Consider the following 56,580-nt stretch of genomic DNA (forward strand, 5'->3'; position numbering starts at 1 on the left):
CCCGTTCCCTTCAGTATGTGAGTCAATATTTCCACGACCCGGACGTGATCGCCTTGGGCGGCACGGTGAAGATCGTACAAGGCGCGGAGAAAAAGAACGGCGTCATCGTTGAGAAATTTACTGGAAAAGGCATCATCAAGAGCCAAACCATCAACTATATCCATGGCTTCTACGTTCGGAAGCTGACACAATCCGTCTTTAATTCCATCGTCGTCATCTCCGGCGCGTTCGGCGCGTTTTACAAGGATATTCTAGTCAAGGTGAACGGCTTTCGCAGCACGGTCGGCGAAGATATCGATATTACATTGAAAATTCACGAATATATGAAAGCGAATCGGTTGGCCAAAAAGCTCGTCTACGCGCCGGAAGCGGTCTGCTATACCGAATGTCCGGAAAATATGGTCAATTTCTACAAGCAGCGGATTCGTTGGCAAAAGGCATTCATCGACTGCATCCTCCTTTATTGGTCCAAGCTCTCGCATCGCTTCAGCAGAGGTGTCAGCCTGTTTTTTGCCATCGACGGATTTGTTCTCGGTACGATTGCCGCCTTCACCAGTTTGATTTATATCGTTCAATTGCTGATAACCCAGCAAAGCTTGGGGCATGCGCTAATCCTTTTCGCCATTACGGTCGCAGTCAATGCGGTGCAGATGATCATCGCCTTTTACCTATGCAAAAAATTCGGAAGCACCTACACGATGAAAGATTACATCCGCATGTTCCTGTTCAGCCAGGCGGAGCTGCTCACGTACCGGAACGTCGTACTGTATATCAATATTGTCGGAACGCTCAAATATTTCGACAACGACGAAGGCTGGGGATACGTGGAGCGGAAAGGCGTCGCTTCCATTAGCTGAACCCCTGCAATTCATTGACGATAGACTCGGTAGGAGGATGTTATGGACAACCTAATGAAAAATAACCGCATCATCTACATCGACATGCTGCGGATCATCTCCATTCTCGCCGTAATCATCCTTCATATTACTGCGGATTTGCTGACCCGGACGAATGATTTCAATACGATAGCCTGGTGGATCAGCAATGTGCTGAATTCGATCGCCCGATTCGCGGTTCCCGTCTTTTTCATGATTAGCGGAGCCATGATTTTGCGGACCGAGGTCACCTCGTACAGGGAATTTTATAAGAAACGCATTCTGCCGTTAGCCATCCCGCTCGTAAGCTGGTCACTCATCTACGATGCCTACAACCAATATTTTATTCTCAAAAGCAACCTGACGATCCTTCAGTTTTTTACCGATTTCGTCTATCGGCTCATCATCGACCGTAATTACATACACCTGTGGTTCCTGTATGCGATCATCGCCATCTATGTCACGGTGCCCTTGGTCAGCCGGCTCGTTAAAGCTTGCTCGGAAAAGGAGCTACGGTATTATTTAATCCTCTGGTTCGCGATAAGCATCGTCTACCGTTTCATATCGGATATGGTATTTCGGGTCGCCTCCGAAAGCATCTATGTCCCGATCCTGAATATTCCTTTGTTTATGGGATATCTCGGTTATTTCATTCTCGGCTACTATCTCTTCCATTACGAGCTGCCTGCGAAGGTGAAGTCGCTGCTGTTTAACATCGGAGTCGTCTCTTTTTTCGTGACGCCGATTGCGACTTATTTTGCCTCCTTTTATAGCGGGGTCCTGGACGAAATGTTCTACGGGAATTATTCGATTACGACCTTTTTCATGGCGGTCGGGCTGTTTCTGTACTTTCAAGAGAAAAATTGTATTTTGGGCGAAAAGCTCAATTACAAAATCCAGAGGCTGATCGGCTCCATGGCGAAGGCGAGCTTCAGCATTTATTTGATCCATCTTTTGGTTGAGCTGACGATTTCGCGCAGGGTGGAAAGCGAAGGGTCCGCTCCGGAAACCGTCTTCACGCTGCTGCTCAATCTGGGCATGGTGTTCGTCATCAGCTACATCGTCGTAAAAATACTGAATCTCAATAAATTCGTGACTCGCGTACTATTCGGCGGAAGAGGCTAATGCACATGAAAATCAGCATCTACACCAAGCTCATTATCGTCCTGCTGCTCGCAGGAATGGGGATATACTTTTACGTCCAGCAGCAAACAAGCGATCGTAAAATCACTTCCGTTTATATTGTTCCGAGCGGCGCCGACATCGATCGGATCAACCTATCGAATCCGCGTGTCGATATCGGCTTTATCGCTTTTGCGAAGATCGATAAAAACCGGCTTTATTTCCACACGAACTCTGACGCCGATGCCGAAATCAGAGAGAACATCAAGACGCTCCGAGCGAATAACCGCCAAACGAATCTTGTGCTGGGCGTAGGAGGCTATGGGGCCGACGGCTTCTCGGACGCGAGTCTGGCGGAGAACCGGGGACAATTTACGGACAATATCGTGGCTATGGTGAAAGAACTGGACTTGGACGGCATCGACATCGACTGGGAGTATCCGGCTTCGGATGCATGGAACACACAGAAATCCCGACCCGAGGATACGCAAAACTTCACTTATCTCATGAAGGAGCTCCGGGAGAAGCTGAACCGGCTTCCGCATAAGAAACAAAAAAAATATTTGCTGACCTTCGCTTCGGGGACTCAGGATTGGTATTTCCGGAATGTTGAAGTCAAGAAGGTCGAGAAATATGTCGATTTCATCAATGTGATGAGCTACGATTTGACCGGACGCTGGTCGCAAACGACAGGCTATAACTCTAATCTGTACGCCGATGCGGGCAGCAAAACGGCGCATAGCGTAGACGCCGTGATCACGATGTACCTGGAGCACGGGATCGATCCACAGAAGCTCCTGATGGGCATTCCGGCTTATTCTTACGGCTGGGAAGAGGTCAAGAGCGACGGCGACGGATTATATGCGGAGGGCAAGCCGATCGACATCGACAAGGTGGACTTGAGCTATAAAACGATTGAAGCGAAGTATATCGGCAAGAACGGCTTCAAGCGTTACTACGACGATCACGCCAAGGCAGCTTACCTGTACGACGGCAAGACGTTCGTTTCGTATGAGGACAAGGAAGCTTTGAAGGCCAAAATTGCTTACATTCAACAAAAGGATTTGGCCGGAGCGATGGTATGGGAATATTCCCAGGATGCGGAGCACGGATTGGTCAAGTTTCTTTCGGAGCAGCTGCAAATGTAGAGGAGATCGGCAAGCGCACCTTACCGCAAATACGATAAGGTGCGCATCCATAAAACCGATTTATTCGGAGTAATCTTTTTGAAAAAAAAGCAAAAGCAAATAAACCCAGAAAAAGAAAATAAAAAACATGATCATGGAGTATATGTTACTGTACCCATACACTACGGCGAACACCCCGACCGGAATAAGCATGCCGATAACGATCAGACTTCCGAGAATGCATCGATTAAGCCCGGTCCAGCTTTCCTTCCTCAGCCGGTGATAGGAGATGAAGGTGAAGCCCCAGTTTTTCTTTTTCACCAGCCATGCTACGCCGAGCCCGAGCAGAAACGATACCAGTTGCAGCATAAATATTGGGTTCGCCGTGATATCGTTGTAATCGTGTATCCCATCATCGGTACCATAGATGATTAGCAGCAAAATCAAGCCTTGAAGCAGCAGATAAAGCCCGTAAGCAAAAAATAACATGATCATTGCGTAAAACCAGCGAATGCGGTAAACGAATTTTAAAAATATGTACATGGCAATCAATTGACCTATCAAATCCAGCGTCGGCAGGAACAAAACCATCCGTATAAATAAAGACCATGCGGCAAGAGCAATACCAAGACCGGCAACGGCCCAAAGACGATAGAATTTCCTATATCGGAACAGCACGAATATCAATACAAATATGGTAACCGTTTCTAATGTGGAAAGCGCTATGGAAATGGCAAATTCCATGTACTCTCCTCCCCGCTATCCTTTATGTCTTTGATCTTCGTGTGCAAAATAGCTGCAAATCACTCCTTTCCTTCCGACGGCGGTCGGGATTTCAGAGGGCCCGCTGGCAACATCCAACCTCCCTCCAATCTTTAAGACGGATTTTCGCTCCAAATGTTACGCAAAATTTGCAAATCTTCAAGCGCCGATTCGTACAATGTTTCCCGGTCTTCATTCACGCGGACCCCCTCGGTAAATTCCAGCGTAAACGAGCCGCGAAAGCCCATGCGTCTCATCCATGCCAGCCGGTCTTTAACGAGCTCCAGCCGGTGACTTAACCGGATGAAACGATTGTCCTCGTCACGAAGCTGCACGTGTGCATGAGTAATCGCGGACCCCAGCTTTTTGAACCAATCTTCGAGCTCTCCCATGCAGTAGAACGGATGCACGATCGCTTGGAACGGCCCGTCCCCTAACCGGCGCAGCATTTCCGCGGCGGCATCGGGATGCTCCGCGGCCGTTCCCGGGTGACACTCGCACAATATCCGGCAATCCGCGGGCAGCAGCTCCGCCCAGCGCTTGACGTTGGCGATGTAAACCGGAAGCTGGGCGAGATCGGCACCAAGATTGAATTTCACCGCCGACGCACGCAGCCGTTTCACTAGAGCCGCAATCGCCTCACGTTTCCTCTCCGCCTCATCGCCATCCTCGAATCCGGTATACGAGTTGACAATCGCTACGCGACCCGAAGCCTCCAGCGCCGACAGCTCACGTTCGTCCGCAAGAAGCGCATGATTTTCCCACAGCTCCATTCCGTCGAAGCCGTCTTCGCGAAACCGTTCCTGCCAATCGCTGACCGCATAAGACGGCTTGCGCTCCGCCGCCCATCGGTTCCGTTCCAGCAAAATCGTACCGATATACAGCTTGTTCTCGTAAGACTGTGCCATCCGGGCAGCCCCTCCCGCATCAAAATATCTTCAAGGAAGCATAGCCTACACCGATGCTTTCGTCAAGAACGCAATCCCCCGTCCCCGCTGACGGCTGTTTGTAAGAAAAAAGAGACCGCGCCATATATATAACGCGTGTCTCTTCTATGCTATAACTGCGTTTTTACGATCCGCTTAGTAACAGATGCTCCAGCTTGTAGAATCGAAGGGCGTTGCCGCCAAAGACGGCTTCCCGCTCCGATTCCCCGAGTCCGCCGGGAAGCGCGCTGTCCAGCAGCTCCACGACCTGATCGTAGCTTGCCGCCAGCAGGCAAACGGGCCAATCGCTGCCGAACATGACCCGGTCCGTGCCAAAAACGGACACCACATGCCGCACATACCGGACGATCTGCTCCGGCTTCCAATTCCGATGGTCGGCTTCCGTGACCATTCCCGACAGTTTGCAGTACAGCCGCGGGTTGGACGCTGCGGCCTCCGCCAATTGTCCGCTCCAGGGCCCCCATTCGCCTGCGGCGATTTGCGGCTTCGCGATATGGTCGATCACCGCCCGCAGGTTCGGTGTCTGTTCCAGCAGCTTGAGCACCGCCGGCAGCTGATGCGACTTCAGCAGCAGATCCACCGGAAAGTCTTCCTCGGCAAAAAATCGCATCGCCTCAACGATGTGCGGCCGGAGCATGTCTTCCGCCCGCTCCATCTCTTGAATCATGGTCCGAAAGCCGACAAACGCCGGATGCCGCTTCAAATTCCGGTACTGCTCCCGGTAATCCGGACGCTCAAGGTCGATCCAGCCGACGACCCCAGCAATGCGTTCGGATCGCCCGGCCAGTTCCAGCATATAGTCCGTGTCCGACAGCGTAGGCGCCGCTTGAACGACAATCGTTCGGTCGATCCGGTTCGCCGCCAGATGAGCCTCCAAATCGCGCGGCTCGTAATCTCGATATAATACGCTCATCTCCGGCGTAATCCAGCCATAATCTCCTCGTTCTAGCTTCCAGTAATGCTGGTGCGCATCGATTCTCACCTTAGTTCCCCCTTAATGATGCCGCCATTTGTCCGCAGCGCAGTGCATCGCGCTTATTCTCGTCTTCATTTTATATTCGGTGCTGCTGAATATCCAGAGCCCGGCCTTCGCGGCTCGATTCGGTCGCAGAATACACCAGCCCTTGCGTCCGAAGATAATCGCGTCCGCTTGACTCGCTTTCCCGGCCTTCGCGCAGCGAATCGAGGAACTCGGTGAGCGTATCCGTTGCCACAACGTCGCTATAATCTTCGAAGCGGGTGACGGCGCCGTCCTTGAACAGAAGCAGCAACTTATTTTTCACCTCGATGACGCCTGTCGTCCCTTCGATTCGCCAATTCCCGCCCCATTCGGTCTGTTCGCCTCGGGACGTAATCGAGCCGGTATAGCTTACCGCGATCCCGTCCTCCATCTCCAGTAACGCGTACAGGTTTATGTTCGCCGGCTCCGCGCTCCAACTGCCGACCGGATTGAAGTTCCGGGCAAAAATCCGGACACCCTCCTTCCCGGTCAAATAGCGCATCAGATCGAAATGGTGCACCGCGATATCGTCCAGCAAGCTGACGGTATAGTTGCGCTGCGTGTGATGGTAGCGGTAAAACTGAACGTCGATGGTCGACACCATGCCGATCGTTCCGGCGTCGAGCAGCGATTTCAGCTTCCGCATGTACGGGAAGCGGCGGTAGTTTTCCGCGATCATGAACGGAATCCGCTCCTTCACGGACCGCTCCACGATCTGAATCGATTCGTTGTAATCAAAAGCGATAGGCTTCTCGCACAGCACCGGCAGCCCAAGATCGAACACCCGGTTGTTGATGGCGGTATGCACATGAGGCGGTGTCACATTGACGAAAATATCCGGCTTTTCCGCCGAAAGCGCTTCCTCCAGCGAAGTATAAAAAGGCGTATCGTCCGCGCCGAGCTTCTCTTTCATCGCCGGATTGGGCTCGACGACCGCAACGTCCATCCCCTCATGCTGCCTCAGCTTCTTGTACATGCCGAACCCGGCGACTCCCAACCCCGCCAACAGCGCTTTCATAGACTGACAACCTCCGCTTCTATTCTTAGTCGTGAAATATCCGCTAAATTGATTCCCATTCTAACGCAACGTTTTTGAAATGTATAGATCAAGATCCGACAAAGCCGCGCAATAATGTGCAGGGTGTTGACCAGCTCCACTGAAAAACAAGCAGCTTAGGCATACATTTATATTCCCTTGCAGATGCTGTATACTTTAGTTGAAACGACAAACGCGGCAGTATAAACGAAATGGAGAGAAGATCAGGTGCAACCATTCCTTATCGAGCCTGCGGCTTATACCGCTTTTAGCGACGAGGCGGCACTCATTGAGCAATGCAAAGAATGGAATTTGCTTTCGGAGAAAGCGACCAAAGCCAAAACCTTTTTCTACAAGAGAAACGGGCTAATACTGGCCTGCCGGTTGATCGGCTATGTCGATAAAATGACGGCAGTCATCGAATTGGAAGATAAGCGGCTGCACTGCATCCACCCGTCCTACCTGAAGGAGATGCAGGCTTCAACTTACGGGCAGAAATCTGCCGTCGGTGCAGAGGATGCGGCGGAACCGGAGAACGCCGTTCCAGCGGTTACGGCAGCCGAAACATCATCAGCGTCTCCTGCGAAGGAAACCCCGGAGCTTGAAGCCCCCGAGGCTAAGAAGCCTCAGGCCGAAGAGCCAGAGGCCACAGAACAGCCGACAAAAGGGAAGGCCAAGAAAGAAAAAGCGCCGAAGCTGCAGCTTCCGGAAGAAAAAGTTAAAATGACCGCCACGGTAAAACAATTTACAACCGTACCCAACAATTTCTCCGACAATGACGATGAAGTGATTATTTACGAGGCGGTTTCCATCGCCGATCCGGCGACCGAAATCGGCGAAGCCTGGTCCAGCAACAGCGCCACGATGAAGAAGCTGGAACTTGATATCGGCGACACGATTACCTTTGAGGCAAAGATCATTGCCAAGAAGCTTACGCGGCATCCCGTGCCGTATAAAATCAACAACCCGTCCAAAATTCAAAAACAAGAATCGTGACAAATCCAAAATACCCTTCATCTCCGCTTTACAGGCGGATTTGAAGGGTATTTTGGCGCATCTATCCGCCCGGCCGCAAACGGCCGTCACGGGTAAACCACAGCTTGTAGCTGATCAGCCCAAGCAGCATTCCCGTAATCGCCGCCGAGGAAGAAAGCACAAACATGATCAAAATCTGGTACCGTACCGCTTCGACCGGATTCGCTCCCGCCACGATCATCCCGGTCATCATGCCCGGAAGCTGAACGAGACCGACCGTTTTCATCCCGTCGATCGTCGGAATCATGCTGGACTTGATCGAGCGCTTGAGCGACTGCTGAATCGCCTGCCGCAGCGCCGCGCCGAGCGCCAGCAAGGCTTCGATCTCGCCTCGGGAGGATTCCAGCTCCCGCTTCATCTCGTTCAGCAGCAAGCCTGAGACGATCATCGCGCTGCCGATCGTAATGCCGCTGATCGGGATGATGTACTGCGGCGTCGGCTGAATAATGCCGAAGCCAAGAAGCAGCGTCATCGTGATCGCTTCCGTGGCCGTAATCGCGACGGCAATGCGCAGCCGGATGCCGGCGATGCCTTTGGCACGCTGCCCGGCGTTCCACGAAGCGACCGCAATCATCACGCCGACGATCAGCACTACAAATAAGGGATTGTCCGTATGGAAGATGAACTGGAGCACATACCCGACAAGCAGCAGCTGTACTGCAGATCGAATGGTGCCGATCGCTATGTCTTTCTCCAGGCCGAGCTTCTGCCAGACGGAGACAAGCATGGTCACGACGACGAACACCAGCGTGCTGATTAACGCCAGGTTGGACATTCCGCCTCCTCCTTCCCGGAGGGAGGTGCAACGGATACCGCTGCCACGAATCGGCGCCCGGGCTCCGTATCCGGGGCATGAAAGAAGTCCTGCGTCTCCCGGTTCTCCAGCAGCGTTCCCTCCGCCATAAACCATACGCGCCGGCTGACGCTGCGCGCCTGCTCCAGATCGTGCGTGACCCACAGCTGCGCGGTCCCTTCCCGCTCGTTCCATTCCCGCAGCAGCCGCTCGGCCGCCGTCCGGCTGTGCGGGTCCAAGGATGCGGTAACTTCGTCGAGCAGCAGAACGTCCGGCCGAAGCAGCAGCGAGCGGACCAAGGCGAGCCGCTGCTTTTCGCCGCCGGACAGCTCGCCCGCAGGCTTGCTCCAAGCCATCCCGCCGAGGCCGAGCTCTTCCATGCAGCGGGCGGCGAGCGGACGGTCGAACGGGCGGCGGTGCAGGCGGCTAACGGTGCTCAGATTGTCCTCGACGGTTCCCGGCAGCATGACGGCCTGCTGTGCGACGTAAGCCACCTTCGTCCGCCACTCCTGCGGCTTCCATTCGGAAGCCGGCTTGCCGCCCAGCCGCAGCTCTCCCTCGTCTGCGGCGTCCAGCCACGCGAGGATGCGCAGCAGCGTGCTTTTACCCTGACCGGAAGCGCCGAGCAGCGCGACCCTACCGCCTTCCTCCAGCTCGGCCGTTATGCCGCTGAATAGCGCAGCGCTTCCTTCACCGCCCCGCTGCCGGTATTTCGCAAGCTTTTCCATCGATAATACCGATGCCAATCGCAAGCGCCCCCTTTTGCAAAAAGCTTATTCGTACCATGGATTCAAATGGATGAGCACCTCATCGACATCGGCATGCCGTTCCATAATCGCCCGCTTGATCTGCCGGGAAATATCGTGTCCTTCCTGAACCGTAAGCTCGCCCGGAATGCTGACCCGCAGATCGACCAAAATATAATGCCCATGCTCTCTCGCCCGAAGCCGGTCGATCCGCTTCACCTGCGGAATCGTTACGATAAGAGCCGCGTATTCGCCCAGCTTCTCGGGCTTCACCGCCTTTTCCATCAGCACATCGAACGCTTCCTGCCCCATCGAGTATGCCAGCTTCAGCACGAGAATCGAAACGATAATCCCCGCGAGCGGGTCGCCGTAGGCCAAGTACGGAATGCTCCAAGCCTCGCCGAGCATCGCAAGCGCGATGCCTACGACAGCGGCAAGCGATGCGTACACGTCGGCCAGATGGTCGTAAGCCGTAGCGATCAGCCCTTTGCTGTTCGTCTGTCTGCCGATGCGGATCGTGTACATATACAAGGCCTGCTTCCAGGCCAACGAAACCAAGGCCGCGGCCAGCGCCAGTACGCTGGCTTCCACCGGTTCCTCGAACAGCGCGGTAGCGGCGTGATAGCCGATGAACAAGGCGGCGAGCGCCAGTACAATAGCCACGAAAGCGGAGCCGAGCACCTCGGCTTTGCCGTGTCCGTACGGGTGGTCGTCGTCCGCCGGACGCTTACTAATGCGCATCGAACTTAATGCCGCAGCCGTCGCAATGACGTCGCCGGCATTGTGCACGCCGTCCGCAAGCAGCACTTGGCTGCCGGATAGAAAGCCGACGGTCAGCTTGAGCAGCGTCAGCACGATATTGCTGACAAGGCTGATCCACACCGCCACAATGGAAGCATTGTTCCCTTTACCCATCATTTATGACCCCCGCCAGAACTTTTTCCCATAGGAAACAAAAAACCCTCAGCCGTCCGGCCAAGGGTTGGAAAAGCTTTTTTATGACGAAAATCAGTCCTACGCAAACTCATAACCATCACCACGCTCAAAAAAATAACATTCAAATATTATAGCACAGAATGCGAGAGGCTGCAAAGCCGATGCTCAACGGTCGCCCGAAGGCTGCGGTTTCGGCGTTCCTTCAGACCCGCGGGTCGTCCCGACGAAACCTTCCTGATACGTATAGAGGACCTGCTCCCGCATCGGACGTCCGCCGAGCAAATGCTCCTTCACCAACTCCCGACCCAGCTCGGGGGTCATTTCTTTGTACCAGACGCCCTCCGGATAGACGATCACGATACAAGCATCTTCGCACCGTCCGTTGCACCGCGTTCTTGTCGTGTGGACGACCGCATCCGCCTGCTGCAGGGCAATCTCCTCCCGGATCGCCTTGGTTACCTCCTCGCCTTGCTGCCTCATACAGCTCCCGCCGTTGCAGATCAGCACATGGTGACGCGTACCGGACAAATTCCATGTTGTCATTATTCCCGCCTCCTTCTTTTCGAAAAAAAGAAAAGGAGCATTCCAACCCTATCGGTTAGAAATACTCCCTTCAGACCCGTATCTGCATGCCCGAATGCTCTGTCCGTTAGACAGCAGCTCCGCGCATCGGCATATCCGTTCTTCGTATCCTAACACCCCCTATGCTCCGTAGGGGCCAGCCGTGTTATCGGATCAGGCAGGTATCCTGGCTTAGGGCATCCCGCTCGGCGCCTTCCCGAAGACGTGTCTTCAGTGGCGTGCTGCCGAGCGGTAGCTTGAATCAAGCACCCTTTACAGTGGCGGGACCGCGACGGATTTGCACCGTCTTCCCTTTTAAGCTTCGGACGAGGTCCGAAGCACCTAATTCCCGGTATTCGGTTGTTATGAACCTAACGATACCCGAGGGGAGGAGGCATTGTCAATATGTTCCTGCCGCGCAATTGCTGCGTCCTACCGCGTTTCCCGGTGCAGAGTAACCTTCTTGAGCCGGGGGCAATATTTGCGAAGCTCGAGCCGTCCCGGGTGAGTTTTCTTGTTCTTGGTTGTCGTATAATTCCGGTCGCCGCATTCCGTGCAGGCTAAAGTAACGATGACGCGCATAAGGGACACCTCCTTTCCAGCCTAATCGCCATTTAGTGCAGCAATGACGCTTCCAGCTGCTCTGTCGACACGTTCGGAAGCCTGTCGGACAGCAGGCTCCAGTCCCCGGCCATTTCCTCATCCGTGAGCAGGCATGCGTCCAGCTCGGCCGTGATCTGCCGCCTATCCGGCGCGATCCCGATCAGGACCAGCTTCGTCGTCCGGTCCCCGAAGACGGGGTCCCAATGCTGCGCCAGCTCCGGCTCCTCGGCCAGTATGGCCTGACGCTCCGCTTCCGGGAGCGCGGCCACCCAGTAGCCGGCCGGGCCGAATTGAATCGAAGGTCCGGCCTGGCTCAAGCTTTGCGCAAGCGCGTTGCGGCTCGCCAGCCATACCGTCCCTTTCGCGCGGACGATATTCTCCGGCCAGTCCGACATCCATGCCGTAAGCCGTTCGGGATGGAACGGACGGCGGCGCTCATAGACGAACGAGGAAATGCCATACTCTTCTGTCTCCGGCGTATCGTGGTCGTTCATCAGCTCCTGCATCCAGCCCGCCGAGGTGCTTGCAGCATCGAAATCGAACAAGCCGGTGTTCAAAATCTCCTCCGGGTTCACCTCGCCCCGCTCGGTACGCAGCAGCTTGGCCCGCGGCTGAAGCTTTCTCAGTACACCCTCCAGCTCGTTCAGCTCCTCCTCTTCAACCAGATCGCATTTGTTCAAAATAAGCACGTCGCAGAACTCGATCTGGCTGATCAGCAGGTCGACCACATCACGCGTATCATCCACGCCTACGGCCTGCTGCCTCTCCAGCAGCGATTCGCCGGAGGAATAGTCGTGCCAGAACCGGTAGGCGTCCACCACCGTCACCATACAGTCCAATCGGCACCAGCGGGACAGATCGATGCCATGCTCTTCGTCGATGTACGTGAACGTCTGCGCCACCGGCACCGGCTCGCCCACCCCGGTCGATTCGATCAGGATGTAATCGAACCGGCCTTCGAGCGCCAGCCGCTCCACCTCGCGCAGCAGGTCTTCCCGCAGCGTGCAGCAGATGCAGCCGTTCGACATTTCCACAAGCTTTTCCTCCGTGCGGGACAGTCCGCCTCCGTTTTGAACCAGCGCCGCATCGACGTTCACTTCGCTGAGATCGTTGACGATGACCGCCACCTTCAAGCCATGTCGATGATTCAGTACATAATTTAAAATAGTCGTCTTCCCTGCGCCCAAATAACCGCTCAGCACCGTTACCGGTATTTTCGTCGTATTGTGTTCCATTGTCAGCAAACCTTTCTTAAACGTAATTATTACTAATAAAGTTCATTGTACTGAGGCGCCCATTGTTTGTCAACGAACAAATTTTCAGTCCGCAGGCATGTACCCCGCTTGTTTGGAGGGACAGGCACCCATTTTTTTATACAAAAAAAGACCCGCCGCCCGGCATCAACGATAGCCGGAAGCAGGTCCTCACTTATTCATCTCAAGTTCCAAGCACGCTCGCCGTACCGGAAGCATCGTCCTTGCACCTGATGCGGCGGGCCGCGTAACGGCTCAGCATATCCATAAACTCGTACGCATCGTTTAGAAACTCCGTGCGCGCAAACTCCATCCCATGCCTCGTGGCCGTCTCCCAGCAGTCAATGCCTGCGTCGTACAGCACCTCCACATTCTCGGTCATCGACATCAGCTCGCATACGACGACGGCTTTGCGTCCGGCCGCGGCCTCCGCCTCGATGACCTCCCGTACATCCGGGCCCAGCCAAACTTGCGGCGCCGGTCCCCCGCTGCGGTACGCCAGCCTCCACGGACAGCCGCCCGCCGCCCTGGCGACGCTTGCCGCCAAAGCTTCAAACTCCGTACAGAACCGCTCGTTCGCTTGCGGCAGTCCCGGCTGGCTGTGCGCGGTGAAGAGCACGACGTAATCGCTCCGCCCATCTTCAGACAACCAGTTCACTGCCGAGCGAAGTCGCCGCCCCAACAGGTCGACGAACCGCGGCTCGGCCCACCAGCCCTCGATATCGACAACCGGGAGGTCCACGCCGATTCGCTGAAGCGCGTCCCGAACCTGCTTGCGGTACGCACCCGTGCCGGACCGCGTATACAATGGCGTTACCGGAAGCGTCGCCACGCGGCGCACGCCGTCGCGGATCATTTGCTCCACCGCATCGGGGACGAAAGGCGGCGTATGCTTGCAGCCGACGTAGACTCTAACTTCGTCCAAAAGCAGCGCTCCGATCCTTCGCTCCAGCGCTTCCGCCTGTCTTAGCGTAACGGAGGCCAGCGGATCGCAGGTGCCAAGCTGCCGGTAGCGCCAGATTGCATCCTTCAACCGCTCTTCACCCGGAGGTTGCCCGTGAAAGATATGCGTATAGAACGGCTCAATCTCGTCGACGGACCGGACCAGCCCGTACACCGGCAGCAGTATCCCGATCATGCTCCGGCCTCCTTTTTCACACCGGATGCCGGCTCCAGTACATCTGCAATCTCTGCGATCGAATCAACGACGGCCGGATTGGCGTTCACAAGCTGCTTGGCCGCCATGACCCGGACCCGACCTTCTTTCACCGCCTTCAGAGTACTCCAGCCCGGATTCCCGGTCAGCTCCCGGAACGCCTGCTCCTTCTTCCCTTCCCAGTCGGAAAGCAGGATGCAATCCGGGTCCGCCTGAATAATTTGCTCGATCGTCGCTTTCGTCGTGCGAGGCAGCCCCATCGCTTCGGCAGCAGGCGTGCCGCCTGCCAGCCGCACCAGATCGCTGGATATGTTGTCCGGTCCCATCATATACGGTCCTGTATTCGGGCCTACCGAGGAAAGGACGAGCACCGTCGGTTTGGAGGCCGCTTTACGTTCCTCGACTTTGTTTCGGACAGCCTCCAGCTTGCTCTTCATCCGGTCCGTCACCGCCTTGGCCTTCTCCTCTTCGCCGAGCGCCTGCCCGATCAGGTCCAGTTGGTCCATGATTTGCCGAACACTGCCCCATTCCTTAAAGGTCAGTACAGGAATGCCCGCCTGCTTCAAAATCGGATCGGCGTCCTTCTCCCCGTCATGAATCGTCGTCATCAGCACCAGATCGGGCTTATAGGACAGCACCTGCTCCGGATCGAGCTTCGTCGCTCCCGTTATTTTGATGCCGATCAGCTTGCCTTGTTCGGCATGAACGGACAACTGCTCGTTGTCCAAGCTACGGGGCGCAACGACGAAGCGGGAAGGATCGGCCAGCTCCAGCGCCATCTCGGCCGTATCCAGCGACAGCGCGGCGATGCGCTCGGGCTTGCCTGGAACGACCACTTCGTGCTTGCCGCCTGCCACAATCGTTCGCGGATAGGCTCCGGCCGGAGCCTTCCCGTCGACAGGTCCGGTGACCGGCGCCACTTGGGAACCGCACGCCGTCGCGAACAGTAGAAGTGCGATCGTTCCTCCGAGCCGCCAAGGCTTGAAGCCCGATCTTTTATTTTTCATTTGATCCTGATGCAGCATGACTCTCACCTTTTCCGTTTTTTCTATATCGTTAATAAGCCGCCTGCATCCGGACTTCGTCCAAGGCGGTCACTGCAGTCTTGCCGGTACGTTCGTCGCGGCGGATTGAGGCTTCCACCCCGTAAGCCTGCCGGAGCCGCTCGGAAGTCACGACGCACTCCGGCGCCCCGGAAGCCAGCACATGTCCGTGCCGAAGCAGGATCAGCTCGTCACAAAACCGCGCCGCCAAATTCAAATCGTGCAAAGCGGCAACGACGAGCAGCCCGGCATTCGTTCTTTCCCGCAGCAGCTTCATAACGCGCAGCTGATGCCGGATATCCAGCGCCGAAATCGGCTCGTCGAGCAGCAAAATCCGCGGCTGCTGGGCAAGCGCCTTGGCGATGAACACCATCTGCCGCTGTCCGCCGGACAGTTCCGTCACCCTCCGGTCCGCCAACGCGTCAATCCCGGTTGTGAGCATCGCCTCCCGTACCGCTTCGCGGTCTGCCACAGAGGCGGAAGCAAACCGCCCCCGATGGGCATAACGCCCCAGCATCACGATCTCTTCTACCGTAAAATCAAGCTCCGTGCTCAAATCCTGCGGCACATACGCGATATGGCGGGCGACCGCTTTGGGCTTCATCCGGTGCAAGCAGGCCCCGTCCAACAGCACTTCTCCGGCAGAGGGTCGACGCAAGCCGCCCATGGCGCGAAGCAGCGTCGATTTGCCGCTGCCGTTCGGTCCGATCAAGCCGATGAAACGTCCGGGCCTCATCAGCAAATTGACGTCATGCAGGATCGTCTTCGATTCGGCTCGCTGCCATAGCTGCCGTACCGCAATCATCGTACTCATGCCACCGCCCCTTTTCCGGATCTCAATACCATGCCCAAGAACAACGGCGCCCCGATCAACGCGCAGACGACGCCGACCTGCAGCGTCACCGGCTGGAGAACCATCCGGGATATCAGATCTGCAACAACTAAAAATATAGCTCCTCCAAGCGCGCTGGCCGGCAGCAGCACCCGGTGATCCGGTCCGGTCCATAAACGGATCATATGCGGAACAACCAAGCCAACGAACCCGATGATCCCGCTTACCGCAACGGCCGAGCCGGTCATGAGCGAAGCGAGTCCCAGAATCAGATAGCGCACCGTGCGAACCTTCATACCGCTGCTTTGGGCATGCTCGTCGCCAAGCAGCAGCAAGTTCAAATCCCGGGCGAAGGTGCAAAGCAGTACGCAAGAGATAAGAATCGGCAAAGCAATCAGCTGCACGTGTCCCCAAGTCCGGGCTTCCAGTCCGCCTTGAAGCCAGAAAATAATACTCCGCAGCTCCTGCTCGTTCCGCGAGCTGGCGACCAGAATATTGATCACGGCGGACAGCAAAGCGTTCAGACCGATCCCAAGCAGCAGAAGCGTCGTCACCGTAGAACGGCTGCTCCACCGCCAAACCGCAAGAATGACGCAGACGGCAAACAGCGCTCCGGTAAAAGCGGCAGCCGGCAGCAGCCATACCCCCAGATGCGTCAAGCCGAAATACAAAGCGCACACGGCACCGGCAGCAGCTCCGCTGGATACGCCGACATAGCCCGGCTCAACGAGCGGATTGCGAAACAATCCTTGCATTGAAGCGCCCGAGATGCCGAGCGCCGCGCCCACAAGCGCGCCGACCAGCACGCGCGGCAAACGCACCTGCTCTATTACGAGCCGCTCCCGTTCCCCTGCTGTGCTGTCCACCGGGAAGGCCAATTTTTCCAGCAACAGGGCAAACGTTTGTTTAAACGGAACGGACACGGGTCCGAAACCGGCGGCCATTACGATACTGGCTAGGAGAAGCACGAAAAGCAGTCCAAAAACAAAGAACGGGGAGGAAAACAAAAGATGCCGACGCTTGAACAACAGGAATCCTCCTTATGATTTCGAGATACGCCCGCTTAACGAACTGTTCGGCTGCGGGCGGTAAAATAAAACATTTGTCTATGTGCAAATATTTTTACCTAATGCAAAATTTATTCTATAAGGAAATTTTCTTATAGTCAATAAAATTTGTTATTTCAGGGAAACATTCAAGAGAGCCCGCTGGCTCTTCACTTGTTTTCGACTATGGAGGAGGTCCTTCGATATATGTCCGCTGTTCTCGGCTTTGCGTGTCTTTTCGTCGGTCTGATTATCGTCAATGCCGTCTACTCTTATCAAAGCAAGCACATCGATCCCGCCTTCGGATCGACGTTTCTTTTTCAATTGAAGATGCTTCCATTGTTTCTTCCGGCGAATTTGTTGATCGGGTACGGTGTCCGCTGGGTACAGCAAAGCTTCGGTCAACTGACAACAGCTCTCGTATCGGCCAAAATTGTCGAGCTTCTGGTATGTCTGCTTATGGGATATATGTTCATGCAGGAGATGCCAACGTGGAAAACTTGGGTCGGGCTTCTCATTATCATCGGCGGGTTTATACTGATGAAGTGGAAGTAGCATTGCGGCGGTTGGAAGACTTTGTGGGGTGAAAACTAGCGATCCTCGTGATAGACTGTAAGGGCCCTTGAGAGACCGGGTGGGACGATACGTCGGCTTCACCGGTTCTGTCGAGAGGACAACTACATTCAAGGCCGAAGCTTCTTTGGAAGCGCGGGGGAACCCATTTTTTTGGGGTGAAGCCATTACGCTATGGCCGGGTGCTTGCTCTTTGACCCGAACCCGTCAGCTAACCTCGCAGGCCGAAAAAAGGAGAGGATCTTTTTTGAATCGCATGAAAAAAACTGCTTTGGTGAGTGTTTTGGCCCTTACTTCGGTGTTCGGAGCCGGTATGGCATCTGCTTCCGCTGCACCATGCCCCGTTACCGATAACAATACGTTGTCGACGATTTCTCAAAAATACGGCATTGATCTTTCCTCGCTGCTTAAGTCGAACCCGCAGCTTTCCAATCCGAATGTGATTTGGAAAGGAATGATCATCAACCTTCCGGGATGCGATAACGGATGGCAGCCAACGACTCCGGTGAAACCGCAGCCGGTTCCTGCTAAGCCGCAACCGACCACTCCGGTGAACACTCAGCCGACAACGCCAGCCAAGCCGCAGCCGACCACTCCGGCGCAACAACCGGATACCGGCTCCCAGCAAGGGACGGATCAATCCGCTTTTGCCAGCCAAGTGGTGAATCTCGTGAACCAAGAACGCGCGAAAGCCGGCCTGAAGCCGCTTGCTTCGGACAGCGCCTTGACCTCTATGGCATTGGCTAAAGCAAAAGACATGTATACTAACAATTACTTCGATCACACGTCTCCGACGTACGGGTCTCCGTTTGATATGATGAAATCTTTCGGCATTACTTTTTCGTATGCCGGTGAAAATATCGCAAAAGGCCAGCGTTCTCCGCAAGAGGTTATGAATGCATGGATGAATAGCGAAGGTCACCGCCAAAATATTTTGAGCCCGAACTTTACGAAAATCGGCGTTGCTTACTACAACGGCGAATGGGTTCAAGAGTTTATCGCGAACTAATCGCCTATTCTCATACAGATATCGGATATCGGTCCCCCTGCTGGGGATCGATTTTGTTTTTTTTTCGAGAAATGGGCATTTCTAAAATTTTTTTTAGAAAATTCCGTATGAAACGATACAGACATATTCAATTGTTTACTGGTATCATGAGAACTAGGTAGGCAATGAGTTCGAATCTGTATATGGGCACTTGGATTCGAAGGAGCTAGTAGTGCAACCGGACCATCTTTCTTAGCCGTCGCTAGGAAAGGTGGTTTTTGTTTTTCAATCATTTTTTCTAAACTAGGGGGTATCCTAAATGAAACAACCGATAGATTGTCAACTTCTCATCGAACAATTAGAGATCCCGCTGGAAAAATTCGAAGCGTGGAAAAAAGAGCAGCTTAAACATATGAACACAGAAACCCATGAAATAGCCATGAGCGGAAACGGGACGGCCGATTATTTTGAAGATTCTCTGCGTCCATCTTCCGAAATTTGATCGAGGTCGCTCACCCCCCAGCACTTCCCCCCACTAACCAGGATCGCCGTTTCCCAAGGACGGGGGCATCCCGGTTCTCCATATCCCCGCATTCGTCGCTCCGGGAGATCTGTCCCATCTTGAGGCGTCTCCCGGCGAATCAGACTGGCAGCCAGAAAATATGACGATATCACTTTCGCTTCGCGCATCCAATCGGGACCGTTTAAATAATTACCCAAGACCTTGTACATATTAAAAACAGACAGGGGCAAGATGAACGCGACCACATTACTAAACGATTTGGGCAAAATATAGCCGTTCGTCATCACCCGTTTTACCGTAGCTTTTTAATGAATTTAAAGCTATGGCAGCGTGCCTGAATCCGTTACTTACTCCTATAGCATACATTTTTCCAGATTCATCTTTTGGATTTTTCGCTTCGTCGCTCCAACTATGTTCGAGCTTCCGAAGGTATGCCTTTTTCCTATAAACCATTATGGAAATTGCTTGTCGATCAAGAATTGACGAAAACCGAATTTCGGGAAAGCTTGGGCTTGTCCACCGCAACTCTGGCCAAATTAGGGAAGGACGAATACGTCTCGCTGGAAATCATCGATAAGATTTGTACGCATTTCGGCGTCCAGCCGAACGATATCATGGAGCATAAGAAGGATCGATAATGCTTTCCGTGTCACAAAATTGCGCCCGTCGCTGTCTTGTATAATGAATCAAAATACAAGGCGTATTTGAATTTGCCGTTCAACGGGAGGCAAGGTGTATGAAAATTTTAGTTGCCGGAGCAACCGGCGTCATCGGGCGTTTACTGCTGCCTATTCTTGTACGGGAAGGCCATGAAGTCGTTGGCATGACGCGGAATGAATCCGCGAAAAGCATCATTATGGAAATGGGGGCATCCCCCTTGGTTGCAGATGCTTTAGACCGGGAGTCCGTGATCGCCGCACTTCGGGAGGCGCGTCCGGAAGTCGTCATCCATCAGCTCACCTCTTTAAGCAGCTACAACTTGGAAGACAATGCCCGAATTCGAACGATCGGAACCCGAAATCTGGTCGACGCCTCGCAAGCGGTCGGGGTGAAACGCATGATCGCACAAAGCATATCGTGGACCTACGAACCGGGAAATCACCCTGCCACGGAAGAGGTTCCTTTGGATGTGGAAGCGCCACAGCCGCGAAAAAGGACCGTTGACAGCGTGCTGGCTCTGGAGCAGGCGGTCGCCGAAATGCCGGAATACGTTATTCTTCGATACGGTCTATTCTACGGTCCCGGAACTTGGTACGACCGTAATGGGCTAATGGCCGAGAAGGTGCGGCGCAAGGAGCTGCAGGCGACGGAAGGAGTAACTTCCTTTCTGCATGTTGAAGATGCGGCGCGGGCAGCGGCTGCTGCACTGGAATGGCCCAACGGGCCGGTGAACGTCGTGGACGACGAACCAGCTCCGGGAACCGAGTGGCTGCCCTTCTATGCCGCGTCAATCGGCGCACCCGAGCCGGATATCCAGGAAGGCAGCAGCCGCGGCGAGCGCGGGGCAGCCAATGCCAAGGCGCGAAAAGACTATGGCTGGAAGCCGCTTTATCCGACTTGGCGCGAAGGCTTCCCGGCAAGCTTACAATCTTGAAACGAAAAAGGGCCGTCAGGATCATTTCCCGACAGCCCTTTACTCCGTTTTTATGACAACAATTGCGCTTGCTGATTTTTCAATACTTTCCCTTGCAGCTTGCGGTGATGAAAAATATACGAACCGGCAATGAGTCCGAAGCCGATCAAGAAAACAAGCCAGCCGCTGGCCGGGTCGCCTACGGCAATGCTCGAATACATCGCCCCTGCCAGATCAATCGTAAAACCCGCATAAGCCCACTCCTTAATTCTGGGAAATCCCGGAACGAGGAGCGCGATAACCCCTAATAATTTCGCCGTGCCAATAAACGGAAGAAGATAAGCGGGATACCCCAGATGATCGAATAAAGCCACGGCCTCGGGAACAGACAGGATATCAGGAATCGAACCGAAAGCCATCAATGCCGCCAGCAGCCCTGTAAAAATCCAATAAACAGTTACGATCTTCTTCATACTCATCCCTCTTCCTTCATTAAGAGTCGTGTTAATTCTCATCCCCATTTACGTAAGCTTCGCCAACTGCTCTTCGAGACGCTCACTCCCTTCCCTTCCTTTACAGCTCCTGCATGTAATTACCCAAGCGGTCGAGCTTCTCATCCCAGCTGTGGCGGAAAGATTCCAACCATACCTCCAGCTCCAGCAGCGGCAGGGGCCTAAGCTTGCAGATCCGCCGGTTAGCGATCGCTTGCACCTCGACAAGCCCTGCGGCGCTTAGCGCGCGAAGATGCTTGGAAGCTTGCGGCTGGCTGAGCCCAAGCCGATTGGCAATTTCTCCTACGGTTAAAGGGCCTTCCCGCAAGAGCTCAACCATGTGCAGCCGATTCGGCTCGGCAAGAGTTCGAAAGGTCGAATTCATAATCACAATATACCCTATAAGGAATATTCCTGTCAAGGAATATTTAAGATGTTTTTTAGCTACTCCCCCTACCCTGCGGGACGAACAACATAAAAACCGACCCCTTCCAGGGTCGGTTTTTATGTGCGTGAGCCTAAATTAGACCATAATTTTACAAATATCGTTCGTAAACTCAACCGGATCTTCAATCGGCAGCCCTTCGATCAACAGCGCTTGGTTGTACAAGAGTGCCGTATACAGGTTCAGCTTCTCTTTATCCTGCTCGTACGAAGTCTGCAGCGATTGGAACACCTCATGATGGATGTTAATTTCCAGCACCTTTTCCGCCTTGACACTCGGATTATTCGGCATGGCGTTCAATATTTTCTCCATCTCGATACTGACATCACCCTCCGTAGACAGACATACGGGGTGCGACTTCAACCGCTTCGAGGCTCTGACGCTGGTTACTTTGCCTTCCAGCAGACCCTTCATGTAGTCGAACAGCTCTTTGTGATCGTTTTTGTCGGCATCGTCGTTGTCCTTCTTGTCTTCCGCTTCAAAGCCCAGATCGCCGCTGGAGACGGACTTGAATTCTTTGTCCTTGTATTTCATCAGCATTTTGACGGCGAACTCGTCGATATCATCCGTGAAGTACAGGATTTCGTAGCCCTTCTCGGCAACGAGCTCGGTCTGCGGGAGCTTCTCGATTCGTTCGTTCGACGGCCCGGAAGCATAGTAAATATACTTTTGGTCCTCCGGCATTCTCGATACGTATTCCTCCAGCGTAACCAGCTTCTTCTCCTTGGAGGAATAGAACATGACCAGATCCTGCAGCACCTCTTTGTGGCTGCCGTAATCGCTGTACACCCCGAATTTCAGCTGTCTGCCGAAGGACTTGTAGAATTGCTCGTATTTCTCTCTTTCATCCTTAAGCAGGCTTAGCAGCTGGCTTTTGATTTTGCTTTCGATATTTTTGGCGATCAGCTTCAATTGGCGGTCGTGCTGCAGCATTTCTCTGGAAATGTTGAGCGACAGGCTCTCCGAATCGACCATACCTTTGACAAAGCTAAAATAGTCCGGCAGCAGATCGGAGCATTTGTTCATAATCAGCACGCCGTTGGAATACAGCTCCAGCCCCTTCTCGTATTCCTTCGAGTAGTAGTCGAAAGGAATATTTTCCGGGATAAACAGGATCGCCTGATATACCACGGCCCCGTCGGCGCTGATATGAATATGCTTGATCGGCTTGTCGAAGCCGTAATGCTTCTCCGCATAGAACTTCTCGTAATCCTCGGCCGTCAGCTCGCTTTTGTTTTTTCTCCAGATCGGAACCATGCTGTTAATGTGCTGCTCTTCCGTGTAATCCTCAAATTCGTTGTCGCTGCCTTCCTTCAATCGCTTGGAGGTAACGTCCATCTTAATCGGATAGCGGATAAAATCCGAATATTTCTTAATGATTCCCTTCAGACGGTATACTTCCAAAAACTCCTCGTAGCTCTCGTCCTCGGTGTTCTCTTTGATCTTCAAAATAATTTCCGTGCCGACCGTGTCTTTGTCGCAAGGCTCGATCGTATAGCCTTCCGCACCCGCCGATTCCCACTTGTACGCGCTGTCGCTGCCCAGGGCTTTGCTGATCACCGTTACCACGTCGGCGACCATAAAGGCCGAATAAAAGCCGACGCCGAATTGACCGATGATATCGTGGCCGTCCTTGAGTTCGTTTTCCTTCTTGAAAGCGAGCGAGCCGCTCTTGGCGATAACGCCAAGGTTCGTCTCGAGCTCTTCCTTGGTCATCCCGATCCCGGTATCGAGGATCGTCAACGTTCTGTTGTCCTTGTCCGGAATTACTTTAATGTAGTAGCTGTCTTTGTCAAATACAAGCTGATCGTCAGTTAGCGCTTTGTAGTAAATTTTGTCGATAGCATCGCTGGCATTCGATATCAATTCGCGAAGAAAGATTTCTTTTTGCGTATAAATCGAATTGATCATCATTTCCAATAATCGCTTGGACTCGGCTTGAAACTGCTTCTTTTCCATTCGAAATCTCTCCTTTTGGACAATAAAGGGTAACAATGGCTGCAAATGACCTCGTTGTTAGCACTCTCTATCTTCGAGTGCCATTCTTTATTTTTTATAACATTCCTCCTTTTTAATGTCAACCCAAAAGAAAAAACGCCTGGAAGCCCAAGCGTCTAGTGTTTTATTCTTTTTTGACGGACGTTACTTGCCCGCGCGTCATGGCGGCCAGGTCATTGGGAGTCAGCTCGAATACGGCTTTCGGATGTCCCGCCGCCGCCCATAAGGTGGGGTATTGAAACAGATCTTCGTCAATCATCGTCAGAATCGGCTCCGGATGTCCGATCGGCGCAACGCCCCCGATGACAAAGCCCGTATGCTCCCGCACGAAATCCGCATCGGCCTTGACAAGCTTATCGTCAATGCGACTGGAGATGAGCTTCTCATCCACCCGGTTCACGCCGCTCGCGACAACCAGAAGCGGCTTATTCGACGGCTTGAGCCGGAAAATGATCGATTTTGCGATTTGCGCCACCTCACAGCCTATGGCGTCCGCCGCCTCTTGGGCGGTTCGCGCGCTGTCCGGCAGCTCCACAACCCGGTTCGGATATCCCAACCCCGCTAATTTGTCCTGCACGCGCTGCGCACTTTCCTTTAACTGACTGCTCAAAACGTTTCCCTCCGATAGGTCCGGACTGTCGATCCGGCCTATTTTTCGTCTTTCACAAGGTCCAGCAGGATGCCGTTTATCCCGTTCAGGAAAGCATTCGCGCTGGCCTTGATAATGTCCGTGTCCATCGCCCGGCCGGAGTAAATTTTGCCTTGATGCTCAATACGGATGTTGACCCGGCCAACAGCCTCCTTGCCTCGGGACAAGCTGTTGATCTTATAATCCTTCAGCTCAATTTCCAGACCGACCAACGTTTTGATCGCGCTGTACAAGGCATCGATCGGACCGTCGCCCACGGCGCTGCCTTTCATCGACTCCGAGCCCTTGTTCAATTTGACAGCAGCCGTCGGGTTCTGATCGTTGCTCACCACCTGGAAGGACTCCAGCTCGTATAATTGCTTGCTGCTTTGCTCGACGGTCCGGTGATTCGTGACGAGATAAAATACGTCGTGATCGTACACTTCTTTCTTCGCATCGGCCAAGGTCAGGAACTTCGCGAACAGCTGCTCGAAATCGTCGGCATCGCTCGTATCGAAGCCCATTCTCTCGACGGTATTCTTGAAGGCGTGCCGTCCGGAACGGGCGGTCAGGATCAGCTCCATGCTGTCCGCACCGACCTCTTCGGGCGACATGATCTCATATACCCGCTTGTCTTTCAACAGCCCGTCCTGATGAATACCCGAAGAATGCGCGAAGGCGTTCTCGCCGGTAATCGCTTTGTTGACTTGTACATCGAGCCCCGTCAGATGGCTAACCAGCCTGGAGGTTCTGTGCAGCTCCGTCGTATTGATATCGGTGTAGCCGTTGAAGTAGTTCTCCCTGACCTTAAGCCCCATCACGACTTCCTCCAACGAAGCGTTGCCTGCCCGCTCGCCTAGGCCGTTGATGGTGCATTCGACCTTTTCCGCCCCGTTCTTGATCGCGCTCAGCGTATTGGCCGTTGCCAGACCGAGGTCATTGTGACAGTGTACGCTAAGAATCACGCGGTCGTCCAAATTTTTGAGCCGTTTATTGATTTTGCGGATCAGCTCGCCGAATTCCTCCGGAACGGCATAGCCCACCGTATCAGGGACGTTAATCATAGTCGCTCCCGCTTTCACGACGGCCTCAATCGTCTTCCACAAGTATTCGAAATCCGACCGCGATGCGTCTTCCGTGGAATACTGCACTTGCGGAAGCAGCGTCTTGGCATACTTGACCGCGTCAACGCCCATTTGCAGGACGGCATCCTTGGATCGGTTGAACTTCTTCTCCACGTGGATGTTCGAGGTGCCGAGCACAATATGAATAAGCGGATTCTGCGCCAGCTTAATACTTTCATAGACCGCGTCGATATCGCTTTTGACCGCCCGGGCCAAGGCCGTAATCGAGACGCTGTTGCCTACGCAGCGGGCAATTTCTTGGACCGCTTGAAAATCCCCTGCAGACGAGGCGGGGAAGCCTGCTTCGATAATATCTACATTAAGCCGTTTTAACTGCTGGGCAATCTCTATTTTTTGATGAAGATTCAATTTTGCGCCCGGAACTTGTTCGCCGTCGCGCAGCGTAGTATCGAACACCATAATTTTACGTTTCATCCTTATTCCTCCCAAATTCGCATTTCTTTATATTTATATGTGAAGCGGTGTTGGTTAAACCCGGAATTTAACCAACAAAAAAACCCCGTCTCTACGTATAGAGACGAGGTTGAACCCGCGGTACCACTCTAATTCATTTCCTAAGAAATGAGCTCAATTCGATGGCTATCACCATCTATCCCTGTAACGGTGGAACTCCGGCTTACCCTACATGTCAGGCAGCTGTTCATAGACGAGTTCGAAATGAACGACGTTACCGTTTCGCACCGACCAACGGCTCTCTGAAAAGTCATTGCACTTCTACTATTTCTAATCCTCACATTTGTATTTGGAATTATTGGTTAGTATAGGGTAATCCGATCGATTTGTCAAACCTATTCTGCGCCGCCTGCTTCCGCCAGAAATTGCTCGGCGCTTCTGACCTTGCCAATTCGCGGGAAAATGTAGTTGCAGGAAGCTTCATGCTCCTCCTTGCTGAAGGTCTTCATCGCATCCGTGATGAAGATTTGATGATAGCCAAACTGGAATGCTTCTCTCGCCGTGCTTTCCACCCCGATATTGGTGGCGATTCCGCACAAGACGATCGTATCAATCCCTCTCCGGCGAAGCTGAAGATCCAGATCCGTACCGAAAAAAGCGCCCCACTGCCGCTTCGTGACCACGTAATCGTCCGGGCGGACGCCCAGCTCCGGGACGAACTCGGCCCAATCTTGAGGAGGCTGAACGGCCGGAACCGGCTGATCCGTTGCCGGCTTTAATCTGTCCTGCCCATCGTGGAAATCGACATGGACGAATGCGATAAATCCGCCCTTCTCACGGAACAGCCGGACAAGCCCGGCAGCCTTCTCAACAATCTCTTGCCCGTTCGCGGTGGCGACGATTCCCTTCTGCAAATCGATAAGGACTAAAGCTGTTTTTTGAAAATTCACTTGTATTGGTATCATTGAGTTTCCCTCCGTTTGGTTAATTTGCTGTTATATCGGAACATCGCCTTCAACAAAGGCGGTACCGCGAAAAAGATAAAAAAGGTACGAAACAGCTGATAGCCGGCCACCATCGACAAATCCGCATGAATCTCATGGGCGATAATGCCCATTTGATCCATCCCCCCGGGAGCAAGGCTTAGCAGCCCGGTAGAGGCGGATACGGACTGGAGCTTGGTCAGCAGCACGCTCAAGCCCAAAGCCCCCAGCATCAGCAGCAGTCCGCTGCCAACCGCCAGCGAGATCGTCCGTACTTTATGCGTCAACCGGCCCGGCTTCAGCATCAGCCCTACATGTACGCCAATGAAGAGCTGCGCCGCGTTAAGGACAAAGGACGGAAGCGGCGGTCCCTGGAAGCCGGTCCATTGAAGAACCGCCGTTCCGATAGCCGGACCCAGCAAAAAAGCGGTCGGAAATTTGATCTTGTTCCCCAAGACGGCGCATCCTACGCAGACCAGCGCATAGACGAGCAGGTTCGGAATCATCCCGCTGCTCCAACCTGCCGAAACGGCGGACAACGGAGCACCGGCCCCCGAACCCTCGTGCGCTTGCCCGAAGAGCGGGCTCGTTACCAGCAAGGGCACGCACGTGATGATCAGGATCAGCCGGATCACCTGCGTGACGGTGACGACCGTGAGATTGACCCCGTCGGTTTCCTCCGCCAACACAAGAACCTGCGTCAGCCCTCCGGGTATGCTTCCCAACAGCGAGGATTTGTAATCGATCTCCGCCAGTCTGGAGACGGGATAGGCGATGCCCGCGCACCAAAGCAGCAGGAGCAGCGTCATGAGCAGCATCCACGGTAGTTGGTACGACATCTCCTTCAGCGCCGCCGCCGTCATGGCCAGCCCGATCGTGTATCCGACGATGATCATGCCCGTGTTTCTGAACTGCCCGGGCCATGCGAAACGTCCCTTAAACACATTCGATCCGATCAAAACGGCGAACATCGGACCCAGCAGCCAGGGTATCGGCAAATGCAGCAGCTTGAACGCGATGCCGCCGATGACAGCCGCAATCAGAGAGCACGCGATCCCGGCGGAACGGGTCGGGGCTTTTCGTTGATCCATAACTCTCCCTCCCTATCTTTCTATAGAGTTATTTTGAATAATATGTGCATTTTTATGCACATATTAGAGTAAAAAAAGAGATCATTCAAGCAGGTCGGCAATCGTATAGGTGCCCAGCACATGGTCTACCTGCACAATGATGTCGGTCATGAGTTTCTGAAACGATTCGTTGACCTTTTTTCCAAACAGGTGATTTCCTGTTGTATCCAGCATCTGGTTCCATAAGGGCTCTTCTTCGTGTAAAGCGTTGTAGATCTCGGACAGCGTAATCTCCCCGGGCTTTCGGGTCAACTGATAGCCCCCTGCTCTGCCCTGCTTCACTTCCACGATGCCGGCTTCCGCCAGTTGCGCTAAAATTTTGCGGAGCGCGGTCGGCTCACAGCGGATCTCTTCCGCGATTTCGGCGCTGGAGCGCTGCTCCGAAGTTAAGGCGAGTACGATTAAAGCTTGCAGCCCGAAGCCGAACCGCTTGATTTGTGCCATGTTGCCCTGAACAGCCTCCTTCGGCTACAGCTTTTAATGTGCTTAATTTAGCACACTTTAATACAAAAAACAACCCCTCTCGCTCGCGCCAAACTTACCGGCAAACGCAAGCATACGTCAGGGGTCATTTTTCGATTGAATTTTACCTCTGCAATCCTGTCGGCTTTTTCACCAAACGTATTGATCTTGCATTGACCAGCAGGATGCTGCCGACGATGAGCACGAGTCCCGCCACCAAATTAATTGATATTCGCTCGCCCAGAAACAGGACGCTGCAAGTAATCGCAATGAGCGGGATCAGAAACGTAAACGCTCCGACCTTGCCAGCTTCGCCGGAGCCGACAAGCTTGAAGTAAGCGAGCCAGCCTAGCGCAATGACGAAAACGGAAATAAACAGCAGACTCGATACGAACGTAACGTTCCAGACGATATCCGTCCATTTTTCCAGAACAGAACCCGAGCCTAACAGCAAAATGCCGCCGATCATCAGTTGAAGCGCCACCGCCCAAACCATATCGACCCGCGCCGACATTTTCTTAGTATACATGGTACCCAAGGCCCAACTGACCGCACAGCCGAGAGCGAGCACGATTCCGGTAACGGACAGATGTCCAGCCAGACTGCTTGCGCTAATCTCGAATACGCCTAGAAAACCGAGCACAAGTCCGATCCATTTCAAGCCGAACATCTCTTCCCCCAGCCATAGCCAGGATAAAATCCCGAGCAATACGGGCTGCAGGAAAACGATCGCCGAGAAGAGTCCGGCCGGCAAATAGTTCAGTCCGATCGTTTGAAGACCGTAAAAGAGAATGATGTTCAGCACGGACGAAATCACATAAACGGGCCACGTCTGCTTCCAATTGAGCTTCTTGTAGCCGGGCAAGGCGACGCAGATGAGAATCAATCCCCCGATGCACGTCCTCAAGCCTGCAAATAATAAAGGCGGCGAAAAGGAAAGCGTATATTTAGACAGCGGCCAGTTGATTCCCCAGACGATAACGAGAAAAGTGAGATACAAAGCCGCCCGCGAGCGTGAGAGCTGCAACACGATGAACACTCCTTGTTGTCAATGTTTTCTCATGATACAATAACTATCGAAATAAATAAAATGAATGTTTATTATAAGGAGCATACCATAAGTGTTATGACCCATTCCCAAATTCAGCTGTTCGTCAAAATCGCCGAAACTGGTAGCTTTACCAAAGCCGGTCATGAATTGAATATGACACAGCCTGCCGTCAGCCGCGCCGTCTCCACACTGGAAGCCGAGCTCGGCGTGACTCTCCTGATTCGCGACCGAAGGAACGGGATTATTTTGACGGACATCGGCGAACGCCTCTTGGTTGTGTTCCGCGATATTTTGCAGGGCTTCGAGAAGGTGGAACAGGAAGTGATGGCCGAAAAAGGCTTCGAAGTCGGGACGATTCGAATCGGTTCCTTTCCCTCGGCCTCCGCTTATTTTCTGCCCAAAATTTTCAGAGTCATCGGAGAAAAATATCCCCGCATTCAATTCGATCTGTACGAAGGCACCATCGACGACCTCAGAGAACGGCTGGCCTCCAGAATGATTGATGTCGCTTTTCTCATTCCGCCGCATGATGAATTTGAAGTTACTCCCTTACTAAAAGAAGAGATGTTTCTGTTCATCCGGGACGACCACCCTCTGGCCGATCGTTCGACCATTCGTTTACAAGAATTGAGCGACGAGGCGATGATCATCTGCAACGGAGGCTACGAAATCCCGATCTTTGAGCGATTCCGGGAAGCCGGGGCCCGTCTCCAAGTCAAATATATCGTCCATAATGTGAACACCTCGTTGAACATGATCCAAGAAGGGCTCGGTGTGGCGATCATGTCGAACATCTCGGTTGCCCTGTCAACCTTGCCTCCCAACGTTCGAATGCATGCGCTAAAACCTCACCCTTACAGAGAAATTAACCTGGCGGTACCTTCCCTGCAAGAAGCTTCCATCGCTGTCAAGCTGTTTATCCAGACCGCACGAGACTTGTTCGGGGAATCTTGAAAGCCGCGTGCTCCGGCAACGTGAAAGAACCGCGATTCCGATTGAACGGACCGCGGTTCTTTCTTTTTATCAGGCTTGCCTTTGTTCCTCCGGCGGGTTCCCGTCCTCCGACTTCCCCCACTTGGCGGCCCATTTCTCCATTTCCTTGAGCGCAGCCTGAAAATCCAAACCTTTTTCCGTTAACGAATATTGTACGGTTACGGGCACTGTGGGAAAAACTTCGCGGCGGACAATCCCGCTGTTCTCCAAATGCCGCAGCACATCCGTTAAAGATTGCGTCCTGACGACCGCCACGTCCCGATGAAGCTGCTTGAACCGTTTAGGCCCCTTGGACAGCTCCGCAATGACCAGGAAGGCCCATTTCGCCCCCAAAATTTGCAGCACCGAGCAGATATTCGAGAACCCTTTCTCCTCGTCCTTTGCAGGCTCCATGCCTCCACCTACTTACTTTTATTTAGTTAGTCAAAACAATTGGATAATGTCCAAATACTTTGCCTTCTTACGTAAAATACGTACCCTAATTATAATACAACCAAGAGATCTCGCAATCCCAACTGTCGAATCGGCATGTGCCGGCCATGACCCGATTTCGGCTGCTGTCCCGGACAGCGGAAAGGAATGATTCGAAATGCATCGCATGTCCATTTACACGCTTGCGCTTGGCGTCTTTTTAACGGCAACCTCCGAGCTCGTCGTATCCGGCATTCTTAATGTCATTGCCGAAAGCTTAAACATTTCCCTTGCCCTTGCCGGGCAATTGATTACCGTCTACTCCCTTGCGTTCGCCATTGGCACCCCGGTTGTCGTATCCGTCACCGCCCGCTTGGGACGCAGAAAAGTATTGCTAGGCTCACTGGCGCTTTTTATTGTGGGCTGCCTGGTATCGTTCGGTAGCTCAAATATCGTCATCCTGATGGCCTCCCGTGTCATATTGGGGATAAGCGCGGGCGTCTATCTTGTCGTAGCGCTGGGTGTGGCCGCGAAATTGGTCCCCCGCGAAAAATTGGGCAGCGCCATCGGCACCATCATTCTAGGCTTTAGCAGCGCCATGATCCTGGGCGTCCCGATCGGAATCGCGATCACGAACTGGCTGAATTGGCAATCTATCTTCCTGATTCTGGGCTTGTTCAGCTTAGGAATTACCATCGTCATCTGGCGTCTTCTCCCGGATATCGAAGGGGATGCGCCGGTTTCGTTCCGTCAGCAGTTCAAAGTGCTGGGAAGCGTCGTTGTCGTAAGCGGCCTGCTGCTCACGTTTTTCCGGGAGACAGGAAATTCGATTGTGTTTACTTATTTGACGCCGTATCTTCAAGGCAGCCTTCATGTCCAAGCTTCGAACATTAGCATCATTATGCTGGCTTTCGGCATTTTCGGCGCCATCGGCTCCCGGCTGGGCGGTTACGGCGTCGATCGATGGGGAGCGGCCCGAGTCATTACGTTCAGCATTGCCGTTCATACCGCCGCGCTGGCCGTGTTACCTTTTGTTTCGGATGTGCCCGGGATCGGGTTGGCGCTGCTGGCCGTCATCATCTTTTCCATGTTTGCAAATGGCCCGGCGATCCAAAGCTATTTCATTCAACAAGCGCCGGAGTCGTCGAATCTGGTGCTTAGCCTGAATACATCGATCGTGCACTTGGGATTGGCCGCGGGAGCCGGGGCAGGAGGATTCATGGTCAGCGCCGCTTCCACCCTCCAGTATAACCCTTGGGCTGCAAGCTTCATTTTGGTGATCGGTCTGGCGGCCGCCTTGGTCAGCTTCACGAGGGGAAAGAAGGTTGCGGTCAAGCCCGCCTAATAGTGAAAAAAAAGAAGGCCGTACCCCTCTTCAAAAGAGAGTACGGTCCGGAATGGCGCGCTAGTTGAGCGATCCCTCATAAGCCCGCTTTAAAGCTTCGATGTCCATCTTATCCATTTGAAGCATGGCCTGCATCACCCTCGCCGATTTCTCGGCATCCTTGTCCTGCAGCAGCTCGCCCAAAATCTTGGGAATGATCTGCCACGAAAGCCCAAACTTGTCCGTGAGCCAGCCGCATCTTCCTGGCTCCCCTCCTTCGGAGAGCTTCTCCCACAGCTCGTCGATTTCCTCCTGCGTCTCGCAGTTCACGAAGAACGAGACGGCCGGGGAAAAGGTAAACTGCGGTCCGCCGTTTAAGGCCATAAACGATTGCCCGTTAAGCTGGAACGTTCCCGACATGACCGCTCCCCTCGGACCAGGGCCGCCTTCACCGTAGCGTGTGACGCTCTCAATCTTCGAATCTGCAAAGATGGAGGTGTAAAAATTCATCGCTTCTTCCGCTTTGCCGTCAAACCACAGGAAAGGGGTAATTTTTTGCATGCGTATCCGCTCCTTTTGCATTCGATGGAATGAATGTCCTCTCGCCTGACCTTGCAGCTCCATCTTAGCATATATAAAGGGATGCGGTTTCTTGCGGATTGCTGTTCCGCCTCGCGCATGGCTTTCGCCGAACTATCCGTTCACGACCCCTAAGACGAACCCATCATACCCCTTACTGCCTACGGTCTGAATCGCCGTAGCGGATAATCGGGCCTCTTGCTCCAGCAGGTTATAAAACTCCCTGACTCCATGGACACGTGGATCTGTGCTGGCTTCGTTCATAATTTCGCCGCCGCGGATGACATTGTCCCCAATAATGATCGTCCCGGGGCGGGAAAAGCGAAGCGCCCATTTCAAATATCCGGGGTTATTCGGCTTATCCGCGTCAATAAATATGAGATCAAATGGCGCGGCACCTTCCTTTTCCAGCTTAGCCAACTGCTCAAGCGCGTCCCCTACCCGGATCTCCACAACGCTCTCCACCTCAGCAAGGGATACATTCGCTTGCGCTACCTCCGCATGCCGCGGATCGAGCTCCAGGGTAACAAGACGTCCGTCTGCCGGCAGCGCCCTTGCCATCCAAATGGTGCTGTAGCCTCCCAACGTCCCGATTTCCAAAATTCGATTGGCGTTTTGCATCCGGGCAACTAATTGCAGCAGCTTTCCTTGGGCTGCAGAGACGTCATGCGGCGGCAGACCCGCTTGCCGGTTTGCGGACAAAACCTGCTCCAACACGGTGTCCTGAGGAATGAGCTTCTCCGTGATATACTGATCGACCCGGCTCCACATGTCCAATTCATTCATGATATCCCAGCCCCTCGGTTTGTATTTGACTTTCACCTTGATTTTAATTGATTCAGAATCATAAATATAATATATTGTTTTTAGTATTTCATATATTTTGTATATAGAACTAAGGAGACTAGCCATGAATCTTCATGCCCTGCGACTATTTCATACGATCGCTTCCACAGGCAATGTAACCCGTGCCTCCGAGCTGTTGAATATTAGCCAACCGGCCATTACGGCCCAGATCAAAAAATTTGAAAAGGAGCTCTCCATTCCTCTATTGAAGCCTAATGGAAGAGGAATTGCTCTGACGGATGCCGGAGAAAAAATAGCGTTGCTCGCAAAGAGACTGTTCGCGGTAGAACAGCAGATCGATCAATTTTGTCACGAATACCGCGACGGCACGAACGGACATATTCGATTGGCGGCGACCTATTTACCGGCCCAATTTCTGATCCCCGCCTGGATCGCGAAGTTCAAACAGCAGTACGAACAGGTAGAAATGACGATTACAACGACCAATTCAAGCGATGCGCTCAAGCAGCTTTTACAGATGGAAGTGGACCTTGCGGTTTATGGAGGGCTGGCAGAGGAATACCCGGATGCGATTCAAACGGAAGAGTTGTTTCGTGACGAGCTATGGTTTGTGGTAGCGCCGAATCACAAATATGCGAATCAGCAAGTTTCGCTGGGCGAAATGATGAAGGAGCCTTTCGTCATGCGCGAGGAGGGAAGCTCGACACGGGAAAGGCTGCTGGCTTTATGCCGAACCTACAGCGTATCCAAACCCCGAATCACGCTGCAATTCAACGGATTGCATGAAGCGATCATGGCCGTTATCGCCGGGTATGGCGCCAACTTCGTTTCTTCGTTGGTCGTGCGGGAATATGTGCAGCGCGGCGAGCTATGCCGGGTTTACGTCGAGGGCGTCCGGCTGCAAAATACAATTGCCATCTGTACCCGCAAAAACGAGCCTTTGTCCGCCGCTGCTGCAAATCTCGTACGGATTATTCGCCAATCCGGGGAGGATGCGGCACAATAGACAACTCTCCCCCGGCCATGAAATCGAGCTCAGCTTGAGCGAGCCGCCGCCTCAAAGTAAGTCTTGCCGGATTCGCGATCATCCTTGAGCATGGGGTGAATTTTCTCCCAAAACGTGTTCAAAGCCGAATCTGTTTTTTCCAAACGTAACAAGACGTCTCCCGGACTGTAGGGCTCCCATAAGTTATCGGGCAAATACTTGTTAAAAATGATTTTTATCGCTTTGCCGTCTCCCTCCACTTGGGCCTGAAGTCTTTCCATCGTTTGAAAGCCATCAATATCTATTGTCGCGTAGTAGCTTTTATCCTCTTTATATATCGAAATTCGGTAAAACCTATTTTGATCCGGAGGGGCGTATTCCGAAAATTCATACTCCCCGACCCACGATTCCAATGGTGAAGAAGCTATGGTCGTTTTTACTTCTTCCGGCTTATTTCCCGAAGGCGCATGCTGAACGTTATCTTTTAAAGCGGAAGTTGGAGTATTCGTACCGCATCCGATCATCGAAGCCATGACGAGGGCAAGGATTGCGCCGCCTATCGATCTCGCGATCACTTTATTTTTCATCTATGGATTCTCCTTGTCGTTCACTTACATCGATTCTTCCAATCATAGTGGAGAAGGGTTTATAATTCGCCCTTCTCCAATTTCTCTATCATGGTTGAAATGTCGATTCCAAGAAGTTCTCCACGCTCCTTTGTAAGTCCTTCTGTAAAGAGAACTTTGGCTCGTAGGGCTTCAAATGAGTAGCCCCTGCCCAAACGGTTAATAACATGGACAAGGCTGTTCAGAGACTCCGTATAGGGGTTTGTGATGCGATGGTCGAAGTAGGCGAATATCTCTTCTTCCCAGTTTGCCATAGCCTTTGTAAGAGGCTGAAAAGCGGGTTGAAGTTCCTTGGGTATTTTAGATTTCCAAACGTGGTATTTGAGGAATGCCTTTTGTCTTGTATCGCTTTCCCAAATATCGAAAAAGGACTCCTTGAATCTATACGCAATACCGAGAGAGGGGTAATTCTCAGTCCACAGGTCAAGCGTTATCTTTTCCGTCTCCGTGAGCTCTTTTTGGCGTTTCGGAAGGATAAAACGGTCGTGCATAAGCCCCCGACGTTCCTTCGGTTTTAAGCCCTCTCGAAGCTGTTTGCGGATGGTTTCTAACGCTTGATTCGCCATAGGGACAACGTGACACTTATCAATAATGATAGTCGCCTTGGGCAATACAGCCTTCACAGCGTCCTTGTACGGTTGCCACATATTCATAGCTACGTATTGTACTCGTCCTCTATTTGGAAGGCGTGAGAGGTTGCCTACAACCGTTTCCTTGCTCCGATTGGGCAGAACGTCTAACAAAGTACGTTCCTCGATGTTGGTCAAAATGCATCTTGGTTTCATCATGTGAATTTCGTCTATACCAAGCCAATTAGGGGTTTCAAACCGTAACGTTTCTTTCAGACGGTTCCTATATTCCCGAAAAATATTGCGTATCGTCTTTTCGTTAAGCCCTACGTCTTCTGAAATACTGACGAATGTTCGTTTAAGACTCTCCTGCTCAATGTAAGTCAACAATCGCTTGGTGCAGCTCCGTCTTTCGTCAATGGTGTGGTCTAAACGTTCCCAGAAAGTTTGAGAACATTCACGACAACGATACCTCTGACGCTTTATAAGAAGCCCTACACACTTTCCGTGGATAGGCAAGTCCATACAAACCTGTTCCCTGTTATCGTGCTTATAGAGGTTCGCATTGCATCCACAGTGAGGGCAAGCTAAAGGTGGAGAGTTCGTCACCACTTGTATTAGAAAATCAAATTCATTCTCACGAATACTTAGTAAGTTGAATTTTGGAAGATTTAGAATATCATCCATTTGAATTCTTCTATGCATTTACGATGCAAGTTCCTTTTTTATTTTCGAGTGAGTAGTCAAAATACCACTGAATATAAAAGATAACAATGAACCGGCAAAGCAAATAGCCGCAAATATGCCTACGGCGGAAAAACCGTTAAAAGTCGCATAAATCAAGCCTGCGATCCAAGAGCCGAGTGTTGTCGCAGCGTACATGATCGAATTGGCCAAGCTTGAGATCGTGCCGCGGATTGTCGGATTTAACGAATTCAGCAGTCCCAAAATCAGCGGAAATGCGATTCCCATATTAACAAAAATTAAAAAGTATACACCTTCGAAAGCAGAAACCGATGGCAGGTGAGGCAAAGCAATAAAACATGCAATCGAAACAAGAAAGCCCACAACCATCGTATTGAAACGGCTCAACCTTTTGATCACATAAGCACCGCTAATGCTCCCGACCATATTTCCAAGACCAAGAAAAAACATCACGTACCCTACTTGATCAATCGAAAGGTGAAAGCGGTCCGTCATCCATTTTCCAATGAAAGAAAAGGCAGCAAAGAATCCGCATTGAAATAAGAAATGAGCCAGGAACGATCTTCTCGCTATTCGGCTTGTCAATAGTGGGACGTATCTTTTAAATATTGGAATCTTGGATCTTTGGTCTTGCTTCGGTTTCATTTCGGGCAAAACATAAAAAATAAATATCGCCACCAACAACGAACATACTCCGATTGTAAAAAAAGGATAAGACCAATGGGTTGTAGCAAGCAGGCTTCCAATAGGTATGCCGAACGCCTGGGAAGCAGCCAAACCTGCCATTACAATTCCTGATACTTTGGCGATCTTTGGCGCAGGAAACAGAGCAGGAATCGAGGCCCAGACTTGAGGCGCTGTAAATGCTGCGCTGACTCCGGCTAAAAAACGGAATAAAAACATCGACCAAAAGCCTGTGGCAAAGCCGCATAATATGGTTGAAACCGAGAAGCAAACCATGCCGGAAAGCATCACTTTTTTTCGATCCCATCCATCGGAAAGCGGTCCGGCAATCAGTGCAAATACGGCATAACCTAAAGCATAGGCCCCCACCATCCAACCGGAATACTCAGTTGAGATATGAAACAAACTCTGAAGAGTGGGGATGAGCGGAGAAATCAAAAATGTATCGGTTCCGATCACAAACATGATGAGGAAAAATAATGCTGTTAATTTTTTCATGCTAATTACCATCTCCTATCGTAATTAGTTTTGTAGTTAAATAACTATTGAACTAATGAACAAAAAAATAGATTTCTTTCTACAACGTATCCAGAAATCCGGGCAAGTAAGTTTGAAAAGTCTCTATATCGATACTCATATACTTCGTTTGAGCTTCTTTTCGTACCTTGATCAATTTCGCTTCCCTTAATGTACGCAAATGATACGAAGTATTCGATTTCGAAGTATCGCGAATGTCCATTACTTCTCCGCAATTCATCTCCTTCTTGTTGGTGTACAGCGTTCGAATGATATCCAGTCTTGTTTCATCAGCTAATGCCTTAAATATTTTGACCCTTTGCTCATCATTAAACATTATTTGAGTAGTCATAAAACCATTGTACTACGATATCGCTACAAATCAAGGCTTTAGCAAAATACCACCATATTCTCCGATTTATAAGGGAGATGTTTTTAGTTTGTCTCCGCCAAAAACGTCGCCCCGAAAGGACAAAAAAGCTGTTCATAGAAAGTTAATCCGCTCTCTTGGCAATACGGAAAGATATGAGAAAGCTCAGGACGATGAAGAGCAGCTGAGTCAATAAGGCCAGCATGATCCCCATAAAGATGCCTTGGCCAAAATGCTCGATTATAGCGATTAAAGCGCCGCCGATTCCGATGCTCACTCCCGGGCAAAAAGCGTCGACGAATTGAAGATACGCGGAAATCTCGCCTTCCTCGCCCGAGCGGGCATGCTGCAGCGCAACGGCTCCTGTCGTCGGATTGGCCAACCCAATGCCAAAGCCGGTAAAAATTTGCGAGATGACCGCAAAGCCAATTCCCCCGCTCTCCAGCCCTACCGCCGTAATGACAAGCGATACGCCGACGATCATCAAGCCGATACCGGCTGTAACCCGTTTTTTTCTGCCGCGGCCGTTATCCTTTTCGTCCAGTTTGGATTGCAGCCAAGCTGCGGTGGACCAGCTTAATGCACCTGCGGCGACGATCAGCCCGGCAAGGTCTGCGGGCAAGCCTTTGACCTCCGTCAGAGCCAAGACGACATAGCTCTCGGTAGCAACATAGCACGCAACATACAGCCCTCTGGAAACAATGGTGGCTGGCAGCCCTTTTTTGACGGTGAACGTTCCCGCAGGGAGCAACTTCTGCAGAGGCCGGACCATGACGATCAACCCGATAAGCGCAAGCACAATGCCCTTCCAATCGGAAACAAAGCCCAACCCGCTCAACAGCAGCCCCGTGCCTACCGTCAGCAATACAGCGTATCCTTCCTTGCGGCCGCTTTTCTGAACCGGAGTGTTAGCTGTCTGAAGCTTGCGAAAGGAAGGAAGCGTCAGCAATACGGCTAATGCAATCAAGGGCAATACAAGCCAAAATACGAATCTCCACGAGACATATTCGGCCAGCAGCCCGGCAATATACGGACCGATCAACGCAGGCAAAATATAGGCGCTGGAAAATGCGGCCAAAATTTTCGTCCGGAGCGCATCGGGATAGCTTAAAGTAATGCTGTAGTACACGCATGTGACGATAGCGCCTGCGCCGAAACCTTGAAACGCTCTCCCCGCGATTAACATCGGCATATTCACGGAGATGGCGGCAACCAAAATACCGGCTACAAAAATAACGATAGACAAAGAAAAAGAGCGATACACGCCGATTTTGCCGATTTGCTGCCCGATGACCATCGTGCCCAATATTTGCGTCAACAGAAATGCGCTGAAGATCCAGCCGTAGAACGAAATGCCATTCAAATGCTGCGCCAAATCCGGCGCGATGGTCGTAATCGCCAAACCCTCGAACGCTACGGTAGTCACAGCCAAAATGATACCGATCGTCAGCGCCCGATAACGCGAGTCAAAAATAGTTGCCTTACTCTCACCTGTTTCCATTCTCTCATCCCCAATCTACTTGCTATAACATTAGTTGCTTTAGCAAGTATAAGATATAAAAAAATTGTATCTGTTAACACCTAAGCTGCATAAAAGAAATCAAATAATAGTCTTATCTATAGTTGCTATAGCAATTATATGATTAAAAAAACGCAAAATAGGAAAACGGGCAAATCTCTACAAATCCTTCACGTTATTGTACATAACGGCAAGTATTCTTCTAAAGGTCTCGACTTCTTCCTCGGACAAACCTTCCACCGTTTTCTTGTAAGCCTCGATCGACGGAGCGAGGATGTCCCCTTTGATTTCTCTGCCTTTCGGCGTTAAATATACCCGCAGCGATCTGCGGTCCGTCTCGTGGGTTACACGATGAACGAAGCCCTTCTTTTCCAGCTTGAACAGCATCCGGGCAATGTTCGTCTGATCTTTATACAGCCTTTCCGCAAGCTCTTTTTGGGTGATCCCCTCCTTCTCCCAGAGAATGACCAATATCTCCCATTGATCCACGGTAATATCGAAAGGGTTAACGACCTTTTGATAATAATTGTTAAGCTTCAAATCCGCGCGATGTACGATAACGCCGATATATTTTTCTAGTTCCAATGACAGCCTCCATCATAGTCGACATGATTATAGTTGCTATGACCATTATATTTTCCAACCCCAGCGATGTCAATCGGGAAAATGGTTACTTTTTCCTCCGACGCTTCCGGCGAGCCTCTCTACCCGCGATATACCTAAAAGCAAGAAAGGCAGCTCAGGGATTGCCCCTGAAACTGCCTATTTCTATCTGCTTACACCTTCTTTTGCGCCGCAGCGTCTTTTCCGTCGCCGAACAGCTCTCGATTGGAAATGCCCGGAACCCCCAGCGCGACCAGAAAAGCCAGCAGCATAACGGCGGAGACGCAGGTGAAGACGACGTGAATGCCGTGCGCCAGATCCGCGGCTTCGCCAGAGGATGCGAATGCATTGAACACGACGCCGAAAATCGCGATAAACACCGTCTGACCAAGCGTATTCATAAGCGCGCTCGTCGACATGGCGATGCCGCGCTGGCGATTCTCGACCGCGTTCTGCATCAGAATCATGAGCACAGTTCGGCTCACACCGAGGCCGAAACCCGCCAAAAGCATGATGACGAAGAACACCGGTACCGGTGTTGCCGTCGTGATCACTGCCAGCATGACCCCGCTGAACATGAGCAGACCTGCTCCGAGTATGGCGACCCGCTTGGGCGGAAGCCGTCGCATGAGCTTGCCTGCGGCTGTCGCGCCGAGCGGCCATCCGACCGTCGCGATGGCGACCGCGAAGCCCGATACGATCGGCGACTGATGCTTGAGCGATTGCAGCCAAAGCGGGAAATAGACCGTCGTCGCGATAGGAAAAGCGTACGCCAGAAAGCTGAACAGGTTCGGAATCAGGATAGCCCTGTTCCGTAACAGCTCCAGCGGCATGAAAGGCTCGGATACACGCCGCTCAACCGCCACAAAAAAGATGCCAAACAGCACGAACATAGCTGCGAACAGTAGATTGACCGGCGAAAGGAAGTCGCTCTCTCCCCCGAACAGCAGCACGATGAGCATCGACGAAATACTCGTCAGAAACGAGACCGCTCCGATCCAATCGATGGATCTGCCCACTGGCCGGAACGTCTCCCTGAATGCGAACGATAGCAGCAGCAGCGACGCCAGACCAAGCGGCAGGTTGAGGAAGAAAATCCATCGCCAATCGGCGAATTGGACGATCAGTCCTCCGATCAACGGGCCGACGATGCTGGACAGAGCCCATACGCTGCTGAAAATCCCCTGCAGCCGGGTCTGTTCCTCCGGCGTATAGATGTCGCCGATGATGGCCATCGTGATCGGAAAGATCGCCCCGGCGCCCAGCGCCTGCACGACCCGGAAGATGACGAGCTGCAGCATCGTTGCCGACGCCCCGCAGAGGACAGAGCCAAGCAAAAAAACGGCGATGGCGATCATGAGAATGCGCTTGCGACCATACAGATCGGCGAGCTTGCCGTAAATCGGCGTGGTGACGGCCGTGATGAGCAGGTAAACGGAGAACGTCATGTTCATCAGTTCCATGCCCTTCAAATCGTCGACGATGGATTTCATCGCCGTGGTGACGATCGTCGCTTCCATCGCGCTCAAGAACATGACGATGAGAATGGATACGAGAACCCAATTACGATTCATGGGTTCCCACCACCTCTCGTACGAACTTGTCAAGCGCGGTGACATCCGTAATGTTTTTGTTACAGACTTCGCTGTCCACGCACAAATAGTTCCCGATCGCCTTGTAATAATCAGGCAAAGCGTTCACCGGCTTCGATTGGATGACCGCCGTAAATAACGCTACTTCCGCATGCCGGTTGCACACAAAGCATACGCCTTTATTCGCCGGGATATATCTTCCTTCGATGCCGGCGAGCTGCCCGTTCAGACGGTATACGATGAACAATTTATTTGTCGCGATGTCCACCCAGCCAAGATAAGTGACATAGCGGTAATCGATCGCGGTTAAATCGGGAAGCTTCCGTTTTTTGTTTTTCGGGAACAACTTGGCAAGCTGCTTTCCCGTCACTTCCGGAAATTCCGTCAAATAAGGCTCCAACGAATGCAAATAATGTCGGAATTCTCCCTCCGCACGCAACGTGGAGGCCTTTTCCAACACTTGCTTTTGAAGCCCATCGGCCCCCGGGAATGCTTCCATAATATTAAAGTGAACGCTATATCTTACCGATTCCACCACTTTCGGATCGGTAACGGAATGGCAGGCCCGCTCCAGCAGATCGACCTGCTTTTTGATGAAGTTATATTGATGGTTTCTAATGAATGGGAATGGTTTGACCATGGCTTTCAGCCCCTTATTTTTGATGAAAACAAAAATAGGTGCAAAGCCCATCAATTAGAAACGATCCTAGCTTTCTCGGGCGACAAGGTTAACGAAATAACCGTCGGGCCCATGCAAAGTATCGCCCTAATGTTAGGCTTTGCATGAGCTGCTTCTTGTTCCGGCAAAATAATTTGCCATTTCAACCGCCTCCATTCATCCGTCATTATAAAAGAAAACGGACTTAGTCGCAATTGCAAAATCGATTATAACGAAAGTTCACCGAATTTCGTTTTTGTTGTTTAACCACTCCTGAAATTGAAGCGGTGTTCGCACGTTATCGTCCAATACGGCCGTATAAATGTCATAGCTCTTCACTTCTTTCCCGTATTCAACTCGCGTGGCCCAGCTATTTTTGATGGTCAGAATCGATTCCCGCAGCTCCAGGGTGAGCCGGTCGGGCATGGTCTCGATATGCCTAAGATCCGGTTGTTTATCCGGTTCGTCGACAAACCAGATATCGAGTTTCCACTCCATCCCGCTCAGCGCTTTATACTTTAATCCAAGGTACAGCCCGTCCGGATAGCCGGGATCCGTATTCCAGACGCCGGAGTCATTCAGGAACCGGACCTCCCTCACCCCTTGGCGGACCATGATTTCCGAAGCGATCCGAGTTACTACATCGATATTGAGCTTGGAGCACACCACGGTAATATCCAAATCTCTCCAGACCATCAGCCCGAGAGCGGCACTGCCGACTCGAACCGGCTGGCCCGCCGAAGATAGCAATTCGTCGATTTTTAATTCCTTCGCTACAGCCTTCGCTTCCATTTGCAGCTCGTGCTGCCGTGTCAGAAGTTCGTTGTCGGCCATCGTTTGTCACTCTCCTTTTACATGGTCTCATCAAATTCACGATCATGCTCCACCTTGACGGCTACGCACCCCTTCTTATGCCCTGTTTCGACATACCTGTGAGCGTCGGCCATTTGTTCGAACGAGTAGAGCCGATCTATGACCGGCTTTAGTACTCCCTTTTCCATCAGGTCTTTGAGGAGCAATAAATCTTCCGTCCGGACCTTCGCTATTCCCTGCCCTGTGACGGAGACGTATTGCCCGTTCGGAGCCAACGCTTTCTTGCACTTCGTTCTCGAAACTTTCCCTACCGCATCGAAGACGATGTCGTAGAGCTCTCCTCTATTCACAAAATCCTCTTTCGTGTAATCGATGACCTTGTCGGCTCCGAGAGATTTCACCAGTTCCAAATTGGCGGTACTGCATACCCCGGTAACCTCGGCACCAAAATAGCTGGCAAGCTGTACCGCCGCGGTGCCTACCGCCCCCGAAGCTCCATAGACAAGAACTTTCCGTGCACTCTGAATCTTTCCTTTTCTCAGAAAATGCAATGCCGTAGTTCCCCCAAAAGAAACGGCAGCCGCCTCCTCATAAGTCGCATTGTCCGGCTTCAAGGCTAGCAATCCGTCTTCACGCAAGCATATATATTCGGCATAAGCGCCAAGACGCATTCCCGTAAACGCAAAAACCCGGTCGCCCGCCTTGAATCGGGTTACATTTTTTCCAACGGCTTCAATTTCTCCGGCTAACTCGACCCCGAGTATCGGTTTTCTTGGCTTTCGGAGACCCATCATGATTCGCATCGGGATCCGATACAAGAAAGGACCGTTGAACCCCCGGACTAGGCAGTCTCCCGAATTGACGGTTGTCGCATGAATTTTTATCAGAACTTCATTTCCCTTGGGAGCCGGTTTTTCGACCTCTCTCAGCTCCAGAACATCAGCAGGTCCGTATTTCGTGCAAACGATCGCTCTCATGGAGTTCCTCCAGACCTCATTTTGCACTCAGTATAGCTGGAACACGGTACGGATATATAGCTACCTAAGTATGGTTCTGGTCAGTGCTTCACGCTGATCTACAGCAGCCCCAGCTCGCGGGCGCGTGCCACCGCTTCGGTACGCCGTTTTACTTGCAGCTTGTCGAAGATGTTCCGGTTATGCCCTTTCACCGTGCTTAACGCGAGGAAAAGCCGCTCGCTAATCTCATGATTCGAGAGTCCTTGGGCGACGAGCTGCAAAATTTCCAACTCCCGTGCACTCAGGGGGTCGACCAGGAACTTGTCTGACCGGAATTGGCGCGGACCGGATTTGCTTTCATCGTTCAATCGCTCCGCTTCCATATCGTCCAGCAGCTTGCCCGCATACTCCGGCATCATCTCATGAATAACTGCTTCGCGCAGCAGCTTTCTCATCGGAATGCCTTCGTCGACAAAGGTCCGAATACAACCGCCGGACTGGGCTATGGTCATAGCTTCAACCAGAAGTTGCGCCGCTTTGTGCTTTTCACCTTGCGCATGCAGAGCGACGGCTTGCAGAACCGTGATTTTGAGCCGCTCATCCTCCCATTCCTTGGCCTCTGCCTGCTCTCGCAGCGGCTCCAGCAGCGCCATCGCTGCGGACGCCTCTCCCTGTGCCAGATGAACCCGCGCCTGGCTGACGGGAAGCTCGTGCTTCTGCGCCAGATGGGCAGCAGCCCCCACCTGGCCCTGATGAAGCAAAACAAGCACCTGCGCGGCAGCGATATGAGGCGTCTGCTTCACGAAATTTTGCCGGCGGGCGATATGCTCAGCCTTCGCTAAACTAGCAGCCGCTTCGGCCACATCTCCCCGTGCAAGCTTCAATCGGGCGAGAACCACCTCGCCTGCAACGACTCTGTCCGTGTGCTGCAACTGCTGCGTCAGTTGAACAGCTTGCTGCCCGTGGTGCATCGCGGTCTCCAGATCGTTCCATTCGTAAAAAATACGGGCCAGGCCCAGATGCGCTTCGCACGCAACCGGCAGAGGCGGATCGCCGGCCAATTGCAGAGCATGCCGATACGTTTCAGCAGCCATATACAGCTGATTGTCCAGTTCCTGGATATTCCCCAGGCCGAGTGTAGCCATCATCGTGATCATGTAATGCCCGATCGTCCGGCTGATCGACAAAGCTTGGGTATAGGCGTGGCTTGCTGCGGCACGATCCCCCTGGAGCTGGTAAGCATATCCCAGCGTCCACGTAGTCGCTGTACGGACAGGCAGGTTGTCCGGGTGCAAATATTCCAAGGCTCGCTGCGACTCGGCAATGATGGCATCGGCCTGGTGCGTGTTGACAGCCAGCGTGGCACGTATAGCGGCGATATGCCCTATTAGATCCCGGCGGGTCTTATCGTCGTCCTGCGCGGCACCTCGAAGCCCTTTTTCGGCAGCTTGCAGCTTCCGTTCTACGTCGGCCGGTTGACCGGCCATCAGCAAGGCAGAGGCATGCATGACGCTCAACACGGGCCTCGCTTCCAGCTCCTCCTTCGGCATTGAATCCAGCCAATTCAGGACAGGGGCTATCGCGCCGCGGAAGAGTAAAGGCATCCCTTCCCCCTCGATCAGACGTACGGCGCGCTCAACATCATGGGCGGCTGCCGCATGGTAAAAAGCTTCAAGCTCCAGGCCATGATCTTCGTACCACTCGCTGGCACGCAGATGCAGTTCCTCCACGTCCCGCTTCTCCTCCCCTTTGGACGAACCGACTGTTTGGTACAAACGCTGCCGCAGCAAATCCGCAAAGAGATGGTGATAACGGTACCAGCGCCTCTCATTGTCCAAGGGAACGATGAACAGGTTGGCGCGTTCGAGATCTTCCAGGGTTTCTTGTCCAGAGAGAAGTGCGTCGGCTCCCCCACCGAGGACGGCATCGCACAACGAGCCGCACAACCGGTCGAGGATGGACGTGCGCAGCAAAAAGGCCTGAAGGCTTGCGGATTGCTGCTGCAGCACTTCTTCAACCAGATAGTCCAACACGAAATGATGGCTGCCGGTAAAGGCTCGGATCAAGCTGGCGGCGTCCTTATGCCCCTGCATGGAAAGCGCGGCCAATTGCAAACCGGCGATCCAGCCTTCCGTACGAGATTCAAGCACGGCGACGTCTTCCCGCGAAAGGCTGAGGTCCATGACCCGGCCCAGAAATTCAGCCGCTTCGGAGGATGTAAACCGCAAGTCAGCGGTACGCACTTCAGTCAATTGGTCCCGCACGCGCAGACGGGCCAAGGGCAGATCCGGGTCCTCACGGGTGATGATGACCAGATGCATCTGTACCGGCATTCGCTCCAGCAGAAAACCGATGGCATTGTCAATCGGTCTGGAATCTATTACGTGGTAATCGTCAAGGACGAGAATGAAATGGTCCGGAATGGCGGTGATTTTATTGAGCAGCGCTGTCAAAATCGTCTCCACCGGCAGAGTGCCGGGGGCTTGGAGCCTACCCATAACGCCTTCCCCACTATGAATTCCGATCGTCTGCAAAGCAGCGAAGAGGTAAGTCAGAAAGCGTGCCGGATCGCGATCCGCCTCTTCCAATGAAAGCCATGCGGCCGGTTGCGGGCAACCCGCGAGCCATTCGCTGACAAGCGTGGTTTTACCACATCCTGCCGAAGCGGAGATGAGGGTTAATTTGCGGTGCATCCCCTCATGCAGACGCTCGATCAGGCGGGGACGGGAGACAGCTTTTGCCCGGGGATGAGGGATGTACAGCTTGGTAGACACAATTGGGATAGACATCATTATCACCGTTTCTACGAAATCAATGTCGGCGGTTACGTTTCATACTTATGTTCGACAGTTTCACTGTATTTCCCTGTTGCGCCCCTTTACAATCCCGGTGATCTTCATCAATGTATGTTTGCATCTAAAAGTGCTATAATAAAAGAATTCAAATTATTCAGTCCACAATAAGGAAGGAGAAGCATTCATGAATACAAAACAATTGGAACGAATCCATACGGGTAAAGGCTTTATCGCGGCCTTGGACCAAAGCGGCGGCAGCACCCCTAAAGCACTGGCCCAGTACGGCGTTCAAGAATCGAGCTATTCCAACGAGGAAGAGATGTATGCCTTGGTTCATGAGATGAGAACGCGCATTATTAAAAGTCCTGCGTTTGATTCCCGGTACATTTTGGGCGCCATCTTATTTGAGAACACGATGGATCGCTCCATTGACGGCCAATTGACGGCCGATTATCTGTGGGAGAAGAAAGGGATCGTGCCTTTTCTGAAAGTCGACAAAGGGCTCGCCGAGCTTGAAGATGGGGTTCAGCTCATGAAACCGATGCCTGATTTAAACGACCTGCTGAAACGGGCGGTGGAACGAAACATTTTCGGGACGAAAATGCGCTCGCTGATTAAAGAAGCCAATCCGGCCGGAATCAAAAAAGTCGTTGAGCAGCAGTTTGCCATCGGGAAACAAATCGTGGAGATGGGACTCGTTCCGATCATTGAGCCGGAAGTGGATATTTACAGCGCAGATAAAGTAGCATCGGAAAAACTGTTGAAGGACGAAATTTCCGCTCAATTATCCGCCCTCGACAAAGACGCAAAGATCATGCTTAAGCTTTCCATACCGACGGAAAACAATTTCTACAGCGATCTGATGAAGGACCCGCACGTCGTACGGATCGTGGCGTTGTCAGGCGGTTATTCGCAAGCGGAAGCCAACGAAAAGCTGGCGCAAAATCACGGATTGATCGCGAGCTTCTCACGCGCTTTATCTCAGGACCTCACCGCCGGGCAATCCGACGAGGAATTCAACGCACTGCTGTCCAGAACCATTCAAGATATTTACGAAGCGTCCATTAAATAAAAATATCGCGACCCCGAACTTGTTCTAAGCTCGGGGTCTTTTCTTGTGTCGTGCGATCTGAGTTTATGCGAGGAATCCCATGAGCCTTTTCACGTTGTTGGCATTTTCTGTCGAAGTAAGAGATTCAAGAAGGTCGAAGGCTACAGCGAATGCGGTCGATGGGTTAAAAGAAGTAATGATATTTCCGTCTCTTACAACAGGCTGGTCCGGAATCACGTGGGCTCCCATGGCTTCCAGTTGCAGCTGCCGCTTGCGGTTATTTAGATTGTAGGTCGTCGCCTGTCTTCCTTGCAGAATGCCGCTTTTGCCAAGCGGTAAAGCTCCGACACATATCGAGGCAATGATTTTCCCCTGCCTGTCGAATTCACGTATAAATTCAAGGACATCGGGGCGAAAGGCATCCTCATAAAATCCGGCCTCTTCAAAACCGCCAGGCAGCGCCAGCGCATCGAACTCATGGACGGTCACCTCTGAAATCACCTTTTCGGGGATGACGGTAAAATTCCAGGTGCATTTTAATTCATTTCGAGTCCCGACGGTAACGAGCTGCGTCGATCCATCCCCCTCGTCTTTATTCCATCCGATCACATCTGTAAACACGCTTGCTTCCACGGCTTCAAAACCATTTGGTAAAAGTAAACATATTTTTTTCATATGATTCATCTCCTTTTCTAAGAATCATATGATACAATGAATCATTAGTAAAATTGAAATAACTAATCTTTATATTTAGAATTTCTGATAAGAATACACATCTATGGGGGGATAAAAATCGACATTCGTCAATTTCAATCCTTTAAAGCCGTTGCGGAATTGAATAGCTTTACCAAAGCAGCTCACGCTCTTCAGTACTCACAGGCCACGATTACTTCTCATATTCAGCAGATTGAGCATGAAATCGGGGTTCCCTTGTTTGACCGATTAGGAAAACAAATTAAACTCACCATGGTTGGACAGGAACTGTATCATTATGTAGTAGAATTGCTAACCGCATATTCAAAAATAAAACAAATTTCTTCCGATGACTCTACGGTCAAAGGCCAGCTCCGCATTGGCGCATCAGCAACCTTAACCGCATACAAGTTAGGGCCTGTGCTATCAAGGTATAAAAAAAATTACCCTGAGGTTACAATCTCTCTTATTAACGATCATTGTTCCGCCTTACGCCAGAGACTCCACTCCGGAGAGCTAGACATTGCGATCACCTTAGAACCGCAGGTATGCGATCCGCAGCTCATCACCGAAATTTACTCGGAGGAACCGCTAGTCTTTGTAGGAGAAAGTACTCATTCCATAAAGACTATCGAAGAATCAAATGGCGAGTGCATCATTTTTAGCGAGAAAAATTGTGCGTTAAGGCGATTTTTTGAGGAGTACCTGATTCAGAAAGGAATAGATACGTGTAATTACTTGGAATTTAACAGCATGGAGACGATGAAGGAGTGTGTTGTAAGCGGGTTAGGGATTAGCTTGATGCCTTCCATCAGTGTGGAAGCGCTGCTGCGCGATAAAAAAATGAAAGTGATAGAGTCCGCTTGTGAAAATCTCATGTTTTACGCACAAATCATGTATCATAAAAACAAATGGTTGTCCAAAGCTCATCGGAAGTTCATTGAGATGGTTAAGAGCTGATCAAACCAAAATGCCTTCCGAAGAACAATTCGGAAGGCAAAACATCTAGTAAAATAATACTAAGTCGCCGCGATCCGGCACATACGGGTTCGTTACCATGACTCCCGTCCATGCGGCCTACCAGTGGTTACCTCTTTATGAAGATTTTCCGGCGTGACCTTGAAAAGAAGCTCCTCCAATGTTGTCGACTTTGGCTTAATGACGAGGTGGCCATCCTCCACGTCGAGATCGACCTCGGAACCTTCCTCCCCCTCCCTAAAAAAGTATATATAAAGTATAAACATTTTCTTGAAGGAAGTTAATCACAGGCGGCCGGGAGAGGGGAAACGTTTGAAATACAGAGCCTAAGGAGCGCACTCCATTAAGATTGCAGTGCATCTGTTTGAATGTTAGTGCTCCTGCATTAACGCTCTGACTTCTTCCTCGGAAAGTTCTGTCATGTCTACAATGGTCAATACGTCGTAGCCACGGGCAAGAAGTCGCCGGGCTGTCTGACGTTTCTCTTGAATGATGCCTTCCGCCTTGCCTTCCGCTTTGCCTTCGGCCTTTGCACCTTCAACTCTGGATGCTTCGTCACGCAAAAACTTCAGCCGTGTTTCATAAGCCATACGTGTCTCTGCGTCCTGACTAAGAAACTCCAGCGTAGTCATCGCCTTTTTCAACATCGGTTCGTTCACCGTCAACACCTCCCATTGCTCGGGTTCCACACCTCTTAAAAACAACAACCAGTTTACCAAACCGCCTGCCACCGGAGTCGGATACTGTTCCAGCTTGGGCAATTCCATGACATGCACTTCGATATCGTCAATCAGTGGAATCAAGGTGTGATCTTCACGCAGATGGAAAACGTTATGATAACGATCATTCGGCAGGCACGAATAATTCAGGATGTTGATCGTCACACATTTTTTCAACTCGCTGTAATTACCGCCTTCCTTGATCTGATGGAAGTACATATTACTCCAGTAAAACAACGTCCGCTTCTCCATATGATAAGGATTGAATAACTGCATCATACATCGGAACTGGCTTCAAAACTCCTTCACCCTAACGAACGGCTGGTACGATCCTCAACACTTTGAATGAAAGATTGCAGGACTTCCATAAACAATCGGGCCGCCTGCCCCAAAAATTTGTCCTTACGATAAATGATACAGATGTCTTGACTCGGGGTAGGATGCAGCAGTTTAATGGCTGTGATGTTCTCACGATTCAAATAATCCAATAACATTCGGGGCAAAATACAGCCCCCAATCCCTTGCTCTACCAGCAACAGCAGCGACGATAATGTCGAGGTCACGATGGGATTGTCCAGCACTACCCCTTTCTCCTGGCAAAGATATTGAATTAACTTCGTAATCTGGTGTTCGGGACCAAACATGACCAGCTTCAATTGCTGGATTTGTTCGAACGGGATCGCCTTCGATTTCGCCAGAGGGTGATCCGAACGGATGGCCAAGGCAAATTCTTCGTGAAAAAGCGGTTCGATGACAATACGCTCGTCGGGATTCTCAGGTACCGTCGTTACGCCAAGATCCCGCGTGCCTGCGACAACTTCCTTATACACCTCCGTCGATTCCGTCACGGTAAGCGAAAGCTTCGGGTAGGACCGATGGAAATCGACCAGCAAAGCGTCAAACAGCAAATCCCCATCGCCGGGAAGTATCCCGATATCCAGCTTGCCGCCTTCCATCTTTTTCAGATCCGAGATCGCCCTTTGAATATAATCTACCCGTTCGAAGATCAGCTGACTTTGCTCCAAAAGGATTTGGCCTGCTTCGGTTAACGCGATTCGTTTGCCGATGCGGTCGAATAGAGGAAGCCCCAGCTCGTTCTCCAAAAACTTGATTTGCTGGCTGAGATTCGACTGCGTAGTGCAGAGCGTTTCGGCTGCTTTGGAGAAATGCATCTCCTTACATATGGCGGCAAAGTATTGAAGCTGTCTGAATTCCATTCTTCCGCAACTCCTTCGTAAAATCATCGTTTGAGCATCAAAACATCGTGCAGGCTGGTCATTATTTAAAGTGATCATTTTCATCGGAATTACGTGATTGTTGCGCCATGGATGAAAAGCTACACTTGGATTATGAAAGCGAATCACATCAACTAAATTTGAGGAGGCATTTAAATCATGGCTCAATCGATTATTCACACAAGTCAAGTGCTGCGTCAAGTCGTCATCGGGCAGGTCCAAGGAATTTCGGAGGCGCAATTCGACGTTCAACCGGCAGGTTTCAACAATACCATCCGCTGGAATGTCGGTCATATGATCTATTGGATGGATAAGTACTCTACCCTTAGCTTCGGCTCACCGTCCGCTATTCCAGAACATTATGAGACGCTGTTTGGCTCGGGAACCAAGCCTTCGGATTGGACCATGACACCTCCCTCTAAGGATGAACTGATCCAAGGGTTAACGGCGCAGCTTTCCCGCTTCTCGGAGCTGACGCCTGAAATGCTGGATACTGCGCTTGAAGCACCGTTTGTGATGGGGCCGTTCCAATTTAGCACCGCCGGCGAATTATTCAACTTCGCGCTGATTCACGAAGCCATTCACCTTGGCACGATAACAAGCCAGCTCAAAAGCATTCAATAAAGCTTGGCAGATCGATCTTTGCCCATAAAAAAAAGCAGCCCTTATCGGCTGCGCGGTCTCGGGCTTCATCAAGCTCGGGGCCGTTTCATCATCGGTACCTTATCACGTTTCTCCCTGCTTCATCGCTGCCGGCGTTATTGACGACTTGCAGCTTGCAATATCCATGGTCCAATTAATTTCGCCGCGTTATTCAGGATCGTTAAATGTTTCTCGCCGGGCACAATCTCGGTGAATGATTCATGGCTCACCTGCGTCGCCAGATTGGCGAATGCCACAACTTTCTGAGGGTTCATAATTTCATCCTCGGCCCCTACCCACAGACCGAATGGCCTGTCAATGCCGGCAACTTCCTGCGACGGCCGCGTAGGATTGAGCGAAAGCGCCATATTGACACTGTTGTACTGGACAAGCCCTATACCCGACTTCATCTGTTCTTCCGAATAATTATACCGGACTCCTGCCGCATGTCCTTTCAGCAATCCACCAGTAAGCTCGTGGGCGACGAAAGCTTTGACGCACACCGTAGCGAAATTGCCTTTGCCTTCATTCATTGTGTACGATTTCGGACCAAAATCCGGTGCAACGAACAAATAGCCATTTACGAATTCGTGGTATGGGGAATTAATATAATTGACTACGAGTCCGGCTCCGGCAGAATGACCGCCTAAAAATACAGGCACGGAAGGGAACTGACGATGCGCGGCACTTATCATGCTTGTTATATCATCGTACACTTGTTTTACACTTGGCGCATCTCCTCGATCTCCGGCAGACAATCCATGGCCTCTAATATCTGGCAGGTACGTTGCGATTCCATAATTTTGACTTAATTGTTCCCCTATCGGCTGGTAGCCTGCCCCGCTGTTAGCGCCTGAGCCGTGATAAAATATGACAACTGCTTTCGGATTGGCAGGAACGTAACTTCGGTATGCCAATCGAATATGATCGTTCGACTCCACATACTGAACATGATCGGTTGCCAGCCGACTCCCGGTGCCCGCATCGGGTGGGCCAACCCCTTCCGATGATACGTCAGAAACCACGTTGTCGGAAAATCGACAGGATGAAAGCGGGGTCGCGGCATAAGTTACAATACCCGTGAAGACAATCATCAGAATACCAAGAACAATCAGCAACGGTCTCTTGATGCTTTTCATATCATCCTTCTCCTGCCTTATCCGCGATGAATGCGGTCGAAATCATCTCTTAACGAAACCAGGCTTTCGCTTCCGAGTTGTTTAATCTCCATATAACGATGATCGGGAGGATAATGCCTAGTAAAAATCCGATGTTGTGCCAAACCGCGAACTCGACTATCCGCAGCAGGATAAGAATGCCGGAAAGAACGATGGCCGCGCTGCGCCGGGACGTATCGGGAGTATTTAGACGAGAAGCTATATACAATGCCGCAAAACCAAACACAACCATAACAATGCAAATGATTTTCTTGACCATTTCTGCACTGCCAAACGAGTAGACGCCATTAAAAACATTTAACATGGCTGCAAGGTAAATCAGAATTTGAACAAACGTCACCGTAGGCGGTTTTTTTGCACGGGCTTCTTGATTACTTGGCATAGGGGCTACTCCTTTTTCATTTGCTTTTGTTGGAGGGCCGAGGAGTGCAGCGCCGCTTCGGCTTGATCGCACCATTGCAATACCATTTCTGCGAACTCTAATCCATAGCGCTTTAGCATCGACGGACCTTGAAGAGACGAATCGTCCCCCGGACGATCCCACGAACTGCCTGGCTGGACTCCTTGAATTGCACCCAAGAACCATTCGAAGCTGGCCCGTCGCTCCCTTATCAGATGGATTAGCAGCTCCGGTCCCTCCTGACTGGCAAATAAAAATTTGACAAGATTCTCGTCCCTAATTTGTATCGGTGCAGACGGGGCAGAAAGCCAGTTGCGCAAAGCTTCCCGGCCCGTGTCCGTAAGCTGCCACCGCTGACGCGACCTCGGCCCTTCGATGCCGTTCGGTGCTTCAATGAGTTGCAGCGCCTCAAGCACCTTCAATTGAGGATACAACTGTCCGTCACTAATTCCCCAAAAAAATCCGACCGATCGTTTCGCCGCCTCGCGAATTTCATAGCCGCTTCGAGGCTGCAAAGAAAGAAAGCCTAGAATAGTCCAGGCCGTCGGGGTAAGTTCCAAATTATCCCCGGCAGGCCGTACCGGATTCGAATTCATTTCCTTGCTGTCATCGCCCTTGATATGCAATGCTTTCACCAGCCTTTTGCAACAATAATATCTCTCCCAGAGATATTATTGCACTCTTCAGCATCCATTGTCAAACCGAACAACCGTTATCATAATTTGTTCCATCTCCGGGAAGATCATACGTGCGCTGGAGTTTCTAAGCCGGGATCGAGAAGCCCATGCTCATGCACCGAAGCAAAAACTTCTGCCGGACATCGAATCCCAGACCGTGTGTACACGTCTGAGCGCACCATGAAACAGGGAAGAGCAAAGGCATTACCATGAGCTTGTCCCATAAGGCTACGCCCGTTGATAATGCCTCCAGTGAATCGTTTCATTCCAAGCTAAAAGTTTGAAGCATGCTATCTAATCAATCAAGTTAGTAGCTTGCTTGACCTTCAGTCTTACGGCCGGTAATGAGCAGCTGTACTCCGATCATTGCCGCAGTAATAACAAGCATGGAGAGAAGCGCAGCAATAAAGCTTCCACTATAATCATAAATTGCTCCAATTAACAATGGCCCCATCGCACCTATAATATAACCTCCACACTGAGACATCGCCGACCATGCCCCAGCTTCCTCCGATGTATCCGTCTCAACAATCGGCAGCATAAGTGCCAATGGAAACAATCCTCCTGCGCCAATTCCTAGACATATGACAGCCGGCAGCATGGGGAGCTGGAGCAATAACATAACAATTCCTATAAGCTCGGACACACTGCAGAGAATTAGGAAAAATCTTCGTTTGCCGAATCGGGCGACAAGACCGGGAACCGTTAATGATACGGGAATTTGAATAAGGGTAAAGATGGTAAGGAGCATGGCCGAGCTTGCCGGGCTGTACCCAAAGCTATGTGCAATTGGTGAAATCCATGCCGTAACCGAATAAAACATACTTGCCATGAGTCCAAAAAATAACGTTAACAGCATAGCTCTTTTATTGCGAATGGGCAGCTTGGAACGTACCAAACTTTTTTGTTCGGCTCGGTTTCGAAGAAAAACCGACCAAACGAGTAAGGCAATAACGCCTAAAATGACCCAGCATGACAAGGTCAACGTTAAGCTGTGATGGCTTCGATTGTAAATAGGAATAGAATATGCGGAAGCAATTGCCGCCCCTACGGTCATGGATGCGGAATATATACTTATAATACTTGGCTTCGCAGGGAAATACTTTTTAATAAATCCGGACAGCAGAGGCCCCGCCAAGCTGATCCCGATCCCGCCGATCAAGGCACTAACAACTAATATAAAGACTGAGCTGACGATCCCCCGCAAAGCGGTTGCCCCCGTAATTAGGAACAATGCAAGAAAAATGGTGCGTTCCAGCCCCAATCGATCACGTAATGCTGTTGCCGCAGGAGCAAAAATCCCCATGCATAATACAGGAAATGTCGTGAGCAAACTTGCCGTTAGCCCGCTCATTCCGAGTTCACCTTGCAGGGTACCAAGCAAAGGGGCGACAGATGTAATAATCGGTCTTAGGTTTAAAGCTGCAACAAAAATAGCTAACAGTAAATAAAGCTTTTTCATCTGTATAGCCTCCTTCATTCTTATCTGTGTAACACACATTAAGTATATGGATTTAAATTTCATTGATAAATCCTATAATTTATATTATTATGATAGTAAAATACTATTAATAATCAGGAGTCGTTGCATGGACACTCGAAATATACAGTACTTTATGGCCGTATTCGAGCATCTTCATTTTACGAAAGCTGCCGAAGAGCTTGGAATCTCACAGCCAACATTAAGTCAGCAAATTCGCATACTTGAAGCAGAGTTTGGCACACCGCTTTTTGACCGCATCGGTAAAAAGGTGGTCGCGACCGAAGCCGGCAAGCTCCTGCGGCAATATGGAACGAAAATGCTGCAAGCAGAGCTGGATGCCAAAAACGCCATTAAAGAACTTTTGTCCGGAGAGCGAGGCACGGTTCGGCTAGCCGTATTGCCCTCCGATTTGGATTTTCAGCTCGTTCCGCTGTTCGTCCAATTTAAGTCGAAGTATCCCGGCATTCAGCTGCAGGCTTTCTCCACTATATACATACAAGAAGAAGTGCTGAACCATAAAGTCGATATCGGGATTGGGTTACAAGGTCCGGCGGATAAAAGATTAATTCAAATTCCGCTTGGTTGTGAGCCCTATCATTTGATCGTGCATTCGGCAAGCGAGCTTTCCAACAGGAAGGAGATCACGCTGCAAGAACTGCAGCATCATTCATTAGTGATGTATCCCAAAGGCTATTTGGGTCGCGATTTGGTTGATGAGGTTTGTAGAAATGAAGGATTTGAATTAACTACCGTTATGGAGACC

Annotated in this window: 59 protein-coding genes, 1 pseudogene, 3 riboswitches and 1 other annotated feature (2 of these 64 cut by a window edge); of the genes and pseudogenes, 16 read left to right on the forward strand and 44 right to left on the reverse strand. The window is 51.6% G+C overall.

Annotation, left to right across the window (positions count from 1 at the left end):
• The 3 genes in view from PEL01S_RS00830 to PEL01S_RS00840 are tightly spaced (at most 42 nt apart) and all read left to right on the forward strand, a layout consistent with a single transcriptional unit that may run on beyond the window.
• Positions 1–857, forward strand: partial view of a glycosyltransferase family 2 protein gene (locus tag PEL01S_RS00830; RefSeq protein ID WP_127458906.1) — the 3' portion only. The gene continues 469 nt to the left of window position 1, outside the view; the window shows 857 of its 1,326 coding nt (coding positions 470–1,326); its start codon lies beyond the left edge, outside the window; its stop codon occupies positions 855–857.
• A gap of 42 nt (positions 858–899) precedes the next feature.
• A complete protein-coding gene (locus PEL01S_RS00835; RefSeq protein ID WP_063179889.1) occupies positions 900–2,000 on the forward strand; it encodes an acyltransferase in 1,101 nt (366 codons plus the stop codon).
• Positions 2,001–2,005: 5 nt separating this feature from the next.
• The gene (locus PEL01S_RS00840) at positions 2,006–3,145 is read left to right on the forward strand and encodes a glycoside hydrolase family 18 protein (protein ID WP_127458907.1); all 1,140 of its coding nucleotides are present in this window, start codon (positions 2,006–2,008) and stop codon (positions 3,143–3,145) included.
• 60 nt (positions 3,146–3,205) lie between these two features.
• Here the strand turns inward: PEL01S_RS00840 and PEL01S_RS00845 are convergent, their stop codons facing one another.
• From PEL01S_RS00845 to PEL01S_RS00860, 4 genes are all read right to left on the reverse strand, one after another.
• Positions 3,206–3,868, reverse strand: a complete 663-nt coding sequence (locus tag PEL01S_RS00845; protein WP_127458908.1) for a hypothetical protein — start codon at positions 3,866–3,868, stop codon at positions 3,206–3,208.
• Between the two features lie 131 nt (positions 3,869–3,999).
• Positions 4,000–4,794 (reverse strand): sugar phosphate isomerase/epimerase family protein, encoded by a 795-nt coding sequence (locus tag PEL01S_RS00850; protein ID WP_127458909.1) that lies wholly within the window; start codon positions 4,792–4,794, stop codon positions 4,000–4,002.
• Between the two features lie 163 nt (positions 4,795–4,957).
• The gene (locus tag PEL01S_RS00855) at positions 4,958–5,815 is read right to left on the reverse strand and encodes an amidohydrolase family protein (protein WP_127458910.1); all 858 of its coding nucleotides are present in this window, start codon (positions 5,813–5,815) and stop codon (positions 4,958–4,960) included.
• A 70-nt stretch (positions 5,816–5,885) separates the two neighbouring features.
• Positions 5,886–6,851 (reverse strand): Gfo/Idh/MocA family protein, encoded by a 966-nt coding sequence (locus PEL01S_RS00860; RefSeq protein ID WP_127458911.1) that lies wholly within the window; start codon positions 6,849–6,851, stop codon positions 5,886–5,888.
• A 246-nt stretch (positions 6,852–7,097) separates the two neighbouring features.
• Between PEL01S_RS00860 and PEL01S_RS00865 the strand changes: the two genes are divergently transcribed.
• Entirely contained in the window at positions 7,098–7,865 is a 768-nt protein-coding gene (locus tag PEL01S_RS00865; protein ID WP_127458912.1) for a hypothetical protein, read from the forward strand.
• Positions 7,866–7,926: 61 nt separating this feature from the next.
• Here the strand turns inward: PEL01S_RS00865 and PEL01S_RS00870 are convergent, their stop codons facing one another.
• From PEL01S_RS00870 to PEL01S_RS00915, 10 genes are all read right to left on the reverse strand, one after another.
• Positions 7,927–8,679: an ABC transporter permease gene (locus tag PEL01S_RS00870; protein ID WP_127458913.1), complete on the reverse strand. Its 753-nt coding sequence runs from the start codon at positions 8,677–8,679 to the stop codon at positions 7,927–7,929.
• The gene (locus PEL01S_RS00875) at positions 8,661–9,443 is read right to left on the reverse strand and encodes an ABC transporter ATP-binding protein (RefSeq protein WP_239551298.1); all 783 of its coding nucleotides are present in this window, start codon (positions 9,441–9,443) and stop codon (positions 8,661–8,663) included. The genes PEL01S_RS00870 and PEL01S_RS00875 overlap by 19 nt, the downstream gene beginning before the upstream one ends.
• Positions 9,444–9,470: 27 nt before the next feature.
• Entirely contained in the window at positions 9,471–10,358 is an 888-nt protein-coding gene (locus tag PEL01S_RS00880; RefSeq protein ID WP_127459002.1) for a cation diffusion facilitator family transporter, read from the reverse strand.
• Between the two features lie 186 nt (positions 10,359–10,544).
• Positions 10,545–10,922 carry a (2Fe-2S) ferredoxin domain-containing protein gene (locus PEL01S_RS00885; RefSeq protein WP_127458914.1) on the reverse strand — a complete coding sequence of 126 codons (378 nt, stop codon included), beginning with the start codon at positions 10,920–10,922 and terminating at the stop codon, positions 10,545–10,547.
• A gap of 178 nt (positions 10,923–11,100) precedes the next feature.
• Positions 11,101–11,301: riboswitch (cobalamin riboswitch) on the reverse strand.
• 71 nt (positions 11,302–11,372) lie between these two features.
• A complete protein-coding gene (rpmG, locus tag PEL01S_RS00890) occupies positions 11,373–11,522 on the reverse strand; it encodes a 50S ribosomal protein L33 (RefSeq protein WP_010491717.1) in 150 nt (49 codons plus the stop codon).
• A 32-nt stretch (positions 11,523–11,554) separates the two neighbouring features.
• Positions 11,555–12,778: a GTP-binding protein gene (locus tag PEL01S_RS00895; protein ID WP_127458915.1), complete on the reverse strand. Its 1,224-nt coding sequence runs from the start codon at positions 12,776–12,778 to the stop codon at positions 11,555–11,557.
• Between the two features lie 202 nt (positions 12,779–12,980).
• Complete coding sequence (locus tag PEL01S_RS00900; protein WP_127458916.1) at positions 12,981–13,934, reverse strand: ferrochelatase; 954 nt, start codon at positions 13,932–13,934, stop codon at positions 12,981–12,983.
• A complete protein-coding gene (locus PEL01S_RS00905) occupies positions 13,931–14,977 on the reverse strand; it encodes an ABC transporter substrate-binding protein (protein ID WP_127458917.1) in 1,047 nt (348 codons plus the stop codon). The genes PEL01S_RS00900 and PEL01S_RS00905 overlap by 4 nt, the downstream gene beginning before the upstream one ends.
• A 31-nt stretch (positions 14,978–15,008) precedes the next feature.
• Entirely contained in the window at positions 15,009–15,809 is an 801-nt protein-coding gene (locus PEL01S_RS00910; protein ID WP_127458918.1) for an ABC transporter ATP-binding protein, read from the reverse strand.
• Positions 15,806–16,855, reverse strand: coding sequence for a FecCD family ABC transporter permease (locus PEL01S_RS00915; RefSeq protein WP_127458919.1), 1,050 nt, complete (start codon positions 16,853–16,855; stop codon positions 15,806–15,808). The genes PEL01S_RS00910 and PEL01S_RS00915 overlap by 4 nt, the downstream gene beginning before the upstream one ends.
• 225 nt (positions 16,856–17,080) lie before the next feature.
• Here PEL01S_RS00915 and PEL01S_RS00920 point away from each other — a divergent pair, with 225 nt between their 5' ends.
• The 5 genes from PEL01S_RS00920 (at position 17,081) to PEL01S_RS00945 (ending at position 20,551) form a co-directional block, all read left to right on the forward strand.
• Positions 17,081–17,428 carry a hypothetical protein gene (locus PEL01S_RS00920; RefSeq protein ID WP_108533192.1) on the forward strand — a complete coding sequence of 116 codons (348 nt, stop codon included), beginning with the start codon at positions 17,081–17,083 and terminating at the stop codon, positions 17,426–17,428.
• 122 nt (positions 17,429–17,550) lie between these two features.
• A riboswitch (cyclic di-AMP (ydaO/yuaA leader) is annotated at positions 17,551–17,687 on the forward strand.
• Positions 17,688–17,693: 6 nt separating this feature from the next.
• Positions 17,694–18,455, forward strand: a complete 762-nt coding sequence (locus PEL01S_RS00925; RefSeq protein WP_108533193.1) for a CAP domain-containing protein — start codon at positions 17,694–17,696, stop codon at positions 18,453–18,455.
• Between the two features lie 149 nt (positions 18,456–18,604).
• A riboswitch (cyclic di-GMP riboswitch) is annotated at positions 18,605–18,687 on the forward strand.
• A gap of 66 nt (positions 18,688–18,753) precedes the next feature.
• Positions 18,754–18,936: a hypothetical protein gene (locus PEL01S_RS00930; RefSeq protein WP_063179915.1), complete on the forward strand. Its 183-nt coding sequence runs from the start codon at positions 18,754–18,756 to the stop codon at positions 18,934–18,936.
• 452 nt (positions 18,937–19,388) lie between these two features.
• Positions 19,389–19,595: a helix-turn-helix domain-containing protein gene (locus PEL01S_RS00940; protein ID WP_063187543.1), complete on the forward strand. Its 207-nt coding sequence runs from the start codon at positions 19,389–19,391 to the stop codon at positions 19,593–19,595.
• 98 nt (positions 19,596–19,693) lie between these two features.
• Positions 19,694–20,551, forward strand: a complete 858-nt coding sequence (locus PEL01S_RS00945) for an NAD-dependent epimerase/dehydratase family protein (RefSeq protein WP_063187545.1) — start codon at positions 19,694–19,696, stop codon at positions 20,549–20,551.
• A 50-nt stretch (positions 20,552–20,601) separates the two neighbouring features.
• Here the strand turns inward: PEL01S_RS00945 and PEL01S_RS00950 are convergent, their stop codons facing one another.
• The 9 genes from PEL01S_RS00950 to PEL01S_RS00990 form a co-directional block, all read right to left on the reverse strand.
• Positions 20,602–21,003 carry a DoxX family protein gene (locus tag PEL01S_RS00950; RefSeq protein WP_063187546.1) on the reverse strand — a complete coding sequence of 134 codons (402 nt, stop codon included), beginning with the start codon at positions 21,001–21,003 and terminating at the stop codon, positions 20,602–20,604.
• Between the two features lie 100 nt (positions 21,004–21,103).
• Positions 21,104–21,406, reverse strand: coding sequence for an ArsR/SmtB family transcription factor (locus tag PEL01S_RS00955; protein WP_127458921.1), 303 nt, complete (start codon positions 21,404–21,406; stop codon positions 21,104–21,106).
• A 138-nt stretch (positions 21,407–21,544) separates the two neighbouring features.
• Positions 21,545–23,425: a molecular chaperone HtpG gene (gene htpG, locus PEL01S_RS00960; RefSeq protein ID WP_127458922.1), complete on the reverse strand. Its 1,881-nt coding sequence runs from the start codon at positions 23,423–23,425 to the stop codon at positions 21,545–21,547.
• A gap of 163 nt (positions 23,426–23,588) precedes the next feature.
• Positions 23,589–24,074 (reverse strand): YbaK/EbsC family protein, encoded by a 486-nt coding sequence (locus tag PEL01S_RS00965; RefSeq protein WP_108533198.1) that lies wholly within the window; start codon positions 24,072–24,074, stop codon positions 23,589–23,591.
• Between the two features lie 38 nt (positions 24,075–24,112).
• Positions 24,113–25,651: a 2-isopropylmalate synthase gene (locus PEL01S_RS00970; RefSeq protein ID WP_127458923.1), complete on the reverse strand. Its 1,539-nt coding sequence runs from the start codon at positions 25,649–25,651 to the stop codon at positions 24,113–24,115.
• A 96-nt stretch (positions 25,652–25,747) separates the two neighbouring features.
• Positions 25,748–25,977 (reverse strand) — a binding site (T-box leader).
• A 48-nt stretch (positions 25,978–26,025) separates the two neighbouring features.
• Positions 26,026–26,595 (reverse strand): hydrolase, encoded by a 570-nt coding sequence (locus PEL01S_RS00975; protein WP_063182233.1) that lies wholly within the window; start codon positions 26,593–26,595, stop codon positions 26,026–26,028.
• A complete protein-coding gene (locus PEL01S_RS00980) occupies positions 26,592–27,704 on the reverse strand; it encodes an AbrB family transcriptional regulator (RefSeq protein WP_127458924.1) in 1,113 nt (370 codons plus the stop codon). The genes PEL01S_RS00975 and PEL01S_RS00980 overlap by 4 nt, the downstream gene beginning before the upstream one ends.
• A gap of 81 nt (positions 27,705–27,785) precedes the next feature.
• Positions 27,786–28,187, reverse strand: a complete 402-nt coding sequence (locus tag PEL01S_RS00985; protein WP_127458925.1) for an Rrf2 family transcriptional regulator — start codon at positions 28,185–28,187, stop codon at positions 27,786–27,788.
• Positions 28,188–28,329: 142 nt separating this feature from the next.
• Positions 28,330–29,235: a DMT family transporter gene (locus PEL01S_RS00990; protein WP_127458926.1), complete on the reverse strand. Its 906-nt coding sequence runs from the start codon at positions 29,233–29,235 to the stop codon at positions 28,330–28,332.
• A gap of 96 nt (positions 29,236–29,331) precedes the next feature.
• Between PEL01S_RS00990 and PEL01S_RS00995 the strand changes: the two genes are divergently transcribed.
• Positions 29,332–30,210 carry a LysR family transcriptional regulator gene (locus tag PEL01S_RS00995; protein ID WP_063182226.1) on the forward strand — a complete coding sequence of 293 codons (879 nt, stop codon included), beginning with the start codon at positions 29,332–29,334 and terminating at the stop codon, positions 30,208–30,210.
• A 69-nt stretch (positions 30,211–30,279) separates the two neighbouring features.
• On the opposite strand, the gene PEL01S_RS01000 is transcribed toward PEL01S_RS00995, so the two are convergent.
• Positions 30,280–30,642, reverse strand: coding sequence for a winged helix-turn-helix transcriptional regulator (locus PEL01S_RS01000; protein WP_127458927.1), 363 nt, complete (start codon positions 30,640–30,642; stop codon positions 30,280–30,282).
• A gap of 196 nt (positions 30,643–30,838) precedes the next feature.
• Between PEL01S_RS01000 and PEL01S_RS01005 the strand changes: the two genes are divergently transcribed.
• Positions 30,839–32,005 (forward strand): MFS transporter, encoded by a 1,167-nt coding sequence (locus PEL01S_RS01005; RefSeq protein WP_127458928.1) that lies wholly within the window; start codon positions 30,839–30,841, stop codon positions 32,003–32,005.
• A gap of 60 nt (positions 32,006–32,065) precedes the next feature.
• Here PEL01S_RS01005 and PEL01S_RS01010 read toward each other — a convergent pair whose 3' ends face one another.
• Positions 32,066–32,545 carry a VOC family protein gene (locus PEL01S_RS01010; protein WP_063182219.1) on the reverse strand — a complete coding sequence of 160 codons (480 nt, stop codon included), beginning with the start codon at positions 32,543–32,545 and terminating at the stop codon, positions 32,066–32,068.
• Positions 32,546–32,677: 132 nt separating this feature from the next.
• Positions 32,678–33,349: an O-methyltransferase gene (locus PEL01S_RS01015; protein ID WP_127458929.1), complete on the reverse strand. Its 672-nt coding sequence runs from the start codon at positions 33,347–33,349 to the stop codon at positions 32,678–32,680.
• 124 nt (positions 33,350–33,473) lie between these two features.
• Here PEL01S_RS01015 and PEL01S_RS01020 point away from each other — a divergent pair, with 124 nt between their 5' ends.
• Positions 33,474–34,376 carry a LysR substrate-binding domain-containing protein gene (locus PEL01S_RS01020; RefSeq protein WP_063182214.1) on the forward strand — a complete coding sequence of 301 codons (903 nt, stop codon included), beginning with the start codon at positions 33,474–33,476 and terminating at the stop codon, positions 34,374–34,376.
• 29 nt (positions 34,377–34,405) lie between these two features.
• On the opposite strand, the gene PEL01S_RS01025 is transcribed toward PEL01S_RS01020, so the two are convergent.
• The 11 genes from PEL01S_RS01025 to PEL01S_RS01075 all read right to left on the reverse strand — a co-directional run bounded on the left by PEL01S_RS01025 (position 34,406) and on the right by PEL01S_RS01075 (position 46,755).
• The gene (locus tag PEL01S_RS01025; RefSeq protein ID WP_063182212.1) at positions 34,406–34,942 is read right to left on the reverse strand and encodes a DUF5991 domain-containing protein; all 537 of its coding nucleotides are present in this window, start codon (positions 34,940–34,942) and stop codon (positions 34,406–34,408) included.
• A 59-nt stretch (positions 34,943–35,001) separates the two neighbouring features.
• A complete protein-coding gene (locus tag PEL01S_RS01030) occupies positions 35,002–36,237 on the reverse strand; it encodes an ISL3 family transposase (protein WP_127458930.1) in 1,236 nt (411 codons plus the stop codon).
• A gap of 18 nt (positions 36,238–36,255) precedes the next feature.
• On the reverse strand, positions 36,256–37,437 hold the full coding sequence (locus tag PEL01S_RS01035; protein ID WP_127458931.1) for an MFS transporter: 1,182 nt from the start codon (positions 37,435–37,437) through the stop codon (positions 36,256–36,258).
• Positions 37,438–37,516: 79 nt separating this feature from the next.
• Positions 37,517–37,807, reverse strand: coding sequence for an ArsR/SmtB family transcription factor (locus PEL01S_RS01040; protein ID WP_127458932.1), 291 nt, complete (start codon positions 37,805–37,807; stop codon positions 37,517–37,519).
• A gap of 142 nt (positions 37,808–37,949) precedes the next feature.
• Entirely contained in the window at positions 37,950–39,326 is a 1,377-nt protein-coding gene (locus PEL01S_RS01045) for an MFS transporter (RefSeq protein ID WP_127458933.1), read from the reverse strand.
• A gap of 177 nt (positions 39,327–39,503) precedes the next feature.
• The gene (locus PEL01S_RS01050; RefSeq protein ID WP_010491780.1) at positions 39,504–39,929 is read right to left on the reverse strand and encodes a MarR family winged helix-turn-helix transcriptional regulator; all 426 of its coding nucleotides are present in this window, start codon (positions 39,927–39,929) and stop codon (positions 39,504–39,506) included.
• A gap of 191 nt (positions 39,930–40,120) precedes the next feature.
• Positions 40,121–41,521 carry an MDR family MFS transporter gene (locus tag PEL01S_RS01055; protein ID WP_163767894.1) on the reverse strand — a complete coding sequence of 467 codons (1,401 nt, stop codon included), beginning with the start codon at positions 41,519–41,521 and terminating at the stop codon, positions 40,121–40,123.
• Positions 41,511–42,179: a FusB/FusC family EF-G-binding protein gene (locus tag PEL01S_RS01060; protein ID WP_127458935.1), complete on the reverse strand. Its 669-nt coding sequence runs from the start codon at positions 42,177–42,179 to the stop codon at positions 41,511–41,513. Before PEL01S_RS01060 ends, PEL01S_RS01055 begins: the two co-directional genes overlap by 11 nt.
• A 258-nt stretch (positions 42,180–42,437) precedes the next feature.
• Positions 42,438–43,031, reverse strand: coding sequence for a hypothetical protein (locus tag PEL01S_RS01065; protein WP_127458936.1), 594 nt, complete (start codon positions 43,029–43,031; stop codon positions 42,438–42,440).
• 17 nt (positions 43,032–43,048) lie between these two features.
• Entirely contained in the window at positions 43,049–43,987 is a 939-nt protein-coding gene (locus PEL01S_RS01070; RefSeq protein WP_127458937.1) for an NAD(P)-dependent alcohol dehydrogenase, read from the reverse strand.
• A 98-nt stretch (positions 43,988–44,085) separates the two neighbouring features.
• Positions 44,086–46,755: a winged helix-turn-helix domain-containing protein gene (locus PEL01S_RS01075; protein WP_127458938.1), complete on the reverse strand. Its 2,670-nt coding sequence runs from the start codon at positions 46,753–46,755 to the stop codon at positions 44,086–44,088.
• Positions 46,756–46,945: 190 nt separating this feature from the next.
• Between PEL01S_RS01075 and PEL01S_RS01080 the strand changes: the two genes are divergently transcribed.
• The gene (locus tag PEL01S_RS01080) at positions 46,946–47,833 is read left to right on the forward strand and encodes a fructose bisphosphate aldolase (protein WP_127458939.1); all 888 of its coding nucleotides are present in this window, start codon (positions 46,946–46,948) and stop codon (positions 47,831–47,833) included.
• 63 nt (positions 47,834–47,896) lie between these two features.
• Here the strand turns inward: PEL01S_RS01080 and PEL01S_RS01085 are convergent, their stop codons facing one another.
• Entirely contained in the window at positions 47,897–48,487 is a 591-nt protein-coding gene (locus PEL01S_RS01085; RefSeq protein ID WP_127458940.1) for a DJ-1/PfpI family protein, read from the reverse strand.
• 123 nt (positions 48,488–48,610) lie between these two features.
• On the opposite strand from PEL01S_RS01085, the gene PEL01S_RS01090 reads away from it, so the two are divergent.
• Entirely contained in the window at positions 48,611–49,465 is an 855-nt protein-coding gene (locus PEL01S_RS01090; RefSeq protein WP_255320053.1) for a LysR family transcriptional regulator, read from the forward strand.
• A gap of 389 nt (positions 49,466–49,854) precedes the next feature.
• On the opposite strand, the pseudogene PEL01S_RS01100 reads toward PEL01S_RS01090, so the two are convergent.
• Positions 49,855–50,478, reverse strand: a pseudogene (locus PEL01S_RS01100) (Rpn family recombination-promoting nuclease/putative transposase); the annotation flags it as partial.
• 29 nt (positions 50,479–50,507) lie between these two features.
• Positions 50,508–51,419: a LysR family transcriptional regulator gene (locus PEL01S_RS01105; RefSeq protein WP_063182185.1), complete on the reverse strand. Its 912-nt coding sequence runs from the start codon at positions 51,417–51,419 to the stop codon at positions 50,508–50,510.
• Positions 51,420–51,596: 177 nt separating this feature from the next.
• Between PEL01S_RS01105 and PEL01S_RS01110 the strand changes: the two genes are divergently transcribed.
• Positions 51,597–52,061, forward strand: coding sequence for a DinB family protein (locus PEL01S_RS01110; protein ID WP_127458942.1), 465 nt, complete (start codon positions 51,597–51,599; stop codon positions 52,059–52,061).
• Positions 52,062–52,195: 134 nt separating this feature from the next.
• On the opposite strand, the gene PEL01S_RS01115 is transcribed toward PEL01S_RS01110, so the two are convergent.
• The 4 genes from PEL01S_RS01115 to PEL01S_RS01130 form a co-directional block, all read right to left on the reverse strand.
• The gene (locus PEL01S_RS01115) at positions 52,196–53,218 is read right to left on the reverse strand and encodes an alpha/beta hydrolase (protein ID WP_127458943.1); all 1,023 of its coding nucleotides are present in this window, start codon (positions 53,216–53,218) and stop codon (positions 52,196–52,198) included.
• 49 nt (positions 53,219–53,267) lie between these two features.
• Positions 53,268–53,639 (reverse strand): hypothetical protein, encoded by a 372-nt coding sequence (locus PEL01S_RS01120; protein ID WP_127458944.1) that lies wholly within the window; start codon positions 53,637–53,639, stop codon positions 53,268–53,270.
• 5 nt (positions 53,640–53,644) lie between these two features.
• Entirely contained in the window at positions 53,645–54,292 is a 648-nt protein-coding gene (locus tag PEL01S_RS01125) for a PadR family transcriptional regulator (RefSeq protein WP_050900665.1), read from the reverse strand.
• 349 nt (positions 54,293–54,641) lie between these two features.
• Positions 54,642–55,796, reverse strand: coding sequence for an MFS transporter (locus PEL01S_RS01130; protein WP_127458945.1), 1,155 nt, complete (start codon positions 55,794–55,796; stop codon positions 54,642–54,644).
• A 127-nt stretch (positions 55,797–55,923) separates the two neighbouring features.
• Here PEL01S_RS01130 and PEL01S_RS01135 point away from each other — a divergent pair, with 127 nt between their 5' ends.
• Positions 55,924–56,580, forward strand: the 5' portion of a protein-coding gene (locus PEL01S_RS01135; RefSeq protein ID WP_127458946.1) for a LysR family transcriptional regulator. It continues 243 nt past the right edge of the window; the window shows 657 of its 900 coding nt (coding positions 1–657); its start codon is at positions 55,924–55,926; the stop codon falls past the right edge of the window.

Origin of the sequence: Paenibacillus elgii NBRC 100335, from assembly GCF_004000865.1 — a bacterium.
In the GTDB taxonomy this organism is placed as follows: Bacteria; Bacillota; Bacilli; order Paenibacillales; family NBRC-103111; genus Paenibacillus_G; species Paenibacillus_G elgii.

Bases quoted from the DNA above. Each gene is read 5' to 3' on its own strand.
- PEL01S_RS01035 (WP_127458931.1), bottom strand. From the start codon at position 37,437: ATGAAAAAATTAACAGCATTATTTTTCCTCATCATGTTTGTGATCGGA.
- PEL01S_RS00860 (WP_127458911.1), bottom strand. From the start codon at position 6,851: ATGAAAGCGCTGTTGGCGGGGTTGGGAGTCGCCGGGTTCGGCATGTAC.
- PEL01S_RS00945 (WP_063187545.1), top strand. From the start codon at position 19,694: ATGAAAATTTTAGTTGCCGGAGCAACCGGCGTCATCGGGCGTTTACTG.
- PEL01S_RS01055 (WP_163767894.1), bottom strand. From the start codon at position 41,521: ATGAATCGTAATTGGGTTCTCGTATCCATTCTCATCGTCATGTTCTTG.
- PEL01S_RS00870 (WP_127458913.1), bottom strand. From the start codon at position 8,679: ATGTCCAACCTGGCGTTAATCAGCACGCTGGTGTTCGTCGTCGTGACC.
- rpmG (WP_010491717.1), bottom strand. From the start codon at position 11,522: ATGCGCGTCATCGTTACTTTAGCCTGCACGGAATGCGGCGACCGGAAT.
- htpG (WP_127458922.1), bottom strand. From the start codon at position 23,425: ATGGAAAAGAAGCAGTTTCAAGCCGAGTCCAAGCGATTATTGGAAATG.
- PEL01S_RS01060 (WP_127458935.1), bottom strand. From the start codon at position 42,179: ATGGTCAAACCATTCCCATTCATTAGAAACCATCAATATAACTTCATC.
- PEL01S_RS00980 (WP_127458924.1), bottom strand. From the start codon at position 27,704: ATGGATCAACGAAAAGCCCCGACCCGTTCCGCCGGGATCGCGTGCTCT.
- PEL01S_RS01045 (WP_127458933.1), bottom strand. From the start codon at position 39,326: ATGGAAACAGGTGAGAGTAAGGCAACTATTTTTGACTCGCGTTATCGG.
- PEL01S_RS01110 (WP_127458942.1), top strand. From the start codon at position 51,597: ATGGCTCAATCGATTATTCACACAAGTCAAGTGCTGCGTCAAGTCGTC.
- PEL01S_RS01105 (WP_063182185.1), bottom strand. From the start codon at position 51,419: ATGGAATTCAGACAGCTTCAATACTTTGCCGCCATATGTAAGGAGATG.
- PEL01S_RS00985 (WP_127458925.1), bottom strand. From the start codon at position 28,187: ATGGCACAAATCAAGCGGTTCGGCTTCGGGCTGCAAGCTTTAATCGTA.
- PEL01S_RS01010 (WP_063182219.1), bottom strand. From the start codon at position 32,545: ATGCAAAAAATTACCCCTTTCCTGTGGTTTGACGGCAAAGCGGAAGAA.
- PEL01S_RS00955 (WP_127458921.1), bottom strand. From the start codon at position 21,406: ATGAATTCGACCTTTCGAACTCTTGCCGAGCCGAATCGGCTGCACATG.
- PEL01S_RS00970 (WP_127458923.1), bottom strand. From the start codon at position 25,651: ATGAAACGTAAAATTATGGTGTTCGATACTACGCTGCGCGACGGCGAA.
- PEL01S_RS00885 (WP_127458914.1), bottom strand. From the start codon at position 10,922: ATGACAACATGGAATTTGTCCGGTACGCGTCACCATGTGCTGATCTGC.
- PEL01S_RS00950 (WP_063187546.1), bottom strand. From the start codon at position 21,003: ATGAAGAAGATCGTAACTGTTTATTGGATTTTTACAGGGCTGCTGGCG.
- PEL01S_RS01085 (WP_127458940.1), bottom strand. From the start codon at position 48,487: ATGAAAAAAATATGTTTACTTTTACCAAATGGTTTTGAAGCCGTGGAA.
- PEL01S_RS00880 (WP_127459002.1), bottom strand. From the start codon at position 10,358: ATGGGTAAAGGGAACAATGCTTCCATTGTGGCGGTGTGGATCAGCCTT.
- PEL01S_RS01015 (WP_127458929.1), bottom strand. From the start codon at position 33,349: ATGAATGAATTGGACATGTGGAGCCGGGTCGATCAGTATATCACGGAG.
- PEL01S_RS01040 (WP_127458932.1), bottom strand. From the start codon at position 37,807: ATGACTACTCAAATAATGTTTAATGATGAGCAAAGGGTCAAAATATTT.
- PEL01S_RS01005 (WP_127458928.1), top strand. From the start codon at position 30,839: ATGCATCGCATGTCCATTTACACGCTTGCGCTTGGCGTCTTTTTAACG.
- PEL01S_RS00850 (WP_127458909.1), bottom strand. From the start codon at position 4,794: ATGGCACAGTCTTACGAGAACAAGCTGTATATCGGTACGATTTTGCTG.
- PEL01S_RS01070 (WP_127458937.1), bottom strand. From the start codon at position 43,987: ATGAGAGCGATCGTTTGCACGAAATACGGACCTGCTGATGTTCTGGAG.
- PEL01S_RS00905 (WP_127458917.1), bottom strand. From the start codon at position 14,977: ATGCTGCATCAGGATCAAATGAAAAATAAAAGATCGGGCTTCAAGCCT.
- PEL01S_RS00920 (WP_108533192.1), top strand. From the start codon at position 17,081: ATGTCCGCTGTTCTCGGCTTTGCGTGTCTTTTCGTCGGTCTGATTATC.
- PEL01S_RS00845 (WP_127458908.1), bottom strand. From the start codon at position 3,868: ATGGAATTTGCCATTTCCATAGCGCTTTCCACATTAGAAACGGTTACC.
- PEL01S_RS00895 (WP_127458915.1), bottom strand. From the start codon at position 12,778: ATGGAACACAATACGACGAAAATACCGGTAACGGTGCTGAGCGGTTAT.
- PEL01S_RS00975 (WP_063182233.1), bottom strand. From the start codon at position 26,595: ATGATACCAATACAAGTGAATTTTCAAAAAACAGCTTTAGTCCTTATC.
- PEL01S_RS00900 (WP_127458916.1), bottom strand. From the start codon at position 13,934: ATGATCGGGATACTGCTGCCGGTGTACGGGCTGGTCCGGTCCGTCGAC.
- PEL01S_RS00840 (WP_127458907.1), top strand. From the start codon at position 2,006: ATGAAAATCAGCATCTACACCAAGCTCATTATCGTCCTGCTGCTCGCA.
- PEL01S_RS01030 (WP_127458930.1), bottom strand. From the start codon at position 36,237: ATGGATGATATTCTAAATCTTCCAAAATTCAACTTACTAAGTATTCGT.
- PEL01S_RS00910 (WP_127458918.1), bottom strand. From the start codon at position 15,809: ATGAGTACGATGATTGCGGTACGGCAGCTATGGCAGCGAGCCGAATCG.
- PEL01S_RS01065 (WP_127458936.1), bottom strand. From the start codon at position 43,031: ATGGCCGACAACGAACTTCTGACACGGCAGCACGAGCTGCAAATGGAA.
- PEL01S_RS01115 (WP_127458943.1), bottom strand. From the start codon at position 53,218: ATGAAAAGCATCAAGAGACCGTTGCTGATTGTTCTTGGTATTCTGATG.
- PEL01S_RS01025 (WP_063182212.1), bottom strand. From the start codon at position 34,942: ATGAAAAATAAAGTGATCGCGAGATCGATAGGCGGCGCAATCCTTGCC.
- PEL01S_RS01120 (WP_127458944.1), bottom strand. From the start codon at position 53,639: ATGCCAAGTAATCAAGAAGCCCGTGCAAAAAAACCGCCTACGGTGACG.
- PEL01S_RS00835 (WP_063179889.1), top strand. From the start codon at position 900: ATGGACAACCTAATGAAAAATAACCGCATCATCTACATCGACATGCTG.
- PEL01S_RS00930 (WP_063179915.1), top strand. From the start codon at position 18,754: ATGAAACAACCGATAGATTGTCAACTTCTCATCGAACAATTAGAGATC.
- PEL01S_RS00995 (WP_063182226.1), top strand. From the start codon at position 29,332: ATGACCCATTCCCAAATTCAGCTGTTCGTCAAAATCGCCGAAACTGGT.
- PEL01S_RS01075 (WP_127458938.1), bottom strand. From the start codon at position 46,755: ATGTCTATCCCAATTGTGTCTACCAAGCTGTACATCCCTCATCCCCGG.
- PEL01S_RS01020 (WP_063182214.1), top strand. From the start codon at position 33,474: ATGAATCTTCATGCCCTGCGACTATTTCATACGATCGCTTCCACAGGC.
- PEL01S_RS01130 (WP_127458945.1), bottom strand. From the start codon at position 55,796: ATGAAAAAGCTTTATTTACTGTTAGCTATTTTTGTTGCAGCTTTAAAC.
- PEL01S_RS01080 (WP_127458939.1), top strand. From the start codon at position 46,946: ATGAATACAAAACAATTGGAACGAATCCATACGGGTAAAGGCTTTATC.
- PEL01S_RS00940 (WP_063187543.1), top strand. From the start codon at position 19,389: ATGCCTTTTTCCTATAAACCATTATGGAAATTGCTTGTCGATCAAGAA.
- PEL01S_RS01000 (WP_127458927.1), bottom strand. From the start codon at position 30,642: ATGGAGCCTGCAAAGGACGAGGAGAAAGGGTTCTCGAATATCTGCTCG.